This window comes from Emcibacter sp. SYSU 3D8 (assembly GCF_039655875.1).
GTDB lineage: Bacteria > Pseudomonadota > Alphaproteobacteria > SMXS01 > SMXS01 > RI-34.
In genome coordinates this window covers 839,967-895,641 of the sequence record NZ_JBBYXK010000002.1, presented here as the reverse complement: position 1 = coordinate 895,641, position 55,675 = coordinate 839,967, and the positions used below count along the sequence as shown (strand labels likewise).

58 protein-coding genes (2 of these 58 only partly in view) are annotated in these 55,675 nt (G+C 65.6%); 14 read left to right on the top strand and 44 right to left on the bottom strand.

Annotation, left to right across the window (positions count from 1 at the left end; all coding sequences use genetic code 11):
- From WJU21_RS10280 to mutM, 9 genes are all read right to left on the bottom strand, one after another.
- On the bottom strand, positions 1-1,492 hold the 5' portion of the coding sequence (locus WJU21_RS10280; RefSeq protein WP_346323317.1) for a PBP1A family penicillin-binding protein. The gene continues 347 nt to the left of window position 1, outside the view; only the first 1,492 of its 1,839 coding nucleotides appear in the window; the start codon lies at positions 1,490-1,492; the stop codon falls past the left edge of the window.
- A gap of 228 nt (positions 1,493-1,720) precedes the next feature.
- Positions 1,721-4,153: a DNA topoisomerase (ATP-hydrolyzing) subunit B gene (gene gyrB, locus WJU21_RS10275; protein WP_346323316.1), complete on the bottom strand. Its 2,433-nt coding sequence runs from the start codon at positions 4,151-4,153 to the stop codon at positions 1,721-1,723.
- A complete protein-coding gene (recF, locus tag WJU21_RS10270) occupies positions 4,146-5,354 on the bottom strand; it encodes a DNA replication/repair protein RecF (protein ID WP_346323315.1) in 1,209 nt (402 codons plus the stop codon). The genes gyrB and recF overlap by 8 nt, the downstream gene beginning before the upstream one ends.
- A gap of 22 nt (positions 5,355-5,376) precedes the next feature.
- Complete coding sequence (dnaN, locus tag WJU21_RS10265) at positions 5,377-6,492, bottom strand: DNA polymerase III subunit beta (RefSeq protein ID WP_346323314.1); 1,116 nt, start codon at positions 6,490-6,492, stop codon at positions 5,377-5,379.
- 218 nt (positions 6,493-6,710) lie between these two features.
- A complete protein-coding gene (dnaA, locus tag WJU21_RS10260; RefSeq protein WP_346323313.1) occupies positions 6,711-8,102 on the bottom strand; it encodes a chromosomal replication initiator protein DnaA in 1,392 nt (463 codons plus the stop codon).
- Between the two features lie 68 nt (positions 8,103-8,170).
- A complete protein-coding gene (locus WJU21_RS10255; RefSeq protein WP_346323312.1) occupies positions 8,171-8,590 on the bottom strand; it encodes a rhodanese-like domain-containing protein in 420 nt (139 codons plus the stop codon).
- Between the two features lie 372 nt (positions 8,591-8,962).
- Positions 8,963-9,229 carry a 30S ribosomal protein S20 gene (gene rpsT / locus WJU21_RS10250; RefSeq protein ID WP_346323311.1) on the bottom strand — a complete coding sequence of 89 codons (267 nt, stop codon included), beginning with the start codon at positions 9,227-9,229 and terminating at the stop codon, positions 8,963-8,965.
- Positions 9,230-9,343: 114 nt separating this feature from the next.
- Positions 9,344-10,120: an enoyl-CoA hydratase gene (locus WJU21_RS10245; protein WP_346323310.1), complete on the bottom strand. Its 777-nt coding sequence runs from the start codon at positions 10,118-10,120 to the stop codon at positions 9,344-9,346.
- An 85-nt stretch (positions 10,121-10,205) separates the two neighbouring features.
- Complete coding sequence (gene mutM, locus WJU21_RS10240) at positions 10,206-11,048, bottom strand: bifunctional DNA-formamidopyrimidine glycosylase/DNA-(apurinic or apyrimidinic site) lyase (protein ID WP_346323309.1); 843 nt, start codon at positions 11,046-11,048, stop codon at positions 10,206-10,208.
- 56 nt (positions 11,049-11,104) lie between these two features.
- Between mutM and ubiE the strand changes: the two genes are divergently transcribed.
- From ubiE to WJU21_RS10195, 9 genes are all read left to right on the top strand, one after another.
- On the top strand, positions 11,105-11,905 hold the full coding sequence (ubiE, locus tag WJU21_RS10235; RefSeq protein WP_346323308.1) for a bifunctional demethylmenaquinone methyltransferase/2-methoxy-6-polyprenyl-1,4-benzoquinol methylase UbiE: 801 nt from the start codon (positions 11,105-11,107) through the stop codon (positions 11,903-11,905).
- 10 nt (positions 11,906-11,915) lie between these two features.
- Positions 11,916-13,472: a 2-polyprenylphenol 6-hydroxylase gene (gene ubiB / locus WJU21_RS10230; RefSeq protein WP_346323307.1), complete on the top strand. Its 1,557-nt coding sequence runs from the start codon at positions 11,916-11,918 to the stop codon at positions 13,470-13,472.
- Positions 13,473-13,542: 70 nt separating this feature from the next.
- Positions 13,543-14,766 (top strand): bifunctional phosphopantothenoylcysteine decarboxylase/phosphopantothenate--cysteine ligase CoaBC, encoded by a 1,224-nt coding sequence (coaBC, locus tag WJU21_RS10225; RefSeq protein WP_346323306.1) that lies wholly within the window; start codon positions 13,543-13,545, stop codon positions 14,764-14,766.
- Positions 14,766-15,212 (top strand): dUTP diphosphatase, encoded by a 447-nt coding sequence (gene dut / locus WJU21_RS10220; protein WP_346323305.1) that lies wholly within the window; start codon positions 14,766-14,768, stop codon positions 15,210-15,212. The genes coaBC and dut overlap by 1 nt, the downstream gene beginning before the upstream one ends.
- A 3-nt stretch (positions 15,213-15,215) precedes the next feature.
- Entirely contained in the window at positions 15,216-15,668 is a 453-nt protein-coding gene (locus WJU21_RS10215; RefSeq protein WP_346323304.1) for an Rrf2 family transcriptional regulator, read from the top strand.
- Positions 15,669-15,729: 61 nt separating this feature from the next.
- Positions 15,730-16,695, top strand: coding sequence for a cysteine synthase A (gene cysK / locus WJU21_RS10210; RefSeq protein ID WP_346323303.1), 966 nt, complete (start codon positions 15,730-15,732; stop codon positions 16,693-16,695).
- Positions 16,695-17,486 carry a molybdopterin-synthase adenylyltransferase MoeB gene (moeB, locus tag WJU21_RS10205; RefSeq protein ID WP_346323302.1) on the top strand — a complete coding sequence of 264 codons (792 nt, stop codon included), beginning with the start codon at positions 16,695-16,697 and terminating at the stop codon, positions 17,484-17,486. Before cysK ends, moeB begins: the two co-directional genes overlap by 1 nt.
- Positions 17,483-17,866 carry a DsrE family protein gene (locus WJU21_RS10200; RefSeq protein WP_346323301.1) on the top strand — a complete coding sequence of 128 codons (384 nt, stop codon included), beginning with the start codon at positions 17,483-17,485 and terminating at the stop codon, positions 17,864-17,866. Before moeB ends, WJU21_RS10200 begins: the two co-directional genes overlap by 4 nt.
- A 50-nt stretch (positions 17,867-17,916) precedes the next feature.
- Positions 17,917-18,150 carry a hypothetical protein gene (locus WJU21_RS10195; protein WP_346323300.1) on the top strand — a complete coding sequence of 78 codons (234 nt, stop codon included), beginning with the start codon at positions 17,917-17,919 and terminating at the stop codon, positions 18,148-18,150.
- Between the two features lie 243 nt (positions 18,151-18,393).
- On the opposite strand, the gene WJU21_RS10190 is transcribed toward WJU21_RS10195, so the two are convergent.
- Positions 18,394-19,380 carry a D-glycerate dehydrogenase gene (locus tag WJU21_RS10190; RefSeq protein WP_346323299.1) on the bottom strand — a complete coding sequence of 329 codons (987 nt, stop codon included), beginning with the start codon at positions 19,378-19,380 and terminating at the stop codon, positions 18,394-18,396.
- 188 nt (positions 19,381-19,568) lie between these two features.
- Here WJU21_RS10190 and WJU21_RS10185 point away from each other — a divergent pair, with 188 nt between their 5' ends.
- The gene (locus tag WJU21_RS10185) at positions 19,569-20,093 is read left to right on the top strand and encodes an SH3 domain-containing protein (RefSeq protein WP_346323298.1); all 525 of its coding nucleotides are present in this window, start codon (positions 19,569-19,571) and stop codon (positions 20,091-20,093) included.
- On the opposite strand, the gene WJU21_RS10180 is transcribed toward WJU21_RS10185, so the two are convergent.
- Positions 20,083-20,676, bottom strand: coding sequence for a TetR/AcrR family transcriptional regulator (locus WJU21_RS10180; protein ID WP_346323297.1), 594 nt, complete (start codon positions 20,674-20,676; stop codon positions 20,083-20,085). The two genes, WJU21_RS10185 and WJU21_RS10180, sit on opposite strands and share 11 nt — an antisense overlap.
- Positions 20,677-20,911: 235 nt before the next feature.
- Here WJU21_RS10180 and WJU21_RS10175 point away from each other — a divergent pair, with 235 nt between their 5' ends.
- Positions 20,912-22,369 (top strand): FAD-binding protein, encoded by a 1,458-nt coding sequence (locus WJU21_RS10175; RefSeq protein WP_346323296.1) that lies wholly within the window; start codon positions 20,912-20,914, stop codon positions 22,367-22,369.
- Positions 22,370-22,407: 38 nt separating this feature from the next.
- Here the strand turns inward: WJU21_RS10175 and WJU21_RS10170 are convergent, their stop codons facing one another.
- The 4 genes from WJU21_RS10170 to irrA form a co-directional block, all read right to left on the bottom strand.
- On the bottom strand, positions 22,408-22,995 hold the full coding sequence (locus WJU21_RS10170) for a DUF3501 family protein (RefSeq protein ID WP_346323295.1): 588 nt from the start codon (positions 22,993-22,995) through the stop codon (positions 22,408-22,410).
- Between the two features lie 11 nt (positions 22,996-23,006).
- The gene (locus WJU21_RS10165; protein WP_346323294.1) at positions 23,007-24,347 is read right to left on the bottom strand and encodes a heterodisulfide reductase-related iron-sulfur binding cluster; all 1,341 of its coding nucleotides are present in this window, start codon (positions 24,345-24,347) and stop codon (positions 23,007-23,009) included.
- Positions 24,348-24,436: 89 nt separating this feature from the next.
- Positions 24,437-24,856 (bottom strand): rubrerythrin family protein, encoded by a 420-nt coding sequence (locus tag WJU21_RS10160; protein WP_346323293.1) that lies wholly within the window; start codon positions 24,854-24,856, stop codon positions 24,437-24,439.
- 149 nt (positions 24,857-25,005) lie between these two features.
- A complete protein-coding gene (irrA, locus tag WJU21_RS10155; RefSeq protein WP_346323292.1) occupies positions 25,006-25,422 on the bottom strand; it encodes an iron response transcriptional regulator IrrA in 417 nt (138 codons plus the stop codon).
- Between the two features lie 164 nt (positions 25,423-25,586).
- On the opposite strand from irrA, the gene WJU21_RS10150 reads away from it, so the two are divergent.
- A complete protein-coding gene (locus WJU21_RS10150; RefSeq protein WP_346323291.1) occupies positions 25,587-26,075 on the top strand; it encodes a hypothetical protein in 489 nt (162 codons plus the stop codon).
- Positions 26,076-26,171: 96 nt separating this feature from the next.
- Positions 26,172-26,810: a glutathione S-transferase gene (locus WJU21_RS10145; RefSeq protein ID WP_346323290.1), complete on the top strand. Its 639-nt coding sequence runs from the start codon at positions 26,172-26,174 to the stop codon at positions 26,808-26,810.
- A 114-nt stretch (positions 26,811-26,924) separates the two neighbouring features.
- Here WJU21_RS10145 and WJU21_RS10140 read toward each other — a convergent pair whose 3' ends face one another.
- The 21 genes from WJU21_RS10140 to WJU21_RS10040 all read right to left on the bottom strand — a co-directional run bounded on the left by WJU21_RS10140 (position 26,925) and on the right by WJU21_RS10040 (position 49,173).
- Positions 26,925-28,322: a nitronate monooxygenase gene (locus tag WJU21_RS10140; protein ID WP_346323289.1), complete on the bottom strand. Its 1,398-nt coding sequence runs from the start codon at positions 28,320-28,322 to the stop codon at positions 26,925-26,927.
- A 73-nt stretch (positions 28,323-28,395) separates the two neighbouring features.
- A complete protein-coding gene (gene pnp, locus WJU21_RS10135; RefSeq protein WP_346323288.1) occupies positions 28,396-30,540 on the bottom strand; it encodes a polyribonucleotide nucleotidyltransferase in 2,145 nt (714 codons plus the stop codon).
- A 135-nt stretch (positions 30,541-30,675) separates the two neighbouring features.
- Positions 30,676-30,945, bottom strand: a complete 270-nt coding sequence (gene rpsO, locus WJU21_RS10130) for a 30S ribosomal protein S15 (RefSeq protein ID WP_346323287.1) — start codon at positions 30,943-30,945, stop codon at positions 30,676-30,678.
- A gap of 11 nt (positions 30,946-30,956) precedes the next feature.
- On the bottom strand, positions 30,957-31,850 hold the full coding sequence (truB, locus tag WJU21_RS10125; protein WP_346323286.1) for a tRNA pseudouridine(55) synthase TruB: 894 nt from the start codon (positions 31,848-31,850) through the stop codon (positions 30,957-30,959).
- Between the two features lie 4 nt (positions 31,851-31,854).
- Entirely contained in the window at positions 31,855-32,256 is a 402-nt protein-coding gene (gene rbfA, locus WJU21_RS10120; RefSeq protein ID WP_346323285.1) for a 30S ribosome-binding factor RbfA, read from the bottom strand.
- A gap of 22 nt (positions 32,257-32,278) precedes the next feature.
- On the bottom strand, positions 32,279-34,903 hold the full coding sequence (gene infB, locus WJU21_RS10115; RefSeq protein ID WP_346323284.1) for a translation initiation factor IF-2: 2,625 nt from the start codon (positions 34,901-34,903) through the stop codon (positions 32,279-32,281).
- Positions 34,900-35,523, bottom strand: coding sequence for an RNA-binding protein (locus tag WJU21_RS10110; protein WP_346323283.1), 624 nt, complete (start codon positions 35,521-35,523; stop codon positions 34,900-34,902). The genes infB and WJU21_RS10110 overlap by 4 nt, the downstream gene beginning before the upstream one ends.
- A gap of 17 nt (positions 35,524-35,540) precedes the next feature.
- Positions 35,541-37,103, bottom strand: a complete 1,563-nt coding sequence (gene nusA / locus WJU21_RS10105) for a transcription termination factor NusA (RefSeq protein WP_346323282.1) — start codon at positions 37,101-37,103, stop codon at positions 35,541-35,543.
- Complete coding sequence (gene rimP / locus WJU21_RS10100; protein ID WP_346323281.1) at positions 37,103-37,639, bottom strand: ribosome maturation factor RimP; 537 nt, start codon at positions 37,637-37,639, stop codon at positions 37,103-37,105. The genes nusA and rimP overlap by 1 nt, the downstream gene beginning before the upstream one ends.
- A 218-nt stretch (positions 37,640-37,857) precedes the next feature.
- Entirely contained in the window at positions 37,858-39,114 is a 1,257-nt protein-coding gene (locus tag WJU21_RS10095; protein ID WP_346323280.1) for a cytochrome P450, read from the bottom strand.
- Positions 39,115-39,286: 172 nt separating this feature from the next.
- On the bottom strand, positions 39,287-39,988 hold the full coding sequence (locus WJU21_RS10090) for a tRNA (guanine(46)-N(7))-methyltransferase TrmB (RefSeq protein ID WP_346323279.1): 702 nt from the start codon (positions 39,986-39,988) through the stop codon (positions 39,287-39,289).
- 7 nt (positions 39,989-39,995) lie between these two features.
- Complete coding sequence (gene metK, locus WJU21_RS10085) at positions 39,996-41,165, bottom strand: methionine adenosyltransferase (RefSeq protein WP_346323278.1); 1,170 nt, start codon at positions 41,163-41,165, stop codon at positions 39,996-39,998.
- A gap of 231 nt (positions 41,166-41,396) precedes the next feature.
- On the bottom strand, positions 41,397-41,789 hold the full coding sequence (locus WJU21_RS10080; protein ID WP_346323277.1) for a helix-turn-helix transcriptional regulator: 393 nt from the start codon (positions 41,787-41,789) through the stop codon (positions 41,397-41,399).
- A 168-nt stretch (positions 41,790-41,957) separates the two neighbouring features.
- A complete protein-coding gene (gene lnt, locus WJU21_RS10075; RefSeq protein WP_346323276.1) occupies positions 41,958-43,532 on the bottom strand; it encodes an apolipoprotein N-acyltransferase in 1,575 nt (524 codons plus the stop codon).
- 13 nt (positions 43,533-43,545) lie between these two features.
- On the bottom strand, positions 43,546-44,385 hold the full coding sequence (locus WJU21_RS10070) for a hemolysin family protein (protein WP_346323275.1): 840 nt from the start codon (positions 44,383-44,385) through the stop codon (positions 43,546-43,548).
- 53 nt (positions 44,386-44,438) lie between these two features.
- Positions 44,439-44,900: an rRNA maturation RNase YbeY gene (gene ybeY / locus WJU21_RS10065; RefSeq protein ID WP_346323274.1), complete on the bottom strand. Its 462-nt coding sequence runs from the start codon at positions 44,898-44,900 to the stop codon at positions 44,439-44,441.
- 32 nt (positions 44,901-44,932) lie between these two features.
- Complete coding sequence (locus WJU21_RS10060) at positions 44,933-45,949, bottom strand: PhoH family protein (protein WP_346323492.1); 1,017 nt, start codon at positions 45,947-45,949, stop codon at positions 44,933-44,935.
- A gap of 33 nt (positions 45,950-45,982) precedes the next feature.
- Positions 45,983-47,368 carry a tRNA (N6-isopentenyl adenosine(37)-C2)-methylthiotransferase MiaB gene (gene miaB / locus WJU21_RS10055; protein ID WP_346323273.1) on the bottom strand — a complete coding sequence of 462 codons (1,386 nt, stop codon included), beginning with the start codon at positions 47,366-47,368 and terminating at the stop codon, positions 45,983-45,985.
- Positions 47,369-47,436: 68 nt separating this feature from the next.
- Entirely contained in the window at positions 47,437-48,273 is an 837-nt protein-coding gene (locus WJU21_RS10050; RefSeq protein ID WP_346323272.1) for a lysophospholipid acyltransferase family protein, read from the bottom strand.
- Positions 48,274-48,279: 6 nt separating this feature from the next.
- Positions 48,280-48,696 (bottom strand): Fur family transcriptional regulator, encoded by a 417-nt coding sequence (locus WJU21_RS10045; protein WP_346323271.1) that lies wholly within the window; start codon positions 48,694-48,696, stop codon positions 48,280-48,282.
- Positions 48,697-48,744: 48 nt separating this feature from the next.
- Entirely contained in the window at positions 48,745-49,173 is a 429-nt protein-coding gene (locus WJU21_RS10040; RefSeq protein ID WP_346323270.1) for a MucR family transcriptional regulator, read from the bottom strand.
- Between the two features lie 104 nt (positions 49,174-49,277).
- On the opposite strand from WJU21_RS10040, the gene WJU21_RS10035 reads away from it, so the two are divergent.
- Positions 49,278-49,526, top strand: coding sequence for a sulfurtransferase TusA family protein (locus WJU21_RS10035; RefSeq protein ID WP_346323269.1), 249 nt, complete (start codon positions 49,278-49,280; stop codon positions 49,524-49,526).
- Here WJU21_RS10035 and WJU21_RS10030 read toward each other — a convergent pair.
- The 8 genes from WJU21_RS10030 to murJ form a co-directional block, all read right to left on the bottom strand.
- On the bottom strand, positions 49,519-50,001 hold the full coding sequence (locus tag WJU21_RS10030) for an N-acetyltransferase (RefSeq protein WP_346323268.1): 483 nt from the start codon (positions 49,999-50,001) through the stop codon (positions 49,519-49,521). The genes WJU21_RS10035 and WJU21_RS10030 overlap by 8 nt on opposite strands.
- A complete protein-coding gene (gene tsaB / locus WJU21_RS10025; RefSeq protein WP_346323267.1) occupies positions 49,998-50,666 on the bottom strand; it encodes a tRNA (adenosine(37)-N6)-threonylcarbamoyltransferase complex dimerization subunit type 1 TsaB in 669 nt (222 codons plus the stop codon). Before tsaB ends, WJU21_RS10030 begins: the two co-directional genes overlap by 4 nt.
- A gap of 10 nt (positions 50,667-50,676) precedes the next feature.
- Positions 50,677-51,270, bottom strand: a complete 594-nt coding sequence (locus tag WJU21_RS10020) for a malonic semialdehyde reductase (protein WP_346323266.1) — start codon at positions 51,268-51,270, stop codon at positions 50,677-50,679.
- Between the two features lie 95 nt (positions 51,271-51,365).
- The gene (locus WJU21_RS10015) at positions 51,366-51,911 is read right to left on the bottom strand and encodes a NifU family protein (RefSeq protein WP_346323265.1); all 546 of its coding nucleotides are present in this window, start codon (positions 51,909-51,911) and stop codon (positions 51,366-51,368) included.
- A 72-nt stretch (positions 51,912-51,983) separates the two neighbouring features.
- Positions 51,984-52,481 carry a universal stress protein gene (locus tag WJU21_RS10010; protein WP_346323264.1) on the bottom strand — a complete coding sequence of 166 codons (498 nt, stop codon included), beginning with the start codon at positions 52,479-52,481 and terminating at the stop codon, positions 51,984-51,986.
- Between the two features lie 88 nt (positions 52,482-52,569).
- Positions 52,570-53,205 carry a DUF4136 domain-containing protein gene (locus WJU21_RS10005; RefSeq protein ID WP_346323263.1) on the bottom strand — a complete coding sequence of 212 codons (636 nt, stop codon included), beginning with the start codon at positions 53,203-53,205 and terminating at the stop codon, positions 52,570-52,572.
- 68 nt (positions 53,206-53,273) lie between these two features.
- Positions 53,274-54,275, bottom strand: coding sequence for a tryptophan--tRNA ligase (gene trpS / locus WJU21_RS10000; RefSeq protein WP_346323262.1), 1,002 nt, complete (start codon positions 54,273-54,275; stop codon positions 53,274-53,276).
- A 61-nt stretch (positions 54,276-54,336) separates the two neighbouring features.
- Positions 54,337-55,675, bottom strand: partial view of a murein biosynthesis integral membrane protein MurJ gene (murJ, locus tag WJU21_RS09995; RefSeq protein WP_346323261.1) — the 3' portion only. The gene runs 221 nt beyond the window's last position; 1,339 of the gene's 1,560 nt are visible here — the last part of the coding sequence; the start codon falls outside the window, past its right edge; its stop codon occupies positions 54,337-54,339.

Below are 55,675 nucleotides of genomic sequence, written 5' to 3'. Positions count from 1 at the left end.
GTACTTCGAGAATAGCGTAGGGCCGGGCTTCGTAGCCGCCGTTGGCGATGGTCGCATAGGCACCGGTCAGCTCGATCAGCCGCACTTCCGTGACGCCGAGCGAGACGCTGGGCAAGGTGCTGAGCGGCGTGGTGATGCCGAGGCGCCGCGCCGCCTCCACCACTGTCGACTGGTCGGCGGCGTTGGCAAGCTTGACCGCCACGGTGTTGATCGAATCGGCGAACGCCGTGCGCAGCGTGACCGGTCCGCGAAACTCCCCGTTGTAGTTCCCCGGCTGCCAGCCATCGAGGATCACCGGCGAATCGCGCATCACCGAATTGGGGTCGTAGCCCGCCTCGAATCCGGCCAGATAGACAAACAGCTTGAATGCCGACCCTGGCTGGCGAAGGGCGCGCACCGCCCGGTTGAACTCGCTCTGCTGGTAGTCGCGTCCGCCCACCATGGCGCGGACCTCGCCCGACGGCGTCATCACCACCACGGCGCCCTGGTTGACCTTGCCGTCGGCGCCGGCCTTTTCCAGCCCGCTGGTCAGGGCCTGCTGCGCCGAGAACTGCAGGCCCGGCTCGAATGTGGTCCGGACGGTCAGGTCGCTCGTGGGTTCGCCCACATATTGCGGCAATTCGGTCATCACCCAATCGGTGAAGTAGCGGGCGCTGTCGCCGGCGGCGCGCGAGGCGATCCTGGGCATGGCGATATCGCGGCGGCGGGTCTCGGTGAGGTAGCCGGCGGCGACCATGGCATCGAGCACCTGGCCGGTACGCGCGGCCGCCATACCGGTGTCGTTGAGCGGCGAGTACCGTGACGGCGCCTTCAGCAGGCCCGCCAGCATGGCCGCCTCGGACAGGCTGATATCCTGCACTTCCTTGGCGAAATAGCGGCGCGACGCGGCTTCGACGCCATAAGCGCCGGCACCGAAATACACCCGGTTGAGATATTGCTCGAGCAGCTCGTCCTTGGTGAGGCGGCGCTCCAGCGAATAGGCCAGCAAGGCCTCCTGGACCTTGCGCTTGATCGTCTTGTCCGGAGTCAGAAACAGGTTCTTGGCGAGCTGCTGGGTGAGCGTCGAGCCGCCCTGCCTGACATCGCCGGTGCGAATATTGACCACCACGGCCCGCACCACACCCCAGAAATCCACGCCTTCATGGCTGTAGAAGCGCCGGTCCTCGATCGCCAGTACTGCCTTGATCAGGTTTACCGGCATGCGCTTGCGCGGCACCCATTCACCGCCCACGCCGCCATAGGCGGTGATCTGGGCGCCATGGCGATCCAGGATGGTGACCGCGGGCGGGCGCTTCTGCGCCAGGGTCTTGTCGACATCGGGCAGGTCGACGACCCACCAGACAACGATCAGCAGCAGGATACCGGCGACACCGGCGCCCGCTGCCAGCAGCCAGGCCAGCAGGGTACGCTTCCAGCTACCGCCCTTGCGCGGCGGCGCCGGTTTCTTCGGTGGGGTCTTGCGCGGTGGATCGGGTTTTTTCGATTTTGCCATGGATCAGCGGACTGTCCGGCACGAATGCCGGGGCAGCTTATGCAAGGGAATGGTGACGGAAAGAGGGCGGCTGGGTGCCAAGCTGCATGTCGCCTGTCTCGGTATCCTTCGGGCGCGTTCCTGCGAAACTTTCAGTGAATATAGAATGCGGCTCACCCCTCGGAAGTGGCACATGGGGCCAGATACAAAATATTGTTGCCGGCGCGTAACAGGTTCCCGCAACCCCCGTCAGATATCCAGATTGGCGACCTGGAGCGCGTTGGCCTGGATGAATTCGCGGCGCGGCTCGACCACATCGCCCATCAGCTTCGAGAACATCTCATCGGCGGTGTCGCCATGGCTGACCTTGACCTGCATCAGGGTGCGGGCATCCGGGTCGAGCGTGGTCTCCCAGAGCTGGCTGGCGTTCATCTCGCCCAGTCCCTTGTAGCGCTGTACCGAAATCCCCTTGCGCCCCAGGACGATCACCGCGCGGAACAGCTCGAGCGGCGACGAAATCGTCACCACTTCCTCGCGGTAGCGCAGCGTGGCCGATTGCACGTAGGCCTGATGCAGCTCGTTCGCCATGGCATCGAGCGCCCGCGCCTCGGCGGAATCCATCAATGCGGCGTCGATCACATGTTCTTCCTTCACGCCGCGCAACTCGCGGGAGAACGACAGCCCGCCATGGTCCACCGTGCCGCCGATCCAGCCGCGTTCGGTTTCCGGCGACAGGGCGTTCATGCGCGCCGCCACCTGGTCGGCGAGCCGGACCGCCAGCGCGTCATCGGTCAACAGGTCGCGATTCAGCGCGCCGGCGATCGCCAGCTGCTCGAGCAATGGACGCGAATAGCGGCCGGGCAGGCTTTCCAGCAGCGACTGTACGCGCGAGGCGCGCAGCACCAGGGCCCGCAGATCCTCGCCCGCGCGCTGGGCGCCGTCATGCAGCGAAAGCACCATGTCGCGGATACCGGTCTCGATCAGATAGAGATCCAGCGCCGGCGTGTCCTTGAGATAGACCTCGGACTTGCCGCGACTCACCTTGTAGAGCGGCGGCTGAGCGATATAGAGATGCCCGCGGTCGATCAGCTGCGGCATCTGCCGGTAGAAGAAGGTCAACAGCAGGGTCCGGATATGGGCACCGTCCACGTCGGCATCGGTCATGATGATGACCTTGTGGTAGCGCAGCTTGTCCAGGTTGAAGTCGTCGCGGCCGATGCCCGTGCCGAGCGCCGTGATCAGCGTGCCGATTTCCTGCGAACCGAGCATGCGGTCGAACCGGGCCCGCTCCACATTGAGAATCTTGCCGCGCAGCGGCAGTACGGCCTGGCGGCCACGGTCGCGGCCCTGCTTGGCCGAGCCGCCGGCCGAATCGCCCTCGACGATGAAGAGTTCGGACAGCGCCGGATCACGTTCCTGGCAATCGGCCAGCTTGCCGGGCAGATTGGCCACGTCGAGCGCGCCCTTGCGGCGGGTCATCTCGCGGGCCTTGCGCGCCGCCTCGCGGGCAAGCGCGGCTTCCATCACCTTGCCGACGATGATCCTGGCGTCGGAGGGATGCTCCTCCAGCCACTGATTGAGCTTCTCGTTGATCAGGCTCTCGACCACGGGGCGCACCTCGGACGAGACAAGCTTGTCCTTGGTCTGGGACGAGAACTTGGGATCGGGCACCTTCACCGACAGCACGCAGGTGAGACCCTCGCGGGCGTCGTCGCCGGTCAGCGGCACCTTGTCCCGCTTGGCGCCCATCTGCTCGTTGGCATAGCCGTTGACGGTGCGCGTCAGCGCCGCGCGGAAACCGGCCAGATGGGTGCCGCCGTCACGCTGCGGAATGTTGTTGGTGAAGCACAGCACGTTCTCGTGATAGCTGTCGTTCCACTGCAGCGAGGCTTCCACGATGATGCCGTCGCGTTCACCGGTGACCACCACCGGCGGCGAGTGCAGCGCGGTCTTGTTACGGTCCAGATAGCTGACGAAGGCCGAGACGCCGCCTTCGTAGAACAGCTCCACATGCTTGTGTTCGGCGTGGCGCTGGTCGAACAGATTGATACGCACACCGGAGTTGAGGAACGCCAACTCGCGCAGCCGGTGCTCCAGTGTGTCGTAGTCGAACACGATCTGCGGGAAGGTCTCGCCCGACGGCAGGAAGCGCACCTGGGTTCCGGTCTTGCCATCCGATGGGCCGACCGGCGCCAGGTCTTCCTGCGGCTCGCCGTGGTGAAAGCGCATGTAGAATTCCTGGCCGTTCCGCCAGATCCGCAGCTCGAGCCATTCGGACAGGGCGTTCACCACCGATACGCCGACGCCGTGCAGGCCGCCCGACACCTTGTAGGAATTCTGGTCGAACTTACCGCCGGCATGGAGCTGGGTCATGATGACCTGGGCCGCGGAGACGCCTTCCTCGTGATGGATATCGGTCGGGATGCCGCGACCGTTGTCGGTCACCGAAAGGCTGCCATCCGGATGCAGCACCACGCGGATATCGTCGCAATAGCCGGCCAGCGATTCATCGATGGCGTTGTCCGTCACCTCGAACACCAGGTGGTGCAACCCCGATCCGTCTTCGGTATCGCCGATATACATGCCCGGGCGCTTGCGCACGGCATCGAGGCCGCGCAGCACCTTGATGGAATCCGCGCCGTAGTCGGAACCGTCGTTCGGCTGAATGTCATCGTTAGCCATTGTTCACCTTGCCTTGGGCGACGCCGAGGAACAGCGCCTTGCCCGTCAGTCTTTCGAACAGCGCCCGGTCCGTGCCTGTCATCCAGGCCTGGCAGCCGAGCGCCAGAATCTCGTCGAACAGCGCCTCCCGGCGCGCCTCGTCCAGATGCGCCGCCACCTCGTCGAGCAGCAGCAATGGCGGCGCGCCGCGATGCACCGCCTGAAGCCGCGCGTCGGCCAGCACTACGGCCACCAACAGCGCCTTTTGCTCACCGGTGGAGCACAGCCCCGCCGGCAAACCCTTTGCCAGATGCGTCACTTCCAGGTCGGCGCGGTGAGCGCCTTCCTGGGTCCGGTTCGCATCCCGATCAGCGTGCCGGTTCCGGCGCAGCAGCGCCTGGAGCCGCCCTTCGACGTCAACGGCCGCAAACTCGCCCAGCAGATCCTCGGCCAGACCGCGTACGGTCAACTCGGCGCGGGGGAACGGGCCGATGCCGGCGGCAAGCGCGCCGCGCAGTCGCATCACCGCCTCGCGCCGGGCCGCCGCGATGGCGACGGTAGCCTCGGCCATGCGGCCCTCCAGCGCGCTCAACCAGACGTCGTCGCCGCCGCCGTCGCGCAGCAATTTCAGCCGCTCGCGCATCACCCGCTCATAGGCGCCAACCCGCCTGCCGTGCTCCGGGTCGTAGCCCAGCACCAGCCGGTCGAGGAAGCGGCGCCGATCGGAGCGGCCTTCGATGAACAACCGGTCCATCTGCGGCGTCAACCACACCACCCGGATCAGGTCGGCAAGGGCCGCCGGCCCGCGGGCCGGCGCACCATCGATCCGCACCACGCGGCGCTCGACGCTCCCATCGTCGGCGGCGCCGTCATCGTCGCCGTCGGCGGTCCTGCCCTCGATGCCGGTACCCACGGCAGCCACGCCTGTCGGCGTTTCGATCCGGGCCGCGACCGACCAGCCGCCCGCGCCGCCGATCCTTGCCAGCTCGGGCAGCCGCACGCCGCGCAGCCCGCGTCCCGGCGTGAGATAGGACAGCGCCTCGAGCACATTGGTCTTGCCCGCCCCATTGGGGCCGGTCAGCACCACCGGGCGGGGCGCTGCCTCGATCCGTTCCGCGGCATAGTTGCGGAAGTCGGTCAGGGTCAGCCGGGTAACGGCCAGCGGCAACGCCGCCGCTTCGGGAGCGTTCTCCCGCCCGGCATGTTGTTCGGCCTGCAGCATTCTTTTCCCGGATGCGACCGCGTCAGACGCGCATCGGCATCAGCACGTAGAGGGCAGTGTCGTCGCCGCCGTCCTGAACCAGGGTCGGCGCGGCTGCGTCGGCGAATGACACATGCACCGTGTCGCCTTCGACCTGCCCCATGATGTCTAGCACGTAGCGCGCGTTGAAGCCGATCTCCATGGCCTCGGACGAATATCCGGCGGCCAGCTCTTCCGTGGCCGAACCGCTGTCCGGACTGTTGACGGCAAGCGTTACCTTGTCGGTATCGATGATCAGCTTCACCGCCCGCGATTTCTCGCTGGAGATGGTCGACACGCGGTCGATGGCTTCGGCGAACAGCTTGGCGTCCACCTCGAGCAGCCGGTCGTTGTTGGTCGGGATCACGCGGACATAGTCGGGAAACGTGCCGTCGATCAGCTTCGAGGTCAGCACCGCGTCGGCGAATTCGAAGCGGATCTTGCTGTCGGACAGGCCGACCTGCACCGTTCCGTCGGCTTCGTCGAGCAGCTTGCGGACTTCCTGAATGGTCTTGCGCGGCACGATGACACCCGGCATGCCGGCGGCCCCCATCGGCATGGGCAGGCGAACGCGCGCAAGGCGGTGGCCGTCGGTGGCTACGCCCACCAGCAGGGGTTCCGCGCCATCGGCCACATGCAGGTAGATGCCGTTCAGGTAGAACCGCGTTTCCTCGGTGCTGATGGCGAAGCGGGTCTTGTCGATCAGCTTCTTCAGATCGCCCACCGGCAGGCTGAACCGGTGCGGCAGCGCATCCTCGGCCATCACCGGGAAATCCTCGCGCGGCAGGCAGGCCAGCACGAAGCGCGAGCGGCCGGCGCTGAGCGTCAGGCGCTGTTCGCCGCCGCGATATTCCAGCTCCACCTGGGAGCCGTCGGGCAGCTTGCGGACGATGTCGTAAAGGGTGTGCGCGGGCGTGGTGATCGCACCGGGCGCACTGACGTCGGCCACGACGGATTCCACCACGGCGAGGTCCAGGTCGGTCGCCGTCAGGTTCAGGCGCCCGTCGGCCGCCTCAAGCAGCATGTTGGACAGGATCGGGATGGTCGTGCGCCGTTCGACGACGCTTTGCACGTGGCCCAGCGACCGCAGAAGCGCCGCGCGTTCAATGGTGAGTTTCATGGGCTCTTAGCTATGGTTGAACCTGTAGTGCGGGCCGACAAGCCCCTGATCTTCTTATGTTTTTCGGCACGGCCCAAAAGCCGCCGCCCGGTCCCGGAAACCGCCCCCCGAAGACAGCGCTCAACCGGACCGAGACTTTAACAGAGGAAGGGCGGAAAGACACGAAAAATGGGGCGCTTGGCCCCATGGAACGCCTGGCTGGAGACGGGCCGGAAGGGTCAGGTTTCCAGCGTCCGGCGCAGGTTCTCGATGTCCTGATCGAGGCTGCTGTCGGTCTCGCGCAGTTCCTCGATCCGGCGCACGGCATGCATCACCGTGGTGTGGTCGCGGCCCCCGAACTTGCGGCCGATTTCCGGCAGGCTGCGCGAGGTCAGCTGCTTGGCCAGATACATCGCCACCTGGCGCGGCCGCGCGACGGCACGGGCCCGGCGCGCCGACAGCAGGTCGGACAGCCGCACATTGAAATATTCGGCCACGTGGCGCTGGATTTCGGCGATGGATACCCGCCGGTCGTTGGAGCGGATCAGGTCCTGCAGCACTTCCTGGGTCATCTCCAGCGAGACGGGACGCCCGACAAGCTCTGCATAGGCAGTGACCCGGTTAAGGGCGCCTTCCAGTTCGCGCACATTCGAGATGATCTTGCGCGCAAGGAATTCGGTCACTTCGTTCGGCATGTCCGGCCGGCCCATGGCCTCCAGCTTCGACTGCAGGATACCGACGCGCAGCTCGTAATCGGTCGGATGCACGTCGGCGACGAGGCCCCAACCGAGCCGCGACTTGATGCGGTCCTCGATGCCCTCCAGGTCCGATGGCGACCGGTCGCCCGAGATCACCACCTGGCGGTGCTGGTCGATCACGGCGTTGAAGGTGTGAAAGAACTCTTCCTGGGTGCTGTCCTTGTTGGCGATGAACTGGACGTCGTCGATCATCAGCACGTCGACGGACCGGAACTGTTCCTTGAACGCCATGGTGTCCTTGTAGCGGAGCGCCCGGATGAACTGGTACATGAACTTTTCCGCCGACATGTAGAGCACCTTGCGCTCCGGGTTCCGGGCGCGAATCTCGGCGGCGATGGCGTGCATCAGATGGGTCTTGCCCAGGCCGACACCGCCGTAGAGAAACAGCGGATTGAACTGGACCTTGCTGTTGTTCGAGACCCGGCGGGCGGCCGCATGGGCAAGTTCATTGGACTTGCCCACGACGAAACTGTCGAAGGTGAAGCGCGAATCGAGCGGCGCGCCGTAGGAATCCTCGTTGCCGCCGTCCGGTTCCTCGCCATGGCCGTTGGACCGGACCGGCGAAGCGGCCGGCCTCGTGGCGGGCTGCGCCGCCACGGCGATGGCGATGGGCGGCGGCGACTGGACGCTGACCACCAGTTCCACGTCGATGACCGCCCCGGTTTCCTGGCGCCAATGATCGGTGATGCGGCCAAGATAATGGGTCTTGACCCAATCGCACATGAAGCGTGTCGGGACGGTGATCAGGACCTTCGATCCCTCGGCCCGCAGCACGCCAAGCGGCTTCAGCCAGCTGTCGAAGGTCGCGTCGCCGAATTCGGCGCGCAGCTTGGCACGAATTCCCTGCCACGCGTCCTGCCATGGAGTCATCATTGTCGGGTTGGCCGCATCGTTATCAATCCCCCCGAGTCGGTGGGTTCCCCTGGTCACGGTCGAACGCCTCAATTCTGGGTCCATGGAAGACCACGCGCTTTCCAGCCGTTGACCCGGCCTCGGTGCCGGGCGTCGTCGGGATCCCCCTCGAACCCCTCGGAAACGTTATAGCACCGCGCATAACCCTTCTGGGTCATCAGCCGCGCCGCGGCGGCCGAGCGTGCGCCGGACCGGCACAGGAACAGGATAGGCGCGGTGCGGTCGATGCCGAGGCCGTCGACCTCATCGGCGAATCGCTCGTTGCGCTGGCCCTGCGGAAAGGTCTGCCATTCGATGAAAGCGGGCTTTTTACTGAGCGGCGACAGATCGGCCACGCCCACATAGTTCCATTCTGCCCGCGTACGCACATCGACCAGAATTGCGGAAGGCTCGGATTCCAGCAGTTTCCACGCGTCCTGAGGAGACAAATCGTCCGCGTATTCAGACATTCCCGACCAATCCTCCCAATCCACATTCTGGAAACATGACAATTCCCCAAAGAAGCCTCAGGTCACCACCTTGTACACGAAAGAAGAAACAAACAAAATCCCTGCAGCGGCTACAAGAATAGCCTCTTTATTACACATTTGTTGCTTGCAGAGATCCGCCCGTCTTCGAATCTGGAGGAGAGAGTAGCAAATTACACGGCGTTGGCAACAGCCCCCGTGGACCCCTCGCCGATTTGTGACGGCTCTATGTACATTGCATGAAGCCGCCTACCAGATATGGTTCTGGCGGGTGGCGGCCGATCGGCATGGGTAGAGGGATAGTTGGAGAACCGTTGCCGGCCGGACGCAGTCCGGGCCGGCGCCGAGTCGGGATCAGGCCTTCAGCGAGCGGACGCGCGCGCTGAGGCGAGAGATCTTCCGGGAGGCGGTGTTCTTGGCGAGCACGCCCTTTGAAACGCCGCGCATGATCTCGGGCTCGGCGGCCTTGAGCGCCGCGGAGGCGGCAGCGGCATCGCCCGACGCCAAGGCCAGCTCGACGCCCTTGATGTACGTGCGGATACGACCACGGCGGGCGCGGTTGACGTCAGTGCGACGCTCGGTCTGGCGGATGCGCTTGCGCGCCTGGGGCGAATTGGCCATCTGAATTCCGTCTCAACGCTAAATCACGAACAGGGCGCGGCTTATACGGCCTGTACTTGTACCCGTCAACCATTGGATCGCGCCGGGAGGGCAAGCCATCCCGGCGCGCCGGTTTCAGCGGTTCTTGAACTGGGCCGGACGCTTTTCGACAAACGCGCTCATGCCTTCCTTCTGGTCGTCGAAGGCAAACAGGGCGTGGAAGGTGCGCCGTTCGAATCGGACGCCTTCCGACAATGTGGTCTCGTAGGCCCGGTTGATCGCCTCCTTGGCGACGATCACCGAGGGACGCGACATGTCGGCGATCACCGCCGCCGTCTTCAATGCCTCGTCGATGAGCTGGTCGTTCGGCACGATGCGGCTGACCAGGCCCGAACGCTCGGCCTCCTGGGCATCCATCATGCGGCCGGTCAGGCACATGTCCATGGCCTTCGACTTGCCGACGAATCGGGTCAGCCGCTGGGTGCCGCCCGAGCCAGGGATGACGCCGAGCTTGATTTCGGGCTGGCCGAACTTGGCGCTCTCGGCGGCAATGATGAAGTCGCACATCATCGCCAGTTCGCAGCCGCCGCCCAGCGCGAAGCCGGCCACCGCGGCGATCACCGGCTTGCGGGTACGGGTGACCGTTTCCCAGTTGCTGGTGATGAAGTCCTCGGTGAACACGTCGATGTAGTTCTTGTCCTTCATCTCGGTGATGTCGGCGCCCGCGGCGAAGGCACGCTCGCTGCCGGTGATGACGGTGCAGCCGATGTCCGGATTCTTCTCGATGCCGCCCAGCGCGTCGGTCAGTTCGTCCATGAGCTGGCCGCAGAGCGCATTCAGCGCCTTGGGCCGGTTCAGGGTGATCAGCGCAACCTTGCCGCGCACTTCGAAAATGATGGTTTCGTAAGCCATGGATATCCTCCGGAATGGTTTGCCGTCACAGGGGCTGGCGAGGGTTTTGGCAGAGCTTTGGGCCCCGCGCAAGAATCTGCGGCGCCTATCGCTGGTGCGCGCCGCAGAAGAACGTCGAGCGGCCGCTCTGGACGATTCGCGAGATGGTCCCGGCGCAGCCCGGTTGTCCGCACGCCTCGCCCTCTCGTCCATAGGCCTTCCACGAATGCTGGAAATAGCCCAGTTCCCCGTCCACCTGGGCGTAGTCGCGCAGACTCGAGCCGCCGGCCTCGATGGCCCGCTCGAGCACATCCCGGATGGCGGGCACCAGCCTTTCCGCGCGCTGGCCGGACACGGAACAGGCAAGGCGGCGCGGCGAAATGCCGGACATGTGCAGTGCCTCGCAGACATAGATATTGCCCAGGCCCGCGACCACCCGCTGATCGAGCAGCGCGGCCTTGATCGGCGTGCGCTTGCCGCCCAGCACGCCGGACAGATAGTCCGCACTGAAGCCGTCACCCAGGGGCTCGGGCCCCAGATGGGCGAAATAGGGATGAGCCGCCAACGCCTCTTCCCGCGTCAGCGCCATGAAGCCGAAACGGCGCGGATCGTGGAACACCACGCGGCTGCCGTTGCCCACCTCGAAGATCACGTGGTCGTGGGCCGCGACGGGCGGCGGCTCGCTGCTGCCCTGCGGCGCCCACACATTCATGCGGCCCGACATGCCCAGATGCATGATCAGCACCTGGCCGTCGTCGAGGTGAACCACAATATATTTGGCACGGCGGTCGATTCGTTCGATTCGCCGGCCCTGCAGCCGCTCGCTGAAATCGGGCGGCAGCGGAAACCGCAGATCGGGCCGGCGGGCGGTCACGCCGGTCAGGACCCGGCCTACCATGGCGCCGCGCAGACCGCGGCAAACCGTTTCAACCTCGGGCAGTTCGGGCATGGCGTTTGCTGCAACGTTTCTGGTAGCCGTCAGGCGGGTGGGGTAAGGTGCGCCGCATGATAGAGGATCACGGCGAAAACACAGCCCTTTCCGGGGAAGGCGGCGCAAGCTTCGGCTTCCGCGAGGTCAGCCCCAAGGAGAAAACCGCGCTGGTGCGCGGCGTGTTCGATTCCGTGGCGAGCCGCTACGACGTCATGAACGACGCCATGAGCGGCGGCGTCCACCGGCTGTGGAAGTCGGCCATGATCGACTGGCTGCACCCGCGCCCCGGCATGCGCCTGCTCGACGTGGCGGGCGGCACCGGCGACATCGCCTTCCGCATCCTCGATTCGGCGAACCGCGACGTGCCCGGGGGACGGACACCAGCCGCCGTCACCGTCTGCGACATCAACGAGGCCATGCTGAATGTGGGCCGGGACCGGGCGGTGAACGCCGGACGGCTGGACAATCTGGACTGGATGGCCGGCAACGCCGAGGCGCTGCCTTTCGCCGACGCCTCCTACGACGCCTATACCATCGCCTTCGGCATCCGCAACGTCACCGATATCCCGGCCGCGCTGCGCGAGGCCCGGCGGGTGCTGAAGCCCGGCGGACGGTTCCTGTGTCTCGAATTCTCGAATGTCGAGGTCCCGCTGCTCAAGCAGGGCTATGACTTCTATTCCCTCAATGTCGTGCCGCATATGGGCCGGCTGATCGCGGGCGACGCCGAATCCTACCGCTACCTTGTCGAGAGCATCAGGCGCTTCCCGGACCGGGAGACCTTTGCCGCCATGATCGACGAGGCGGGTCTTTCCCGTGTCTCGGCACGCGCCATGTCGGGCGGCATCGTCGCCCTTCATTCGGCCTGGCGCGTCTGACGCGGCGCCCATGTTCGCCGCCGCCGGCCACTTCCTGAGACTTTTCAAGATTGCCCGCACGCTGGCGCGCCACGATGCCATGTTCCCGCTGGAACTGCTGGCCGTGCCGCCCGCCATGCGCGCCGCGCTGAACCTGCTGACCGTGTTCAACCGGCGCCGCGTGAATGCGGCGATCCCGCCGGGCGAACGGCTGGCGCATGCGCTGGAGGCGCTGGGCCCCACCTTCATCAAGCTGGGCCAGGCGCTGGCGACCCGGCCCGACATTGCCGGTGGCGACGTGGCCGAGGCGCTGACCCGGCTGCAGGACCGGCTGCCGCCTTTCCCCGGCGCGCAAGCCCGGGCGATCATCGCGGCCGAACTGGGCCAACCGGTGGCGGTGCTGTTTTCCGAGTTCGACGACAACGCCGTCGCCGCCGCCAGCATCGCGCAGGTTCACAAGGCGGTGACCGCCGACGGGGTGACCGTCGCCGTCAAGGTGTTGCGTCCCGGCGTGCGCGAGGCGTTCCGTCGCGACCTGGCGACGCTGTACTGGCTTGCCCGGCTGATGGAACGGCGCGTGCCGGACTCCCGCCGGTTGCGGCCGGTGGAAGTGGCCGAGACCTTCGCCGAGACCGTCGCGATCGAGATGGACCTGCGCTACGAAGCGGCGGCCGGCAGCGAATTGCGCGAGAACATGGCGGGAGAACCCGGATTCCGGGTGCCGCGCGTGATCTGGCCCGCCACGTCCGGCCAGGTGCTGACGACCGAATGGATCGACGGCACGCCGCTGGGCGACCGCGCGGCGCTGGTCGCCGCCGGCATGGACCTGAGCGCGCTGGCCGCCGTCCTGGTGCGCGTCTTCCTGCTGCAGGTGATGCGCGACGGCTTCTTCCATGCCGACCTGCATCAGGGTAACCTGTTCGTCGACACCGAAGGCAATCTGGTTGCCGTCGACTTCGGCATCATGGGCCGGCTGGACCGCAAGTCGCGCCGCTACCTTGCCGAAATCCTGCGCGGCTTCCACACCGGCAACTACCGCCGCATCGCCGAGGTGCATTTCGAGGCAGGCTATGTGCCGCGCACCAAGAACATCAACAGTTTCGCCCAGGCGCTGCGCGCGATCGGCGAGCCCATCGCCGGCCGCCGGGTGCGTGACATCTCGTTCGGCAAGCTGCTGGCCCAGCTTTTCCAGATCACCGCCACGTTCGAGATGCGCACCCAGCCGCAACTCCTCCTGCTCCAGAAGACCATGGTGATGGCCGAGGGACTGGCCATGTACATGGACCCGGAAATCAACATGTGGGAGGTGTCGCCGCCGGTGGTGCAGGGCTGGCTGACCGACAATATGGGGCCCGACGCCTATATCCGCGAAGGTGCCGAGGCCGCCCTGTCGGTGCTGCGCTATCTGCCGCTGCTCGCCGACGAACTGGAAAAGCGCGCCGCCGTGCTGACCGCCGAAGGCCTGGTGCTGCACCCCGAAACCGCGCGGCTGATCGGCGATGCACAGAGCCGCCACCTGCGCAATCAGGGCGCGGCGCTGTGGGTGATCGCGGCGCTGCTGGCTCTATTGATAGTAATTCTCAACTAAACTGCTTGTTGTCACGCCGGAATGTGGTACCTACCATAACTACACTTCCGGACCGTGAATTGGCGCCAGGATGCTGCAAGACAAACGGATTCTGCTGATCATCGGCGGCGGCATCGCCGCCTACAAGTCGCTCGACCTGATCCGCCGCCTGCGCGAGCGGGGCGTGCGCGTCCGGGCTGTCATGACCAGGGCGGCCGCCGAGTTCATCACACCGCTGTCCGTCGCCAGCCTGACGGGCGAGAAAACCTACACGGAACTGTTCTCGCTGACCGACGAGGCCGAGATGGGCCACATCCGCCTGTCGCGCGAGGCGGACCTTGTGCTGGTCGTGCCGGCAACTGCGGACCTGATGGCGAGCATGGCGAACGGCAACGCGCGCGACCTTGCCACCACGGCGCTGCTCGCCACCGACAAGCCGGTGATGATTGCCCCCTCCATGAACGTCCAGATGTGGCTGCATCCGGCGACCCAGCGCAACCTGCGCACCCTCGAGGGCGACGGCGTCGTGCGCGTCGGCCCGGGCAGCGGCGACCTGGCATGCGGCGAGGTCGGCGACGGACGCCTTGCCGACGTGATGGATATCGTCGGCGCCGTCGAGACGTTCTTTTCCGCCACGGCCCGTGCCACCGACCGGCCGCTGACCGGACGCCGCGCGCTGGTGACCGCGGGGCCAACCCACGAGGCGATCGACCCGGTGCGCTATATCGCCAACCGCAGCTCGGGCAAGCAGGGCTACGCCATCGCCCAGGCGCTGGCGGCGCTGGGCGCCGAAACGACGCTGATATCGGGCCCGACGACCCTGCCGGATCCGGCCAACGTGTTCACGGTACGCGTCGAATCGGCCCGCGAGATGCTGGCCGCCTGCCAGGCCGCGCTCCCCGCCGACGTGGCGGTCTGCGTCGCCGCTGTCGCCGACTGGCGCATGGCCGACGGCAGCCCGCAGAAAATCAAGAAGAACGGCGGGGGACCGCCCAGCCTGAAACTGGTCGAGAACCCGGACATCCTGGCCACCCTGTCGGCCCGGTCCAACGACCGGCCTGGCCTCGTTATCGGCTTTGCCGCCGAAACCCAGAACGTGGTCGCCTACGCGCAGGCGAAGCGGGACAAGAAGAAGTGCGACTGGATCGTCGCCAACGACGTATCCCCGGGCACCGGCATCATGGGCGGCGACGACAATACGGTGCACCTGGTCACCGCCGATGCCGTCGAGGACTGGCCGCCCGCGAGCAAGTCTGCGGTGGCCGAGCGACTCGCCCGCCGCATCGCCGATTATCTGAAGGAGCCTGCCGCCTGATGCGCGTTTCCGTCTCGATCCGCCGCCTGCCCCACGCGGAAGGGCTGGCCCTGCCCGCCTATCAGACCAGCCAGGCAGCGGGCGCCGACCTGACCGCTGCCATCGGCGAGGACGTGACCATCGCGCCGGGCGAGCGCAGGCTGATTCCTGCCGGCATCGCCATCGGCCTGCCGGAAGGCTACGAGGCGCAGGTCCGGCCGCGTTCGGGCCTGGCGCTCAAGCAGGGCGTCACCGTGCTCAACACGCCGGGAACCATCGACGCGGACTATCGCGGCGAGGTCGGCGTGATCCTGATCAATCTGGGCCACGAGCCGTTCCTGATCCGCCGCGGCGACCGCATCGCGCAGATGATCGTGGCGCCGGTGGTGCAGGCCGAGTTCCACGAGGCCGAACTGAGCGAGACGGCGCGCGGCGCCGGCGGCTTCGGATCGACCGGCAAGGGCTGAGACGTGCTGAAGCTGTCGCGAAAAACCCTTTATGCGCTTGAGGCGGTGGCGGACATCGCCTACAACGCCCGCGCCGAGCCGGTGCAATCCAAGGAAATCACCGCCCGCCAGGGAATCCCGCAGCGTTATCTCGAGCAGGTCATGCAGCAGCTGGTGCGGGCGGGCATTCTGAAGGGCGTGCGCGGCCCGCGCGGCGGCTATCTGCTTGCCCGCGAACGCCGACGCGTCTCCGTGGGCGAGATCGTCCGGGTCATCGCCGCCATGGAGGATGAAGCCGGCGGCGGCTACGAATCCGAATCGGCCATGGGCAAGCGGATCATCGCCCCGTTGCTCGACTCCATCCAGCAGGACATGATGGAACGGCTCGATTCGGTGACCGTCGAGGATTTGTGCAGCGAAGCCGCTGGGACCGGCGTGCCGCGCGAATCCAAAGACCGCCTCGACTTCACCATCTAGAGCGCTTTCGTCACCCGGAAGCCGAACCGAACCTGAATTCCGGATTTTAAAGGAGCGCCACATGCCGATCAGCAAGACGGGGACCAAGGGCCGCGGCAAGGTCTACGATTCCATCATCGATACCATTGGAGATACGCCGCTGGTGCGCATCGACCGGCTGGCCAAGGCCCACAACGTCAAGGCCAACCTGCTGTGCAAGCTGGAGTTCTTCAATCCCATCTCGTCGGTGAAGGACCGTATCGGCGTCGCCATGATCGAAGCCATGGAAGAGGCGGGCGTGCTCAATCCGGACACGGTCATCGTCGAACCCACATCGGGCAACACGGGCATCGCACTCGCCTTCGTCTGCGCAGCCAAAGGTTACAGGCTGATCCTGGTGATGCCCGAGAGCATGTCGACCGAGCGGCGCAAGATGCTGCTGCTGCTGGGCGCCGAACTCGAGCTGACGCCGGCCGCCAAGGGCATGCGCGGCGCCATCCAGCGCGCCGAGGAACTGAAGGAAACCTTCGAGCACGCCGTGATACCGCAGCAGTTCGACAACCCGGCCAATCCGTCGATCCACCGCATCACCACCGCCGAGGAAATCTGGAACGACACCGACGGCGGCGTCGACGCGGTCATCTCGGGCGTCGGCACCGGCGGCACGATCACCGGTGTGGGCGAAGTGCTGAAGGCCCGTAAACCCGGCGTTCTGATCGTCGCGGTCGAGCCCGAGGACAGTCCGGTCCTGTCCGGCGGCCAGCCCGGCCCGCACAAGATCCAGGGCATCGGCGCCGGCTTTATCCCGTCGATCCTCAATACCGAGGTGATCGACGAAGTGCTGACCATCGGCAACGAAACCTCGTTCGCCTATGCCCGGGAACTCGCGAGGACCGAAGGCATTCCCGTGGGCATCTCGTCGGGCGCGGCAATCGCCGCCGCCGTCGAACTCGGCACGCGCCCGGAGATGGCCGGGAAGACCATCGTCATCATCATCCCGTCCTTCGCCGAGCGCTACCTGTCGACCCAGCTGTTCGAAGGGCTTTGATGGACTTCAGCGACGACCAGATCGAGCGCTATGCCCGCCACATCATCCTGAAGGAGATTGGCGGCGCCGGTCAGCAGAAGCTGCTGGCCGCGAAGGTGATGGTGGTCGGCGCTGGCGGCCTGGGCTCGCCGCTGCTGATGTATCTGGCCGCCGCAGGTGTGGGCACGCTGGGGATCGTCGACGACGATACCGTGTCGCTGTCCAACCTGCAGCGGCAGATCCTGCATCAGACCGCCGATATCGGCCGGCCCAAGACCGAAAGCGCCGCCGAGACGCTGGCCGCGCTCAACCCGGACGTGACGGTGATCCTGCATGAGGAGCGGCTGAACGCGGCCAATGCCCTGACGCTCGTGGCCGGCTATGACCTCGTGGCCGATGGAAGCGACAATTTCGAGACCCGGTTCCTGGTCAACGACGCCTGCTATCTTGCCCGGGTGCCGCTGGTCTCGGCGGCCATCGGGCAGTTCGAGGGCCAGCTTTCGACCTACCGCGCATTCGAAGGCGAGAACCCCTGCTACCGCTGCGTCTTTCCGGAGCGACCGCCGCCGGGCACCGTGCCGAGTTGCGCCGAGGCCGGCGTGATCGGTGCGCTGGCGGGCGTCATGGGCTCGTTGCAGGCCGTCGAGGCGATCAAGGAGATCACCGGCATCGGCCAGTCCATGGCCGGGCGCCTGACCATCTACGACGCCCTCGATGCACGCTTTCGCACCCTCAAGCTGCGCCGCGATCCCGGCTGCGCCCTGTGCGGCGAACACGCCACGATCCATGACCTGACGGCGCATGCGGCATGAGTGGCATCGACAAGCTGTCGCTGGTCATCCACTCGGGCGATTATTCCCGCATGCATTATGCGCTGGTGATGGCGAGCGCCGCGGCGGCCATCGGCAAGCCGGTCACCATCCTGTTCGCGGGCAACGCCGTCCAGGCGCTGGCAACGCACTGGCGCATGCCCGACGACGACCACAGGGCGAAGGCCCTGCGGGTCGCCGGACTGGAGGAATTGTTGACCGCCTGCCGCGACCTGGGCGCCCGCCTGCTGGTTTGCGAGACGGCCCTCGCTTTGTGCGAGCTGAAGCCGGCGCAGCTGCGGACCGACCTGAACCTGGAGGTGGCGGGCGCGGTCAGCTTCCTCAACGACGGGTCAGCAAGCGGCGATATGGTTTTCGTGTAAAGCGCCTTATGTTTTGCCATCATTGCCATCAATGATGGCGGAGCGAACCGATGGCCGACATAACCATCCGAAAGCTGGACGACGACGTGATCCGCGGTCTGGCGGTAAGGGCCGCGAAGCGTGGCGTATCGCGTCAAGATGAATCGCGGCGGATTCTCACGGAAGCTGTACGTCGGTCTGCCGACGACATCTGGGAGCGTCTGGCCAGACACCACGAAGAAACACGTGGCACCCAACAGACCGACAGCGCCGAATTGTTGCGCGAAATGCGGGATTCGCGCTAGTGGAGCGTGCGGTCGTTGACGCCAGCGTCGCGATCAGATGGACAGTCGAGGAAAACAATAGAGCGCCGAGGCGTTGCGTCTTGCCTCTACCAGCCTGTTGATCGCACCACAGTTGATGCTCACCGAATGCGCAAACATTCTCTGGCGTAAGGTTCGGCTGGGCCAGGTCGCCGCAGGTATGCAATTGAATGGCATGCAGACCTTGCCTTGGTGCCCGTGGAGTACGTGCAGCGACCTCAGAGCCTAAAGCAGCCCTTCCAGCACCCGGTCCGGCGGGGCGTGGCCGTCGACGAAGGTCTTGATGTTGATGATGACCTTCTCGCCCATGTCGATGCGGCCCTCGATGGTGGCCGAACCCATGTGCGGCAGCAGCACCACATTGTCCATGGCCAGCAGCTTGGGATTCACCGCCGGCTCGTGCTCGAACACGTCGAGCCCGGCCCCGGCCAGCTCCTTGTTGCGCAGCATGCGGATCAGCGCGTTCTCGTCGATCACCTCGCCGCGCGCGGTGTTGACGATGTAGCAATGCGAGCGCAGCAGCGCGAGCCGCCGTGCCGACAGCAGGTGGAAGGTGGCGGGCGTATGCGGGCAGTTCACCGACACGATGTCCATGCGGGCCAGCATCTGGTCGAGGCTTTCCCAGTAGGTGGCCTCCAGCTCGCGCTCGGTGTCCTCGCGCACCCGGTTGCGGTTGTGATAGTGGATCTGCATGCCGAACGCCTTGGCGCGCCGGGCCACGGCCGAGCCGATGCGCCCCATGCCGATGATACCGAGCCGCTTGCCCCAGATGCGGTGGCCCAGCATGCCGGTGGGCGACCAGCCTTGCCAGTCGCCGTCTCGCAGAAGCCGCTCGCCCTCCGACAGGCGGCGCGGTACGGCGAGCATCAGCGCCAGGGTCATGTCGGCGGTGTCCTCGGTCAGCACGCCCGGCGTGTTGGTGACGGTGATGCCGCGCTGGCGCGCGGTGGCCAGATCGATGTGGTCGACGCCGGTGCCGAAATTGGCGATCAGCCGCAGGTCCGGATTGGCATGCACCAGCACCCCGGCATCGATCCGGTCGGTCACGGTCGGGACCAGGACATCCGCTTCCTTGACGGCGGCGATCAGCTCGGCCTGGTTGAACGGCTTGTCCTCCAGGTTGAGGCGGACGTCGAACAGTTCCATCAGCCGCGTCTCGATGGGATCGGGCAGCTTGCGGGTGACGATGACCTTGGTCTTCCTGTACGTCATCGAGGCGCCCTCCACGGCGAAATATCAGTCGGATAACGAGGGATTCTGGCCCGTTCCCTCGAACTGTGTCTAGCAGATGTACCCCTTGGTTTCAAACCTGCAAGGGCCGCATTCGGCGTGGCCGCTTGACCGATTCCCATGGTCGGCATAAACCTTTGGTGGTGCATGGGGATAGGCAGGTCATCCGCTTGAAGATCGTCGCGAGATTCCTGGTCGCGCTGTGCCTTCTGGCCGCGCTGCCGGCGGCGCCCGCAAGGGCGCAGGCCGAAGACGAAGAGACCGGTGCCGGCGGCGTCACCGGCCTGCCGCTGCCCCGCTTCGTCACCCTGTCGTCCGGCAAGATCAACATGCGCGTCGGCCCGGGCAGCCGCTATCCGATCGACTGGGTCTATACCCGCCGCGGCATGCCGGTCGAGATCATCGCCGAATACGAGCTGTGGCGCAAAGTGCGCGATGTGGACGGCGCCGAAGGCTGGATGCTCAAGCACATGGTGTCGTCGAAACGGGGCGCGATCGTCACCGTGGCCGTCGCCACCCTGCGCCGCGATCCCGAAGACACGGCTTCGCCCGTGCTCTATGCCAAGAAGGGCGTGCAGGGCGAGCTCGACGAATGCCGCAAGGAATGGTGCAAGCTGGAAGTTGACGGCGCCACCGGCTGGCTGCGCAAGTCGAGTCTCTGGGGCGCCTATTCCTACGAGGTCTTCAAGGAGTAGCGGCTTCCGGTATCAGGTCGAATACCGGCTGCAACACATCGTGCAGCGCCGCACGCTGCGCCGCCGGCGTCCAGGATTCCCGGTCAAACGCGGCCTGCACGGCAATGCCGTAGAGCGTGGTCATCACCTTCTGCGACAGGCTGGCGGCGAGCGGCTCCGGGCAGCCCACGGATTCAAGCAGGTCCTCGATCATCCGGCGGCTGCCGCGGGAATATTCCTTCTGTTGGCGCGCCAGGGCCGGATTGAACAGCGCCTCGGTCCAGAAACACAGCCAGATCACCCAATTATCCCATGTCCCCGCATCAAGCGGCAGAATCCGCTCGATTGACTGCAAGCGGGCGCGCGCATCGGCGCCGGGCGGCGGCTTGCGTCCCTGCCCCGCCCGGGCGGCGACGTATCGGTAGGTCTCGGCGAGAATCTCGTCGCGGTTGGTGAAATAGTGGCTGATCGCGGTGGTGCTGCATCCCATTTCCGCGGCCAGGTTGCGGAACGTGATGGCGCCCATGCCGCGTTCAGCGACCAGCTTGGCCGCAGTCCTGGCGACGTCCTCGCGGCGCTGATCCTGGTCGATGTCGGGCGGCACGCTTCCCTCCGGAAAAGGAAATAAGATAGATGTTGTACAACAGACGTCTTATGTTATCGTCGGTCAAGCCATTTAGCACGGCGCGCCAACAGGAAACACGATGAATCCGGACCAGTCGCGAGCAACGGTGACCTGCGCGCCATCGCGCGCCGACAGGAATGGACGGGGAGCTCCTCGTCCGGGCCCGGGCCGTGCGGCGTAATTTCCACCCCGGCGATCGAACAGCGAGGACTGCATGACCACCACACCCGAATTGCTGCGCGCCGACCAGGTCAGCGCCTGGAACGACACCGCTGACGTTATCGTCATCGGCTATGGCATCGCCGGCGCCTGTGCCGCGCTGGAAGCCCGCCGGGCGGGCGCCGATGTGCTGGTGATCGAGCGGGCCAGCGGCGGCGGCGGCGCCAGCGCCCTGTCGGCGGGCATCTTTTACCTGGGCGGCGGCACTGCCGTGCAGAAGGCCGTTGGCTACGACGACAGCGCCGAGGAGATGTTCAGGTTCCTGATGGCCAGCACCAGCGCGCCCGACGCGCGCATCGTGCGGCGCTTCTGCGACGACGCGGCCGACCATTTCGACTGGCTGGAGACCCAGGGCGTGCCCTTCGAGCGCACCTACTACAAGGACAAGGCGGTGATCGCGCCGACCAGCGAGTGCCTCGCCTCGACCGGCAACGAAAAGGTCTGGCCCTATTACCAGATCGCCACGCCGGTGCCGCGCGGCCACAAGGTGGCCAAGGTGGGCGATGGCGGCGGCGCGCTGGCCATGAACGCACTGATTGCCCGCTGCGCCGAGGAAGGCGTGCGGGTCCAGACCGACAGCGAGGTAAAGGCGCTGGTGCGCGACGACGCCGGCCGCATCATGGGCGTAAAGGTCCGCCAGACATCCGGCCCCGTCCATCTGCGCGCCCGCCGCGCGGTGATCCTGGCGGCGGGCGGCTTCGGCATGAACAAGGAACTGATGCGGCGCTACGCGCCGCAGCTTCCCGAGGCGGCGGAAGCGCTGGGGATTCCCCACAATGACGGCGCCGCGTTGATGCTGGGCCTGTCGGCCGGCGCGGCGACCCAGGCAATGAGCGGCACGATCGCGACCTCGTCGTTCTATCCGCCGGGCCAGTTGATCAAGGGCATCGTGGTCAACACCCGCGGCGAGCGTTTCGTGGCCGAGGACAGCTATCACGGCCGCACCGCCGAGCACATCGCCGAGCAGCCCGGCGCGGCGGCCTATCTGATCGTCGATTCGGAGATATTCGCCTATCCGGAAATCCAGAAGCGGCTGATCGACGGCTGGGACAGCATTGCCGAAATGGAAACCGGGCTGCGGCTTCCGCAGGGCGCGCTGCAAAGGACCATGGCCGATTACAACAAGGCCGCCGCGCAGGGATCCGACCCGTTGTGGAACAAGCATCCCGACTGGGTGAAGCCGCTCGACAAGCCGCCTTTCGCGGCCTTCGACCTGTCCTACACCAGTTCGGATTATCGTTATCTCACCCTGGGCGGCCTGCGCACCACGGCCGATAGCGAGGTGCTGGACGGGACGGGACGGGTCATTCCGGGTTTCTACGCGGCCGGCGCCTGCGTCTCCAGCATTCCCCAGGACGGCAAGGGCTATGCCAGCGGCCTGAGTCTTGGCCCGGGCTCGTATTACGGCCGGGTCGCCGGGCGGAACGCCGCGCGGGCGACGCTCAACAACTGAGGGCGTGTGCTCCCGCGCCATGCGGGAGCGATGCCAGCCTAGACGTCGAAGTCGCTGGCCAGCGCGTTGCGCGTGTCCGCCGACAGCATGGCCATGTGCTGGTAACCCTCGTGGCCGATGCCGAGAATGGCGGGCTGCGAGAGGTCGCGGAAGGCGGCGATCTGCTCGGGCGTGAACGGGAAACGCAGGAAATGGACCGAGGACGTTTTGCCTTCCGCGGTTGTCCGGTCGACGTCCTCTTCAGCGGTGGCGCGGACCACGTGGCTGCCGATGGTGATCGTCACCGTCTGCTCGACGCCGCCCAGCCGGCCCAGCACACGCTTGCGGCGATTCTCGTCGTCGATCTCGAACATCATGGTGGCGATCAGCTCGGAACCCTGCGGAATCAGCGGGTTGTAGGCAGCCAGCTCGTCATCGACCTGCGCCTCGCCGCCCTTCTCGATGAAGAGCATCTCGTGAATCTGAAGCCACATGGTCTCGTAGCTCTCGAAATAGAAGGTCACGTGGGGGCCGACTTCAACCCGGCGATGCCGCTTCTTCGCCACCAGTTCCGAGCGCTTCTGCTTGCGGATCGCGCCATATTCCGCGGTCGGCAGGATGTCGGCACGCGTGATTTGCTTGGTCATCGGGAAACTCCTTACGGCCGGATGCCGTAGGCCAGCGCCATCAGCTCCATGGGGTGCCATGAACGCGCCGGCGTCTTGTCCTTGTCGAGACGTTCCATGCCCTGGACGATATGATCGGCGGCCAGCGGGCACTCGCTGGACACATAGGCCTTGGCCTGTTTGACGGCATTCTGGGCGACGGGCTTGCCGACCTTCATCGCCACCTCGAAATTGTCTTTCATCATGCCCCACGAGCCGCCATGGCCCGAGCAACGCTCGATTACCGCCACGTCGGGCTCGGGGATCAGCCGCAGCATCTCGGCCGCTTTCGGACCCATGTTCTGGGCGCGGGCGTGGCAGGCGAGATGGACGGTGACGCCGCCTTCGAGCGGCTGAAGGCCGTCGGCCAAACCCTGCTTGCGGGCGATGTCGACGACATATTCGGCGGAATCGAACGTGGCCTCGGAGATCTTCTTCACGGTTTCATCGCCGGGCAGGATCAGCGGCCATTCGAATTTCAGCATCAGTGCGCAGGACGGCACCAGCGCGACAATGTCATAGCCCTTCTCGACCCAGGGCAACAGCTCGGCGGTCACCTTGCGGGCGTTCGCGGCGACGCCCTCGATGTCGCCCTGCTCGAGCAGCGGCATGCCGCAGCACTTGGGATAGACCACCTCGGTCTCGACACCGTTCCGCGCCAGCACCGCCTGGGTGGCGACGCCGATATCCGGATTGTTGTAATTGGCGAAGCAGGTTGCATAGATCACCGCCTTGCGGCCATGTCCCGGCGCCGCGGCGTTGACCGCCGGCGGATGCTTCTTCGCGCGGCGCACGAAGGTGTCGCCCTGGAACTTGGGCACATAGGCGTTGCGGTCCACGTCGGCGACCGCTTCCATGATGGGCCGGGTCAGCTTGTTGTCCAGGTCGGTGGCCCAGTTGACGACGGGCGCGACGGGACCGAACAGCTTGCCGTTGCGGTCGGTCTGGACCAGCTGTTCGTGGGTGAACTTGGTGTGCCCTGCTTTGCGCTCGGCCGCGCGGTAGCGCAGCATAAGATGCGGGAAGTCCAGGTTGAACTCGTGCGGCGGCACGTAGGGGCACTTGGTCATGAAGCACAGATCGCAGAGCGTGCAGGCGTCGACGACCGGCTTGAAGTCCTCGCTCTTGACCCCATCCAGTTCCATGGTCGGGGATTCATCGACCAGGTCGAACAGGCGCGGGAACGAATCGCACAGATTGAAGCAGCGGCGGCAGCCATGGCAGATGTCGAAAACCCGGCGGACTTCCTCGTCGAGCTTTTCGGCGTCGTAAAAGTCCGGATTGTTCCAATCCAGTGGATGGCGGATCGGCGCGTCGAGACTGCCTTCAGCCATGGCGCTTCCTCTTTCAATGGGGTGTGGGCGGCGGAATGGCCGGAGTCAGCGAAGACTCCGGCCCCATCCCGTCAGGACGGTGGGCTTGATCAGGCGCCCAGGGTGTCCAGGGCCTTCTGGAAACGGCCGGCATGCGAACGTTCGGCCTTCGCCAGCGTCTCGAACCAGTCGGCGATTTCGTCGAAGCCTTCCTCGCGGGCCGTGCGGGCCATGCCAGGATACATGTCGGTGTATTCGTGGGTCTCGCCGGCGATGGCGGCCTTGAGGTTCAGCGAGGTTTCGCCGATCGGCTCGCCGGTCGCGGGATCGCCGACCGCCTCGAGGAATTCCAGGTGGCCGTGAGCATGGCCGGTCTCGCCTTCGGCGGTCGAGCGGAACACCGCGGCCACATCGTTGTAGCCTTCCACATCGGCCTTCTGCGCGAAATAGAGGTAGCGGCGGTTGGCCTGGCTTTCGCCGGCAAAGGCGGCTTTCAGATTGTCTACGGTCTTGGAACCGGCGAGCGACATGATGTTCTCCTGAGCTAGTGTTATCTGTTCCCCAGCCTCGTCAAAGGCTCTCGGCCAGCGCGTCGAGCGCTGGCGTGACGCTACTACACACCGTCACGTTCCCGGGGTCAAGCCTTATTTAGAATGATTCTAAATAAGGCGGCGGCGGGTCACTCGTCGCAGATGCGGATGACGATGTCGACGCGACTGATCTTGCGGCCGTCGGGCGCCTGCGGCAGCCCGGCCACGGTCACCATATGCGCCGGTATGTCGGTAAGATTCCCCGACGTCTCGCACAGGAAATGGTGGTGGTCGGAAATATTGGTGTCGAAATAGGTCTTGCCCGAATCCACCATGATCTCGCGCAACAGGCCCACATCGGTGAACTGGTGCAGCGTATTGTAGACCGTGGCGAGCGACACGCGGGCGCCGGATTTCTGCGCCTCTTCGTGCAGCGTCTCCGCCGTGACATGGCGATCGCAGCCCTGCTCGAACAATAATTTGGCCAGGGCCAGCCGTTGCCGCGTCGGACGCAGGTCCGCATCACGGAGACGGTTGATCGCTTGGGCGTAAGGTCGTTCGGTCATGTTTTTGTCCATCGAAAGATGCACGGTGGGCGCGGTTGCGCATCACCGTCATTAGATTGACTCCAGACTGCAAAAGTCAAGCAATGGGCCGATCGCGGCGGCACATTGCTGCAGTTTCATCGTTTGTCCCCGGATCCCCGCCTCCAACACCCGAGGAGCATCCGATGACACGCCGTCTGATTGCCGCCAATCCACGCCGGTCCGCGCGCGCCGCCGCCGCAGCCGCCAGCCTGGTGCTGGGCCTGTCGTGCACCGCTGCGCTCGCCGAACCGGCCTGCCTGACATATGGACCCGCGCCGGTGGCGCTGACCGGCATGGTGAACTCGCTGCAGGTGTCCGGCCCGCCCGGTTACGGCGCCACGCCCAAAACCGATGCGATCGTCCAGGTGCCGATCCTGCAACTGAGCCCGGCGATCTGCGTCGACGGCGACCCCGCCAATCCGGCCAACACGCCCGAGCAGAACCTGAACAGCGTGCAGCTGGTGTTTCAGCCTGGCGGGCCGCAGTTCCGCGCCGAACTCGCGGGCACCAGCTTCGTGGTCTCGGGCACGCTGGCCCATGCCTCGGGCCCCGAGCACATCACGCCCGTGGTGCTGATGGTCGGCGACATCAAGCAGGTGCTGGCCCCTGTCGAGCAGACGCCGGCACCCTAGTCCAGCAGGCTCCGACGCCGGCGCCGCACGATATCCATGGCGGTCGGGCGCATGTCGGGTTAGGACTCTGCCCAGACATTTCCGGGAAGGAAGACCATGCTGACCGTGCATCATCTGGGCATCTCGCAATCGGACCGAATCGTCTGGCTGTGCGAGGAGCTGAACATTCCATACGAAATGAAAAAATATGACCGGGATCCCGTCACCCGGCTCGCGCCTCCCGAGTACAAGGCGATTCATCCGTTCGGCACCGCGCCGGTGATCACCGACGGCGACCTGGTGTTGGGCGAGTCCGGCGCGATCATCGAATACATCAACGCCAAATACGGCAATGGCCGGCTGGCGCTGAAGCCCGACCACCCGAATTTCGCCGACTACCTGTTCTGGTTCAACTTCGCCAACGGCTCCATGATGCCCAGCGCCATGGTGGGCATCATCCTGCAGATGATGGACGTGCCCGAAACCGATGTGACCCGGGCGCTGCGGTCACGCGGCGACAAGGCGTTCGCCATGGTAGAGGATCGGCTGGGCAAGGCGCGCTATTTCGCCGGCAGCGAGTTCACCGCCGCCGACATCATCATGCTGTTCCCGCTGACGACCATGCGCCTGTTCGTGCCGCGGGACATTTCGCACATGCCGAACCTGCTGGCCTATCTGAAACGCATCGGCGAGCGCCCTGCCTTCCAGCGGGCGGCAAAGAAAGCCGACCCGGACCTGCCGCCCAAGCTGGACTGAACCAAAGCGCGCCGTGCGCCCCTGCGCCTGTCCGGGCTGGTGATGTCCCAGCCCGCGACCGGCCCCGGAAGCAGTCCGGGGCGCGGCAAGACAGCGACAGCAATGGAAAAGTAGTCAGTCGCCCGTGGCGATGCGGTCGACAAGCTGCTTCACCGTGGGGACGAAGCCGTTCGAGTAGAACGGGTCCTGGGCGAAGCGGTAGGCGCTGTGACCGGCGAACATCAGATTGTTGTCCACATCGCCGCCATGGGCGATATCCATCAGCGTCTTCTGGATGCAGAAGCTACGCGGATCGGCCTTCTTGCCGTTGGAAAAGTCACCGTGATCGGCCCAGTTGGAGAACCGGCACGAGCTGAGACAGCCCATGCAGTCGGCCTGGTCCTTCTGGATCTCGCGCTGCTTCTCGGCGGCGACGAAGATCAGCGTCTGGTCGGGGGTGCGCATGGGGCGATCGTAGCCCTGGGCTTCCCAGTCCGCCACGTGCTGGGCATCGCCCGGCGTCAGGAAGACCGTGTTCTTGCGGGCGCCGAGCGAAAACGGCACCTGGTGCTCGCCGACCGGCTCGGCCGTGAAGGCGATCTGGCGCTCGCTGCGCCCGTCGAGCTCGGCAAGGAAATCGTTGCGCACCGCCGAGGCATAGAAGCCGGTGGGTGAGTGGCGGTGGAGCTGCACGTCGCCCTCGTCCAGGGTCATCAGCCGCTGCTTCCACAGCTCGGGGATCGGGCTTTCCCGGGTGAGCAGCGGGCGGGTACCGAACTGGAAGCAGATCGGGCCCACTTCCGGGTTGTCGATCCAGTCCTCGAAGTCGCGCAGATACCACACGCCGCCCGCCATGATGATGGGCGTGTCGTGCAGGCCGAACTCGTTCATGGTCTTGCGCAGTTCGACGATTCGCGGATAGGGCGCCTCGGGACGCAGCGGATCTTCCGAATTGGACAGGCCGTTATGGCCGCCGGCCAGCCACGGATCTTCGTAGACCACACCACCCAGCATCTCGGCGAACTTGAAATAAGCGCGCTTCCACAGGGCGCGGAAGGCGCGGCCGGAAGAGATGATCGGGTAATAGCGCACCCCGTAGCGGGCGGCAATCTCGCCCAGCTTGTAGGGCATGCCGGCGCCGCAGGTGACGCCGTGGACCAGGTCCTTCGCCCGCTCGAGCACGCCGTGCAGCACCCGCTGGGCGCCGCCCATTTCCCACAACACATTGATATTGATGAAGCCGTTGCCGGAGGCGCGCTCGTACGCTTCACGAATCTGGGCAAGACCGCCCTTGATACCGAATTCGATCAGCTCTTCGTGCCGGTCGACACGGGTCCGGCCCTTGTAGACCTGCGGTAACAGAATGCCGCTTGAATCGTAGCTGTCGGCATTGACGCACGAGACCGTGCCGATTCCGCCGGCACCGGCCCACGCGCCCGCGCTGGCTCCATTGGAAATGGAGATGCCCTTGCCGCCCTCGATGAGCGGCAGGACTTCCTTGCCAGCGATACGGATCGCGTTAAGCGCCTTCATGCAGCGTGGACCTGCGGTTTTGACCTGGTGTCTATAGCAGGCACATAGGCCAAAACCGCACGAAATCCAAGCATCATGGTTCGCGGCGCTGCTTCTTGGGCTCGCGGTTGTCCGGCAGCTCCTCGCCCGTCTCCTGGTTGACGAGCCGCATGGACAGACGCACCTTGCCGCGGTCATCGACGCCGAGGACCTTGACCTTGACGGGCTGGCCTTCCTTGACCACGTCACCGACCTGGGCAACGCGATCCTCGCGCAGTTCGGAAATGTGGACGAGACCGTCCTTGTTGCCGATGAAGTTCACGAAAGCGCCGAAGTCGACGACCTTCACGACCTTGCCATCATAAACCATGCCGATCTCCGGCTCGGCGACGATGCCGGTGATCCAGGCGCGGGCCTTCTTGATGGATTCCGGATCGCTGGAGGCGATCTTGATGGTGCCGTCGTCCTCGATGTCGATCTTGGCGCCGGTCTGCTCGACGATCTCGCGGATCACCTTGCCGCCGGTCCCGATGACTTCGCGGATCTTGTCCTTCGGCACGCTCATGGTCTCGATGCGCGGCGCGTTGGAGTTCAGCTCGTCGCGCGAATGGTCGAGGGACTTGGCCATCTCGTCCAGGATATGCATCCGGCCGCCCTGCGCCTGCGCGAGGGCGGTCTGCATGATATCCTTGGTAATGCCGGTGACCTTGATGTCCATCTGCAGCGAGGTGATGCCTTCGGTCGTGCCGGCCACCTTGAAGTCCATGTCGCCGAGGTGATCTTCGTCACCCAGGATGTCGGACAACACGGCGTAGCTGCCGTCCTTCTCGAGGATCAGGCCCATGGCAATGCCCGAAACCGGCCGCTTGATCGGCACACCGGCGTCCATCATGGCGAGGGACGAGGAGCAGACGGTGGCCATGGAGCTCGAGCCGTTCGATTCGGTGATCTCCGACACGATGCGAATGGTGTAGGGGAATTCTTCCGGGCTCGGCAGGACGGCCTGGAGGGCGCGCCATGCCAGCTTGCCATGACCCACTTCGCGGCGGCCGGTAAAGCCGCTGCGGCCCACTTCGCCCACCGAGAAGGGCGGGAAGTTGTAGTGCAGCATGAAGCGCGAGCGCCAGTTGCCTTCGAGCGAGTCGATGATCTGCTCGTCATCGCCGGTGCCCAGGGTCACGACGCCCAGCGACTGGGTTTCACCGCGGGTGAACAGGCACGAGCCGTGGGTGCGCGGCAGAACCGTCACCTCGGCCAGGATCTGGCGCACGGTGGTCAGGTCACGGCCATCGATGCGCTGGCCGGTCTTGATGATGTTGCCGCGAACGATGGTCTTTTCCAGGTTCTTCAGCAGGGTCTTGACCACCGACGGATCGGCCGGCGGGTCCATGTCGGTCAGCGCCGTGACCACCTGGTTCTTGGCCTCGCTGATCGCCTTGGTGCGGACCTGCTTTTCGGTATTGGCATAGGCGGCCCGCAGGCTGGCTTCGCCGAGTTCGGCGATACGGGTCTCGAGCAGGCTGTGGTCCGGGCCTTCCGGCAGGTTCCACGGCTCCTTGGCGCAATCCTCGGCCAGGTCGATGATCAGGTCGATCACCGGCTGCATCTGGTCATGGCCGAACACCACGGCGCCCAGCATGACTTCCTCGCTGAGTTCGGCGGCCTGCGATTCCACCATCAGCACGGCTGAGCTGGTGCCGGCGACGGCCAGGTCGAGCTGCGAGTTGGGCAGGTCGTCGATGGACGGGTTCAGCACATACTGGCCATCGATGTAGCCGACGCGGGCGCCGCCGATGGGGCCCAGGAACGGGATGCCGGAAATGGTCAGCGCCGCCGAGGCGCCGATCATGGCGACGATATCGGGATCGTTCTCCATGTCGTGGCTCAGCACGGTGCACAGCACCTGGGTCTCGTTGCGGAACGCCGACGGGAACAGCGGCCGGATCGGCCGGTCGATGAGGCGCGAGGTCAGCGTCTCCTTCTCGGTCGGACGCCCTTCACGCTTGAAGAAGCCGCCCGGGATCTTGCCGGCGGCGTAGTATTTCTCGGTGTAATTGACGGTCAGCGGGAAGAAGTCGAGTCCGAGCTTGGGCGACTTTTCCGCGACGACGGTGCACAGCACCACGGTATCGCCATAGGTGGCGAGAACGGCGCCGTCCGCCTGGCGGGCGACACGGCCGGTTTCCAGGACCAGCTTGCGGCCGCCCCAGTTGAGTTCCTTACGGGTGATATTGAACATGTTGAATTCCTTCTTGCGCAGCGGGCCCCATTGCCTGCCGCCCCTTCCTCGACTCTTTCAATTCGAAGGCCGTCTGCCGCCCCGATGAGGCGGCCCTTGTAGCAGAAGCGCCGGACAATGCCGGCGCTTCCCCCATTACTTGCGCAGTCCGAGACGCTGGATCAGCGAGGTGTACCGCGATTCGTCCACCTTCTTGACATAGGCCAGCAGGCTGCGGCGCTGGTTCACCATCTTGATGAGGCCGCGACGCGAGTGGTTGTCTTTCTTGTGGGTCTTGAAATGCTCGGTCAGGTTGACGATCCGTTCGGTCAGGATCGCGACCTGGACTTCCGGAGAACCGGTATCGCCCTTGGCAACGCCGAATTCACCAATCAGTTCTTCCTTGCGGGAAGCAGTAATCGACATCGGTTTCTCCTCTAGAGGTTGAAAAGCCGCTTGGGCTTCAGGTTTCCGTCCGTGAGCACGCCGATACCGACGGCTTTTCCGGACACCTTGATCACCACCTCGCCATCAAGCTGGCGCGGCACGAATACCGGCTGGCCATGACGAAGGCGGTCGGCCTCGCTTTCCATTACGGCGACCGCCGGGATGTCGTCCAGCGGTGTCTCAATGGGCAGCACAAGGCCATAAGGCGGCGCACTATGGTCCAAATCCCCAAGCTTATCCAGTGAAAAGGCGTCGGCCTCGGTGAAGGGGCCGACCCGGGTCCGGCGCAGCGCCGTGACATGGCCGAACGTGCCCAGCGCCTTGGCCAGATCGCGTGCGATAGAGCGCACATAGGTGCCCTTGCCGCAGTCGAGTTCGAAGAGTGCGCTGTCGTCCAGCGCCTCGACCAGCACGAAGCGCCGCACCTCGACCTCGCGCGGCGGCAGGTCGGGCGGCGCGCCCTCGCGGGCAAGGTCGTAGGCGCGTTCGCCGTTTACCTTGATGGCGGAAAATGACGGCGGCTTCTGCTGGATCATGCCGGTAAAGGCCGGCAATGCCGCCTCGATCGCCGCCGCACCGGGACGCACGTCGCTGAGGCCGGTCACCGCGCCCTCGCTGTCGTCGGTATCGCGGCCTTCGCCCCACTGGATCGTGAAACGGTAGGATTTCGAGCCGTCCATGGCGTAGGAGACCAGCTTGGTCGCCTCGCCCAGCGCCAGCGGCAACACCCCTGTCGCCAGCGGATCGAGGGTGCCGGCATGGCCGACCTTGGCGGCGTCGAGCGCGCGCTTCACCCTGGATACTGCATTTGCAGACGTAATACCCGACGGCTTGTCGAGCACGACCCAGCCGTTGATCGGCCGGCCCTTCCTTTTGCGCGCCATGGCCCTATTCGTCGTCGGAGGAGTGTCCAAGATCGCGGGCGACCTTGGGCTGACGCAGCAATTCATCGATCTTGGCAGCCTGCTCGAACGTGTGGTCGACGGCAAAGCGGAGCTGCGGTACGTAGCGCATCTCCACGATGTGACCGATCTGTCCGCGCAGATAGCGTGCACAGCGGTTGAGCCCCTCCGCCACCTTCTCCACGTCCCGGCCGCCGAGCGGCATGACATAGGCGGTGGCGTTCTTCAGGTCGGGGCCGACATCGACCTCGGTGATGGTGATCGACACGCCGTCGACCGCCGGGTCGCGGATCTCGCCGCGCATCAGCACCTCGGCCAATGCGTGGCGAAGCACCTCGCCCACGCGGGATTGACGCTGGGTCCGCGGACCTCCACGGGATTTGCTCATGATCTGCCTGCCTTCGCCCGCGTTACAGGGTACGGGCGCGTTCCTCGACCGAGAACATCTCGATCCGGTCGCCGGCTTTCACATCGTTGAAATTCTCGATGGTGATGCCGCACTCGGTGCCGGCAGCCACATCCTTGACCTCGTCGCGGAAGCGGCGAAGCGAGCTGACCTTGCCATCGTGCACCACCACATCGTCGCGCAGCACGCGCGCCCGGACACCCGAGCGGGCAGAACCTTCGACAACGATACAGCCCGCGGCCTTGCCCTTGCCGGCGTTGAACACTTCCTTGACCTCGGCGAGACCGATGATGGTTTCCCTGATCTCGGGCGACAGCATGCCCGACAGGGCCGACTTGATGTCATCCACCAGATCGTAGATCACCGAATAATAGCGGATCTCGACGCCGGTCTGCTCGGCCATGGTCCGGGCCTTGCCCGCGGCGCGGACATTGAACGCCAGGATCGGGGCCTTCGAGGCCTCGGCCAGCGCCACATCGGATTCGGACACGCCGCCGACGCCGCTGAGCAGGATCTTGACCGCGACCTCGTCGGTGTTCATGGCCGTCAGCGAATTCGACACGGCTTCCGCCGAACCATGCACATCGGCCTTGATGACCACGGGCAGTTCCTGGACTTCCTTGGTCTTCAGCTTGTCCAGCATGGCCTCGAGCGAAATACGCTCGGACGGACCGGCAAGCCTTTCCTTCAACTGGCGTTGGCGGTAGACCGAAATCTCGCGGGCGCGAGCCTCGCTCTCGACCACCAGGAAGTCGTCACCCGACATGGGTCCGCCGGAGGCGCCGAGGACGGCGACCGGCAGCGACGGGCCGGCCTCCTTGAGGTTGTTGCCCTTATCGTCGATCAGCGCACGGACACGTCCCGATTCGGCGCCCATCACGAAGATGTCGCCGATTCGCAGGGTGCCGCGTGTTACCAGCACCGTGGCGACGGCGCCGCGGCCCTTGTCGAGCGTGGCCTCGATGACCGCGCCTTCCGCCGGACGCGACGGATTGGCGGCGAGTTCCAGCACTTCGGCCTGGAGGATGATGGCTTCCTCGAGCTTGTCCAGGTTGGTGCGTTCCTTGGCCGACACCTCGATATCGAGGGTGTCGCCGCCCAGGCTTTCAACGACGATCTCGTATTGCAGCAGCGCCTGGCGGATCTTGTCCGGGTTGGCGTCGTACTTGTCGATCTTGTTGATCGCCACGATGATCGGCACGCCTGCCGCGCGGGCATGCTGAATCGCCTCGACGGTCTGCGGCATGATGCCGTCGTCGGCGGCCACCACCAGCACCACGATATCCGTCACCTGCGCGCCGCGGGCGCGCATGGCGGTGAACGCCGAGTGACCGGGCGTGTCGAGGAACGTGATCTTCTCGCCACCGGGCATGGTGACCTGATAGGCGCCAATATGCTGGGTGATGCCGCCCGACTCGCCGGACACCACATCGGTGGCGCGCAGCGCATCAAGCAGGGAGGTCTTGCCGTGATCGACGTGACCCATGATGGTCACGACCGGCGGACGAGGACGCAGATCCTCGGGATTGTCGGCCGCGCCGACCAGGCCCGCCTCGACGTCGGCTTCCGCCACGCGCTTCATCTTGTGTCCCATCTCGGCGACGATGATCTCGGCGGTATCCGCGTCGATGGTGTCATTGGCGCTGACCAGGACGCCGATCTTCATCAGCTCCCGCACCACGTCGTTGGCGCGCTCGGTCATACGGTTGGCCAGCTCGGCCACGGTGATGTTCTCGGGAACGATGACCTCGCGGAACAGCTTCTGCGGCGCATCGGGACTCCGGCGCATTGCCTTCTGCTTCTCGCGGGCCCGGCGCATGGCGGCCATCGAGCGCTGCCGTTCCTCGACGCCGTCATCCAGCGCGCGCTGAACCGTCAGCTTGGAATTGGCGCGGCGCGAATCGACCTTCGGCGTCGGCTTGGCGTGCTGGACCTTGGCGGCTCCAGCACCGGCGCGAGCCCGCTTCTTGCGCTCGTCTTCTTCTTCCTCGTCGATCAGTGTCGCGGTCTTGACACGGTCCTCGGGCTTGGGGCGGCGCGCTTCCTCGGGCGGCGGCGGTGCAGCCACCTCGGGCGCACGGGCCTTGGCGGCCGGCGGCGGCGCGGCGGCAGGCTCGACGCGCGGCTTCGGCTTGGCGACCGTAACCGCAGGCGCGGCCATCAGGCCGGACGGATCGGGCTGCTCGCCGGAAGCCGATTCGTCCTGCAGCTTGAGCGCATCTTCCTTGGCCTGGCGAACGGCCTCTTCGGCGGCCAGGCGGCGGCGTGTTTCTTCCTCGGCCTTGAGGCGTGCTTCCTCTTCCGCGCGGCGCTTGGCTTCCTCTTCCTGGCGCTGCTTCTCCAGCGCCTCCTGCTTGCGCGCTTCCTCGAGCGCGCGCAGACGGACCGCCTTCTCGCCCTGGCTCAGATGACCGTCGCCGCTGTCGCCGCCCAGGTCGTCATGGCCATGCTCGCCGTCGCGGGTGATCACCCGGCGGCGCTTGCGCTCGACGACAACGGCCTTGCCGCGCCCCTGTGTCACGCTCTGCCGCATCTGGCCGCTGCCCGCGTCGACACTCTTCTTCAGCTGCAGCGTCTTGCCGGACGACAGCGTGAGCTTGGTGTCGCCGCTTTCCTTGGTTTCACTCATTCAACTTCCTCATTCGCGCTCGGTCGGCCCACCGGGCCTTCGCCGTGCCGGTATACGGCAAGCAGATTTACTTCGGCCACAAACCGCCGGGCCAGGCCGCCGTCGCGCAGGGCAGCATGTATCACATTCCCGCGCCCCAACGCCAAACTCAATTGATCGGACGTGAACAGGTCCACATCCGGCAGTCCCACGGTCAGGCCGCGCAGCTTGCGGCGACCGTCCTCGGCCGCATCGGCGGCAGTGACCACCACTGTCGCGGTGCCGTTCTGCAGCCAGCCCTTCACCTTCTCGAAACCGGCCACAATATCGCCCGCCTTGCGGGCCAAGCCCAGCAGGTTCAGGCATCCATTGACAAGCTGGGCTTCGATCAACGCCGGCAATCCCTCAGGCACGCTGACTTTCTGGCGCGCGGCGCGTGAGAAGGTGTTCTTCGCGCACGCGGTTTCAACCACGTCGCGGCGCGCCTCGACCCACATGCCGCGGCCGGGAAGCTTACCCTTGAGATCGGGAACGATGACGTCGCCGGGCCCGACGACAAAACGCACGAGGCCCGCCTGCGGCGCAGTCTCGCCGCTTACGATGCATCGTCGTTCAGCCACATGCCCTTTGCTTTCCGTCATCCGGTCTCCGTTACGTCCTACTCAGTCGCCGAATCGCCTTCAGCGGCGGCGGCGGGCTCCTCGTCCTCGTACCAGTGGGCGCGGGCAGCCATGATAATCGCGTTGGCGTCGTCCTCGGTGAAATCGAAGCCCTGCAGCGGCCCGCCCGATTCGATCAGCTCGAAACCGGCGAATTCGCCCAGGTCGTCCAGCGTCTTGATGCCCTTTTCGCCGAGAACCACCAGCATCTGGGGCGTGAGCCCTTCGATGGCGGCCACATCGTCCGTCACGCCAAGCTGCTTGCGCAGGGCGTCAGCTTCCTCGTCGCGGCGCTGCAGCGCGGCACGGGCGCGATTCTGCAGCTCCTGACCGATGTCCTCGTCGAAGCCCTCGATCGAGGCAAGCTCGTCGATCTCCACATAGGCCACTTCCTCGAGATCGGCGAATCCTTCTGCGACCAGCAGCTGGGCGATTGTCTCTTCCACGTCCAGCGATTCCATGAACAGCGCCGAACGGGACTGGAATTCCTGCTGCCGGCGCTCGGATTCCTCGGCCTCGGTCAGGATGTCGATGGTCCAGCCGCTGAGCTGGGACGCGAGTCGCACATTCTGGCCGCGGCGGCCGATGGCCAGGCTGAGCTGGTCGTCCGGCACCACGACCTCGATGCGCTCGTTGTCGTCGTCGAGCACGACCTTCTGCACCTCGGCGGGCGCCAGCGCGTTGACCACGAAGGTGGCCACGTCGGGCGACCACTGGATGATGTCGATCTTCTCGCCCTGCAGCTCGTTGACCACCGCCTGGACGCGGCTGCCGCGCATGCCGACGCAGGCGCCGACCGGGTCGATGCCGGGATCGTTCGACATGACGGCGATCTTGGCGCGGCTGCCCGGGTCACGGGCGACCGACTTGACCTCGATGATGCCGTCGTAGATTTCCGGCACTTCCTGGGCGAACAGCTCGCGCATGAATTCGGGACGGGCGCGCGACAGGAATATCTGCGGGCCCCGCAGTTCCTGGCGGACGTCGTAGATGTAGGCGCGCACACGGTCGCCGTTTCGCAGATTCTCGCGCGGCAGCGCTTCGTCGCGGCGAATCACCGCCTCGGCGCGGCCCAGGTCGACAACCACGTTGCCATATTCGACGCGCTTGACGATGCCGTTGATGATGTCGCCCTGACGGTCCTTGTATTCGGTGTACTGGCGGGCGCGCTCGGCCTCGCGGACCTTCTGGGTGATGACCTGCTTGGCGGTCTGGGCGGCGATTCGGCCGAAGTCCATGGGCGGCAGTTCTTCGGAGATTTCCGAGCCGATTTCCAGTTCGTGGCCCGGATAGCGGCGGATGGCCTCGGGCAAGGTCAACTGCGCGGCCTCGTTCTCCACTTCCTCGACCACCGTGATCACCCGGTGCAGCTTGATCTCGCCGGTATTGCGGTCGATGTGGGCGCGCAGGTCGTGCTCGGCGCCATAACGCGAGCGGGCCGCCTTCTGGAAAGCCTCTTCCATGGCCTCGAGCACCAGGTCGCGCTCGATGACCTTGTCGCGTGCGACGGCGTCGGCGACCTGCAGCAGTTCCAGGCGGTTGGCGCTAATGGCGGTGGACATCAGTCAGCTCCCTGTTGATCAACCGGTTCGATGCCGGCGGCCTCGCGCGCATTCTGATGCGCGTCGATCAGCGCATTCGTCAGCACAAGCTTGGCCTGCTCGATATTGTCGAACGGCAAATGTACGCGGCCCTGGGGCGCATCCAGCACCACATGACCGTCGTCGAAACCCGCCACGACGCCGCGGAACCGGCGCTGGCCCGAGACCGGCGTCGCCGTCTCGATCTTCGCCTCGAACCCGGCGTATTTGAGGTAGTCCTGCTCGCGCACCAGCGGCCTGTCGATGCCGGGCGAGCTGACTTCCAGATTGTATTCGCTCTTGATCGGATCCTCGACGTCGAGAATCGCCGACGCGGCACGGCTGAGTTCGGCGCAATCCTCGACGGTCATGGTCCCGTCGGTGCGCTCGGCCATGATCTGCAGGGTGCGGCGGCTGGTGGTGATGAAGCGCACGCGCACCAGATCGAAGCCCATGGCCTCGATCGAAGGCTCGATCAACTCCCGCACCTTGGCGGCTATACCGGTTTCCGTGGCCAACCCAATTCCCAAAAACAAAAAAAGTGGGCTCTCGCCCACTCCTTCGAACTTCCCGGCCGCCCGCGAGCAACCAGTCTATGTCAAGAGCAGGCGATATTTAGTCCAACCCGGGGCATTTTTCAAGATCGATGTCCGCCATCGCAATACGGGACGGCACCGCGCCGCGCATTGCGCCCGGTGATCAGCGGGACCCGGGCCGCAGCCTGCTGCCGTTGCGCTCAGGCCGCGTCGAATTCCAGAGGCAAGTGCCAGGGCTCGACACGGATGGCGATGGGCATCGGATTGGAGCCGGGCTTGAATCGCGGGTTCCTGATCACCTCCATCAGCATTTTCGTGCCGATCACCGATTCGGCCCGTGCAAGCTGGTAACCGACGCAGAAATGGGCGCCAAGACCGAAGCCCAGATGACCGGCCACGCCGGACTGATGGTAGCCCGAGCGCAACTCCTTCCCGAAATAGAAGTCCTCGCGGAAGATGTCGAACTTGTCCGGATTGGAAAACACCCGGTCGTCCCGGTTCGCGCCGTAGAGCGACACGTGCACATAATCACCGGCCTTGATGGTCTCGCCATGAAGCGCCACGTCGTGAATGGCGCGGCGGGTCTGGGCGCCCGCCGGACCGTGGACCCGCATCATTTCGGCGAAGGCGCGGTCCAGCAGCTCCGGCTCGCGCTGCACGGCGGCCCATTGTTCCGGATTGGCGAGCAGTTGGTACCAGAGATTGGCGATGGCCTTGTCGGTGGTTTCCGCTCCTGCCACCAGGATCAGGCTGGCGAAGGACTTGATTTCCTGCTTGGTCATCCGCGCGCCGTCGACCTCGGCATTGGCCAGGCGCGACAGCAGGTCGTCGCCGGGATTCGCGGTGCGCTCGTCGATCAGCGGGTCCAGATAGGCATGGTATTCGGCGTTGGCCTTCTGACCCTCGATCCGCAGGGCCGGGCCGCCATTGATGCCGTTCATCATGGCCGGGTACCAGGTATGGAACATCTCGTGCGCTTCCTGCGGCAGGTCGAGCACATCGAGGATGACATTGAGCGGCAGCCGTGTGGCGAAATCGTCGACAATGTCGATCTCGCCGCGCACCGCCGCCTCGCCGGCGATGCGCCGGGCCTGCTTCTCGGTGAACTTCTTGATCAGCGCCATGGCATTGCGCTGGATGGTGGGCAGCAGGGCCGTCAGCCGCATGCCGACGAACTGGGGCGCGACGATATTGCGCAGCTTGATATGGTCCTGGCCGTCATATTCCATCAGGGTCGGGCCGAACACCGCGCCGATATGCTCGCCGTTCGGCGAGGCCGAGAAGTTTGCCGTGTCGCGGAAGATGTTCACCACGTCCTCGTAGCGGGTCACCATCCATGCACCGTTCGGCAGCCTGTAGGCCGGATAGTGGTCGCGCAGGATCTTCAGCGTCGGATAGGGATCGGCCGCATAGTCGGCACTGCCGAAAATGGCCGGATCGATGATGGGCTTGCTCATGCTTTTGTCCTCCCCAGGCATAGCGGCAGCCTCCCACACCGACCGTCCGCTAGGCAACCGCGATCGGCGGAGCGGAAGCGTGACGGGGAGGATCGGACAGGATTGTGCGCTCACGACGGCGCAAGACAGGTTGATCCGCAAACTGCCGCCGGCCCGAGCCTTGGGGACCTTGCTACCGGGTCATCCGTCGATAGCGCAGATAAAGCGGCTTGTCGCCCTTCTCCAGCGCCTTGGCTTCGTAACGGGTCTGCGGCCAGTCTTCGGTCCGGCCCTGCCAGTCGGCGGCGCGTTCGGCGGTCCACTCGAAATCCTCGCGGGCGCTCATGTGCCGCACGATCCAGTCGCCGTAATCGGCGTGGTCGGTGGCCGCGCGGAACTCGGCGCCGTCTGCCAGCGCCCTTGCCAGGATGTCGAGCCGGTCGTGGCTGACGAACCGGCGGCGATGATGGCGCGCCTTGGGCCAGGGATCGGGGAACAACAGGAAGGCCCGGCCGATGCTGGCCGGGCGCAACGCCGCCAGCAGCACCGCCGCGTCGTCCATCCAAATCCGGACATTGTCCAGCTTGTGCTCGGCGATCTCGGCAAGCAGGCCGGCAACGCCGTTCTCGTACGGCTCGCAGCCGATGAAGCCGATCTCGGGATTGTTGCGCGCCTGCCAGGCCAGGTGCTCGCCCTTGCCGAAGCCCACCTCGAACCAGACCTCGCACACCGACGGCCCGAACCAGATACGAGGGTCCAGGTTGGCGTCGCCTTCCTCGAGCGGCACCGAGACAGCCGGCAGCAGCCGGTCCATCAGGTCCAGCCGTGTCTGGTTGAGCGCCTTGCCCCGCCGCCGGCCATAGAGGCGGCGGACGACAGGTGTGTCGGATGTCATGCCAGAATCAGGCGAGGGCAGAGCGCAGCGCGTCGGCCAGATCGGTGCGTTCCCAGCTGAAGCCGCCGTCGGCTTCGGGTTCGCGGCCGAAATGGCCATAGGCTGCGGTGCGCGCATAGATCGGCTTGTTGAGGCCCAGATGGGTGCGGATGCCGCGCGGGCTGAGGTCCATCACCTCGGCAAGCACCTCGGACAGCCGGTTTTCATCGACGTTGCCGGTGCCATGCAGGTCCACATAGATCGACAGCGGCCTCGACACGCCGATGGCATAGGAAAGCTGGATCGTGCAGCGATCGCCCAGGCCGGCGGCCACGACGTTCTTCGCCAGATAGCGCGCCGCATAGGCAGCCGAGCGGTCGACCTTGGTCGGATCCTTGCCGGAGAACGCGCCGCCGCCATGGGGCGCGGCGCCGCCATAGGTGTCGACGATGATCTTGCGGCCGGTAAGGCCGGCATCGCCGTCCGGTCCGCCAATGACGAAGCGTCCGGTGGGATTGATGTAGAAGTCGGTTTCGCTGGTCAGCCAGCCCGACGGCAGTGCATTGGAGATGAAGGGATGGACGATGCCTTCCACGTCGGCGGATGACAAATCCCCGTCATGCTGGGTCGAGACGACGATCGAGGTGGCGCGCACCGGCTGGCCATTCTCGTAGAGCAGGCTGATCTGGCTCTTGGCGTCTGGACCGAGGCCCTTCACGGTGCCCGAATGGCGGGCCTGCGCCATGTCGCGCAGGATCTTGTGGGCATAGTAGATCGGCGCCGGCATCAGCGCGTCGGTCTCGCGGCAGGCATAGCCGAACATGATGCCCTGGTCGCCCGCGCCCTCGTCCTTGTTGCCGGCGGAATCGACGCCGATGGCGATGTCGGCCGACTGGCTATGCAGGAGCACCTTGACGTCGCAGGTCTTCCAGTGAAAACCGTCCTGCTCGTAGCCGATCTGGCGCACCGTATTGCGGGCCACCTGTTCCAGCACGTCCGGGGTGATCGATGCGGGACCGCGCACCTCGCCGGCCAGAATGATCTGCTGGGTGGTGACCAGGGTCTCGCACGCGACGCGCGCATACGGGTCGGCCGCCAGGAACGTGTCCAGGACGGCGTCGGATATCATGTCGCAGACTTTGTCGGGATGGCCTTCGGAAACGGATTCGCTGGCGAAAAGGTACGAGTTTCTGGCCACGTGACCCCTCGAAAATGGAGTTCGGAAAAGGCGCGTGGAGACACTGCCCCGCCATCGCCGGCACGTTCGCTGTATAGCAGCGGCCGCAAGCGGCGAACAAGCATAAAGATGTCTTTATATCCTTATATTCGGTCCCCGGCCGGGCGTGGAAACGGCCGGGCGCATGCCGAAGGCCCCTTCCGGCTGCGGCGGAAGGTTCGGCACACTGCAAGTATTGTCATGGGATGTTGCTCAACCGCCCTTGGCGAGGGCCCGGGCCAGTTCGAGCAAACGATGGCGGACCGGCGCGCTGTCGATCTGCCGGTAGGCCCGGACAAGGTCCATGGTTTCGCGGTCGATGGGATCGTCGCCGCGCGTCGGCTGCGGCGCGGCGCCGAGTGGGGCGCCCTCGCCCTGCTCGGGCATTTCCTCGAAAAAGAACTGCGGCGTAACGTCCAGAATGCGGCAGATATCGAACAGCCGGCTGGCGCCTATCCGGTTAGCGCCGCGTTCGTATTTCTGGATTTGCTGGAACGTGATGCCGAGCGCGACACCCAGTTGTTCCTGTGTCATGCCGATGAAGGTGCGGCGCTGCCGCAAGCGTTTGCCGACATGGATATCGACAGGATTCGAGTCAGATAGCACGCGCTGGTCTCCTCAAGTTCCCCAGTCCGGGAACGCGCGTGAACCGGACTGAAGGATCAGCTTCCATAGCCCCAATGACGCCAATGCGCCAAACCCAACAGATATCGCCGACCCTCGAACCTGTTAAAACTAGCAATATTGAGGGATGTATGGCGGGTCAAGCGCCATCTACTGGCGGTTGCGCAGGCGCATGCCCAAAACGAGTAGCGCCAGGCCGGCCATGAGAACCCAGAACACGCTGTCACCGAAGCGGGCGTACAGCGTGGGCGCCAGGGGCGCGGGCAGACGGCCGTCGACGATGCCGCGCTCGCCGATGCCCAGATCGGCGATCACCCGTCCGTGAGCATCGATGATGGCCGAGATGCCGGTGCCCGCGGCGCGCAGCATGGGCAAGCCTTCCTCGATGCTGCGATAGCGGGCGATGGCGAGGTGCTGCCGCGGGCCGGCCCATTCGCCATACCAGGCGTCGTTGGTGATGTTGAGCAGCCAGTCGGGCCGCTCGGCCCGGGGCGTGACCGCGCCGGGAAAGATCACCTCGTAGCAGATCAGCGGGCTGACCGGCGGCAGGCCGGGCAGATGAATCACTCTGGCGCCGGGACCGGGCGCGAAGTCGCCGCCGCCCTCGACCACCTTATCGAACCGGATTTCGAGGCCCAGTACTTCAAACAGGGAATCGAGCGCCCTGAACAGGCCCTTGAGCGGCACATATTCGCCGAACGGCACCAGATGGGCCTTGTCGAAGGTGGCCAGCGTCTTCCCGCCCTCGCCGACAAAGATCATGCTGTTGAAATACCGCATCCGGCCGTCCGGCAAGACCTCGACCCGGGGAAAGCCGGTGACCACGACCGCGCCGGGCCGCCCGACCCGGGCGATCCGGTCGCGGCCCGGCATATCCACATCGAGTTGGTAGGGCACGGCCGCCTCAGACCAGGCGAACAGGTCGATGGCCTCGTTGCCGGGGCCCTCGGAAAGGGCGAGGTGGTCGGTGAAGTTGCGGTGAAAATTCTGCGGCAGCCACTTCTCATCCTGGGCGATATCCGGCTGGACGGCGCGCACCATGGGCCGGTCCGCCGGCTCCGGGTCGGCAGCGGCCAGACGGACGGCGCCGAAGACGAACAGCGCAAGCACGCAAAAGGCGGCGCCGATGGGCCCGCGGAAATCACTGCTGCCTGCCGGTTTGCGTCCGACCAGAACAACCGGCGAGGCGGCGATCGCGGCGGTGATCAGCGTCATGCCATAGGCGCCCGCCAGCGACGCGAACTGGCTCATGGCATCGGAGAATGCCCATGCATAGGCGGCCAGGTTCCACGGGAAACCGGTAATGACATGGCCGCGCAGCCATTCGGCCAGCGCCCAGCACAGCGCGAACAGCAGCACCCGGGACGGCACAAGGCGGCCTATGACGCGAAACAGCAGGCCGGCAAAGCCGGTGTAGAGCGCCATGCCCAGCGGCAGGGCGATGGCGGCAGCCGGCGGCGCGCCAGCGATGGCGAGGGCATTGGCCACCCAGTAGAAGCCGGTGAGGAAGTGGCCGAAACCGAAGAACCAGCCGATCCCGAATGCGCCCTTCTTCATGGGCGCGGCCTCGAGCAGCAGAATCAGGCCCGGAAACGAGACCAGCAGAACGGGTACGGCATAAAGCGGCGCGAAGGCCGCGGTCGCGAGCGCGCCGAGCACGAATGCGAGGCCGAAGCGCTGCCAGGGACGGCGCGCGGCCAGCCAGCCGGGCAAACCGGCCATCATGTGCGGGATCGCATCACGGCAGCATGTCGCCCAGATCGGACCTTGGCTTGCGAACCCGGACCCGCCGGAGCTGGCGGGCATCGGCCTCGGTGACCTCGAACTCGACGCCGGAAGGATGCTCGATCACCTCGCCGCGCTCGGGTACGCGGCCGGTCAGCGAGAACAACAATCCGCCGACGGTGTCGATATAATCTTCCTGCTCCTCGGGCAGCAGATCGATGCCGAGCTGTGTCTCGAGTTCCTCGACGGGACAGCGGGCGTCCACGTCGAAACTGCCGGACGGCCTGGGCATGATCAGCGGCGTCAGCTGCTCGTCGTGCTCGTCGTCGATGTCGCCGACGATGGTCTCGATCAGGTCTTCGATGGTCACGAGGCCGTCGGTGCCGCCATATTCGTCGATCACCAGCGCCATGTGATTGCGGCTGAGCCGCATCTTCAGCAACAGGTCGATCACCGGCATGGAGGGCGGCACGAACAGCACGCGGCGCTTGATGTCGCTGATCGTGACCGCGCGGCCATTCGACTGACCCTCGGTGACGGCGATCAGCACGTCCTTCACATGGACCATGCCGGCCACGTCGTCGAGGGTGTCGCGATAGACCGGCAGGCGGGAATGCGCCGCTTCCTTGAACGCCTTGACCAGCTCTTCGATGGGCATGGTCATCTCGACGGCGACAATGTCGGCGCGGGGGACCATCACATCGGATATCTCGAGCTCGCGCAGCGAGACGATGTTCATCAGCATGATCCGCTCTTCGGCGGTCAGGTCCGACGGATCGTCGCGGTGTTCCTCGATGACGTCCTCGAGGCTTTCGCGCAGGGAGGGCTCGCGACCGCGCAGCCTGGTGAGCATGCCGCTCACCCAGCCTTTCAAGTTCGTACTGTCAGCCTCTGAGGAAGAGTCGCTCATGCTCGGTTCTGTTTGATGGCGGTATTTTCCGCATAGGGATCGGGAATGTCGAGGGTTTCGAGTATGCGGACCTCGCGGGCCTCCATGTCGTCGGCCTCGGCTTCGGTTTCATGGTCGTATCCCAGCAGGTGCAGGAAGCCATGCACCAGCAGATGGGCAGCGTGATGGGTGAACGGTTTGCCGGCCTCCTGCGCCTCGCGCGCCACGGTCTCATAGGCGAGGACGATATCGCCCAGCGCACGCGGTTGCTGCGCCGGTGCGGCGGCCGCCGGAAACGACAGCACGTTGGTGGGCTTGTCCTGGCCGCGCCAGCGGGCGTTCAGGTCGCGGACGAAGGCGTCGTCGGCAAACAGCACGCTGACCTCGGCGTCATCCGCCCCGGTGCCGGCGCGGGACAGGGTCTCGCGGGCGAATGCTTCGGCATCGGGTAGCGGCCCGAGCCAACTGTCGCACTCCATGGATATCTCTACAGACAGCATGGGCCGGCGGCTTAGCCGCCATCATCTCCATTCTGGGCGGTTCTGCGCGCCATCTGCGCCACCTGCCGCTGCCGGTCGTTCTCGTTGTAGGCTTGCACGATACGTGTGACGAGATGATGACGCACCACGTCCGCCTCGCCGAAGTGGACGACGCCGACCTCGGGCACGCCGGACAGGATGTCGAGGGCGTCGCGCAGACCCGATTTGCTGCCGAGCGGCAAGTCGATCTGGCTGGGGTCGCCGGCGATCACCATCCGCGAATTCTCGCCGATGCGGGTCAGGAACATCTTCATCTGCATGGGCGTGGTGTTCTGCGCCTCATCCAGGATGATGAACGAGTTGGCCAGCGTCCGGCCGCGCATGAAGGCGAGTGGCGCCACCTCGATGTCGCCGCTTTCCAGCGCCTTGGCGACCTGGTCGCCGGGCAGCATGTCGTGCAGCGCGTCGTAGAGCGGACGCAGATAGGGATCGACCTTGTCGCGCAGGTCGCCGGGCAGGAAGCCGATACGCTCGCCCGCCTCGACCGCGGGACGCGACAGGATGAGCCGGTCCACGCGGCCCTGGAGCAGCATCTCGACAGCGACGGCAACCGACAAATAGGTCTTGCCCGTGCCCGCGGGACCGACGCCGAAGACGATCTCGGATTCGCGGATGCGCTCGACATATTCGGTCTGGCGCGCCGAACGGGGCGTGATCAGCCGCTTGCGGGTGCGGATCACGGTCTGCTGGGCATCGCCGGGCTGGGCCGATTCGGCCAGCCGGATCGCGCCCTCGACATCACCGGATTCGACAGTCTGGCCGCGCTCCAGCCGGCTATAGAGCGAGTGCAGCACGGAACGGGCGGCACCCGCCGATACCGATGGACCGGCGATCGACACCTTGTTGCCGCGCGACGACACCGTCACGCCCAGGCGTTTCTCGATAAGTGCGAGGTTGCTGTCATGCTTGCCGAACAGTTCCGGCAATAAGGAATTATCACTGAAATCGGTGACGACCTTGTCGGCCGTGGGCGCGGCGCCCCCGGGCATTCCCGTCGGTTTATCTGCCACTTTCCCTCGCTGTCACTGCGCCGCCACCAGGTTTACGGGCTCCACCAACCGCCCGCGCAGGCTGTTCGACAGCACGGCTGCGATTTCCACGTTCCGGATGGTACCCTTTAAATGACCCGCGGCGGAACCCGCATCGACACTGACCGCCTGCATGAAGGGGCTGCGTCCGACGAGCTGACCGGGATGTCGGCCGTCGCGCTCGAGCAGCACCGGCAGGATCTGGCCGACGGTGGCGGTGTTGAACGCCTCCTGCTGGCGCAGCAGTTCCTCTTGCAGCGCTGCGAGCCGCAAGGACTTCACGTCCTCGGGCACCTGCTCGTCCAGGTCGGCGGCCGGCGTGCCCGGGCGGGGGCTGTACTTGAACGAATAGGCCGAGGCGAAGCCGACCTGGCGCACCAGGTCCATGGTCGCCTCGAAATCGGCGTCGGTTTCGCCCGGATAGCCGACGATGAAGTCGCTCGACAGCGCAAGGTCGGGCCGGGCGTCGCGCAGGCTGGCGATGATCTCGTGATAGCGCGCCGCATTGTGCCGCCGGTTCATGGCCTTCAGGATGCGGTCGGAGCCGCTCTGCACCGGCAGGTGAAGGAAGGGCATGATCTTCGGCACATCGCGGTGGGCGGCGATCAGGTCGGCGTCCACGTCGCGCGGATGGGACGTGGTGTAGCGGATGCGCTCCAGCCCGTCGATTTCGGCCAGCCGCCGCATCAACTCGCCCAGGCCGGCGGCGGCGCCCGTGCCGTCATCACCGTGCCAGGCATTGACGTTCTGGCCCAGCAGGGTGATCTCGACCGTGCCCTGGTCCACCATGCGGCGGGCCTCTGCGATGATGTCGGGCACGGGCCGCGAATATTCCGCGCCGCGCGTATAGGGCACCACGCAGAACGAGCAGAACTTGTCGCAGCCTTCCTGGATGGTCAGGAACGCGCTGTAACCCTGCGCCGCGGCCATTTCCGGCAGGCGATCGAACTTTTCGTCGACCGCGAGATCGACGGCGACCACGTGCGAGCGGCCGGTTTCCATCAGCTCGCGGGTGGCGCGGCCCAGCAGATCGGGCAGGTCCTGATAGGCCTGCGGCCCGAACACCAGATCGATGGTGGGCGCGCGGCGCATCATTTCCTCGCCCTGGGCCTGGGCGACGCAGCCGCCGACGGCGACCAGCATGCGGCCGCCGGTGCGGGCCTTCTCCTCCTTGAGCAGGCGCAGGCGGCCGACTTCGGAATAGACCTTCTCGGCCGCCTTCTCGCGGATATGGCAGGTATTGAGGATGACCAGGTCGGCGTCGTCCGGCACATCGGTCGCCTCATAGCCCAGCGGCGCAAGGACATCGGCCATGCGCGCCGAGTCGTAGACGTTCATCTGGCAGCCATAGGTCTTGATGTGCAGCCGTTTCTTCGCCACGGGTCTATCCTAAAGTATTGCGGGCGCGGAACCTAGCAGCGGTCGTCCCGGAGTCAAGAAAAGCCGGATCAGGCCGCGTGTTCCACCGGATCATACCCGCTGTTGAGATATTCGAGGCGCCGCGAGATTTCGGCGTGACAATGGGCCGACATGGCCTTGCGCCCGCCGACGGCGTCCAGCGTGATTGCGTCATGGAAGGTGATCACCGCGCTGACCCGGCCGATGGTCAGCAGCTCCCAGACATGAGGGCCCAGCACCATGTCGCCGTACCAGCCCACGAACGGGCGGAAATGGCGGCCGAGTGGCATGGAATTGATCTGCGTATAGGCGACGGTGACCGGCTGCACGGTCAGCGGCTTCGCGCCCTGCCAGCGCTCGGCCACGGCAAACAGGCTGCTCTTGAAGGGCAGCACCCGGCTGCCGTCCGAACTGGTGCCTTCGGGAAACAGAATCAGGCTGTCGCCGGCCCGGAGCCGGTCGATCATCATCTCAAGATGTGCGCTGGAGCGGGTGCGATTCTCCCGGTCGATGAAGATGGTCCGCCGCAGGGTGGAAAGCCAGCCGAACAGGGCCCACCCTTCCAGGTCGCCGCGGGCGACGAATGACGGCGTCATCAGGCCGCCCAGGGTGAAGATGTCGAGCCAGGAGACGTGGTTGGCGACATACAGCACGGGTTCCTCGCGGGACCGCTCGCCGTGTACTTCGACGCTGATGCCCAGGATCCAGCAGGCAACCTTGAAATACCAGTAGGGAAGCTTTTCCTTGGCCCGGCCCGGCAGCCGCAACAGGATCGGCTGGATCAGGATGACCGGCACCAGGCACAGCGCCACACCCAGCAGGCACAACAGCGCCCGCGGATGGCTGAGCGGCAGGGACCGGGCGCGCGTCGGCGAACCATCAGCCATAGGGCGTCAGGAATCCTTTTTCAGCGGCACGCCGTACAGTTCCAGCCGGTGGTCGACGAGCTTGTAGCCGAGCTCCCTGGCGATGAACTCCTGCAGCTTCTCGATTTCCTCATTGCGGAACTCGACCACATTGCCGGTCTGGACGTCGATCAGGTGATCGTGGTGCCGTTCGGGCACCTCTTCATACCGGGAACGGCCATCCCTGAAGTCGTGACGCTCCAAGATCCCCGCCTCCTCGAAGAGGCGCACGGTCCGGTAGACCGTGGCGATACTGATGTGACTGTCGATCTTGGCGGCGCGGGCGTAAAGCTCTTCGACATCGGGATGGTCATGGGCCTCCGACAGCACGCGGGCAATCACCCGCCGCTGATCGGTCATTCTCATCCCCTTGGAAACACATAGCTTTTCGAGTCGATCCGGCATACCTCACCTTGCGTCGAGGGTCCCGGACGCGCCCGCGCCGGAGACCCGTTACTTCCGGCGGCCGCGCTTGGTGCCCAGGCCGATCTTTTTGGCGAGGACCCGGCGCTGCGCCGCGTAATTCGGAGCCACCATCGGATAATCGGCCGGCAGACCCCACTTCTCACGGTATTCCTCGGGCGACATATTGTAGGCCGTCCGCAGATGCCGCTTGAGCATTTTCAACTTCTTACCATCTTCCAGGCAAATGATGTAGTCCGGCATTACCGAGCGACGAACGGGAACGGCGGGCTTGGCCTTCTCGACAGGCTCTTCGGGCGCGTCGGCGCCGAGCTTGGTCAAGGTATAATATACCTGCTCGATCAGGTGCGGTACGTCGGCCATAGCGACGCTATTATTGGCGAGATGCGCCGAAACGATATCGGAGGTCAGCGCCAGCAGGTCGCCACGTTCGACGTTTTCCTTGGTTTCATTTACCATGAGGGAACCTTGTTTCTGTTTGACTAGGAGAAATCTTCCGTCTTATAGGCCGACCAGAATGCCGAGGCAAGTTGGATAGTCATTCGAAGATGCAGGAAAAGAAGATGACAGAACAGGTCAGCCAGCGACTCGACATTACCGCGCTATTGTGTCCCATGACTTTCGTCAGAACTCGCCTGCTACTCGACAGAATGCAGCCGGGAGAGGTCGCCGAGATCATTCTCCGGGGTGGGGAGCCCTTGAAGAACGTGCCCGAGGCGGTGCGAAACCTGGGCCACGCGATTCTGGATGTTGCGGAAACGGAACGAAAAGGGACTTTCCGCATGCTGGTGCGGTCCGCCGGACCTATCTGAGGTCGCGCCGCATGGTCAGCGCATCGACCTTGAGGTTGTCCAGCCGCAGATAATAGCCCTTGCGCCGGCCCACCTGGAAGAATCCGAGCGAGCGGTAGAGCAGCTGGGCGCTGGGATTGTCCTCCGCCACCTCCAGATACATCTCGCGCGCGCCGCCCTCGACGCAGCGGCCCATGCACCGCAGGATCAACTGGCGGGCGGTGCCCGCGCGGCGATGCGTCGGCAACACACCCAGCGACAGCAGCTCGCTTTCCGGGCCGGCGACGCGGCAGGCACAGAAGCCGACCGGCTCGGGCCTGATGCGGCCCGCCACGCTGGCTAGCAGGCAGAACGAGCCGGGCATGCCCAGGACATCGGCGAAAGCCTGCGCCGACCAGCGTTCGTCGCCTGGCCTGCAGAAGCTGGCGGCATGGAGCGACGCCAGCAGATCGGCGGCAACGGCGCCCACCGGGGCAATATCGACCAGCGTGCTCACACGAGCACCCGCCCGCCGGGAAGCTTGGCGTCCGGCGGCCTGAGATAGAGCGGGCGAGGCGGCGCCGAAGGCAGCGGCCGCGCGGCGGCCAGGGCGGCCACATCGACCGCGTCGATGATCTCGTGTCCCGCCAGCACCTCGAGGCCGGATAGCGCCGCTGCCGCCACCGCCGCGCCGGACCCGACGACATAGCCCGGCCCCGGCGGCAGATGATCGGCCAGACGCTCGAGGTCGACCGCCGCCGGCTCGGACAATGCCGCGACCACCGGACCCAGGCGGAAGGATTGAAGGTAAAGCTGGCCGCGCCTGCCATCGATGGCTGCCACCACCGTGCCGCCATCCGGGACTTTGCCCGCCGCGCCCTGGGCCAGCGCCTCCAGGCTGGTGATCCCGGCGACCTTGACGCCGGTCGCCACACCCAGGCCGCGGGCGGCGGCGACGCCGATCCGCAGGCCGGCGAATGTGCCGGGGCCGATCGTCGTTGCGATCAGGTCCAGATCGGCATAGCGGATGCCCGCCTCGGCCAGCACCTGCTCGATCATCGGCAACAGCCGCTCCACCAGCGCGCGGGGCCGGTCCTCGTCGGCGCGGGCCAGGCAGACATTGCCGTCCACCAGCGCCACGGATCCGCCTCCCAGCGACGTATCGAATGCCAGCACGCGCATGATCTGGGGACTACCTGATGGTACACATCTCGTCGAAGTCCGGACGCGGGCTGCGCGGGAACAGGCCGGCGCTATCGCCGTAGCCCAGCGCGCACAGGAAATTCGACTTGATGGAGGTGTCGGCAAAATAGGCCGCGTCGACGGCGGGCTGGTCGAACCCCGACATGGGCCCGCAATCGAGCCCCACCGCGCGCGCCGCCAGCATCAGATACGCCCCCTGTAGGGTGCCATTGCGGAACGCGGTCGTGAACGCCAGCTGCTCGTCGTGGGCGAACCATTCGCGGGCCTCGGGCGCATGGGGAAACAGCCGGGGGATCTGGTCATAGAATTTCAGGTCGAAGCCGATGATCGCAACCGCGCCGGCGGTCGCCACCTTTTCCACGTTGCCCGGCATCACCATGGTGGCGAGCCGGTCCTTTTCGGCCTGGGAATGGACGAATACGATCCGCGCCGGAAAGCAGTTGGCGCTGGTCGCGCCCCACTTGGCCAGGTCGTACACCCGCCGGAGCTGGTCGACGGTGACCGGCTTCGGCAGCCATTTGTTCTGGGTGCGGGCCGTGCGGAACAGCACGTCGAACGCGGCGTTGTCGAGTCCCTTGCTCATGCGGCGGAATCCCCTCTGCTGGTGGTGTCGGCCTCAATCTACGGCGGAATCCGCCGAAATTCAGCGGGGAAGTGGCCGGTCGGCGGGAAGCGCGCTCAGACCTGACGGACCTCGGACACTTCGGGAACGAAGTGGCGCAGCAGATTTTCAATGCCGTGCTTCAGCGTGGCGGTCGAACTGGGGCAGCCGGCGCACGAGCCCTGCATGTGCAGGTAGACGATGCCCTCCTCGAAACCCTGGTAGACGATATCGCCGCCGTCCTGGGCAACGGCCGGACGCACGCGGGTGTCGAGCAGATCCTTGATCTGCCGGACCACGTCGTCGTCGTCCTCGTCGGAAACCTCGGCGGGCGCCGAATCGGCTTCGACCACCGGCAAGCCGGCCGTCAGGTGCTCCATGATGGCGCCGAGAACTGCCGGCTTCAGGTCCTGCCAGTCGGTGCCGTCCGTGGTGATGGTGATGAAGTCGCTGCCGAGGAACACGGCGGCCACGCCGTCGATCCCGAACAGCCGCTGGGCGAGCGGAGACTTGGCGGCGGCTTCCAGATTGGGGAAATGCGCCGTGGATTCGCCCATGATCTCCCGGCCCGGCAGAAATTTCAGGGTCGCCGGATTGGGGGTGCGCTCGGTTTCGATGAACATTTGTTCCGCTCCTCGTGGGATGGATTTGTCCGTCATATGCGCCACATGGACCGGCTTTTCAAGCGAGCCGTGTCACGCGATGCGGTCGACCTGGCCCAGGTCCAGGTGGCCGGGCACGATGGTGACGGGGATCGGCGTGGTGCCCGCGAGCTGGCCGGAGAACGACGATACCAGCGGACCCGGCCCATCCTTGCCGCTGCCGGCGGCGAGCACCAGAACATGGATCGCTGCGTCCTCGGACACCAGCTTGAGGATTTCCTGGGCGGGCGTGCCTTCGCGCACCACGAGCTCGGCCTCGATGCCCGTATCGGATTTCAGCCGCGTCGCCAGCTCGCGCAGCACCTGCTGCGCCTCGGCGTGGGCCTCCTCGCGCATGCGCTGCTCGATACCGGCGAATTGCTGGAACTCGGGCCGGGCGACCACGAACAGCAGGATCACGCCGCTGGCCGTCTTGGCCGCGCGCCGTGCCGCGTAGCGCATGGCGTTATCGCATTCGGGCGTCTGGTCGACGACCACCAGGAACTTGCGGCTCTCGGTGACGGCCTCGGCTGCGGGTTGCGCGGCGTGCATGACGGTCGACCTCCTGTCGCTGACCGGGTCGCAGACTCTAGCAGAACCCGCCCGGGTGGCGAATCGAGATTCGCGGTCGCCGTTTACGCTAGTAGCCGCTGGCCGCCGGAGACTTGTCCATGTCGATGCTGATCTGGCGGGTGACGCCGCTGGGACCTGGGAAGTCGGTGAACAGGGCGCGGACCATCAGGGGCATGACCTCCTCGAGACGATTCGAGCGGCCATCGCTGATCACCCGCGTTTCGTAGAGGTTCTGGCCGGGATTGCCCGCCTCGGCGATCTCGAGCTCCAGCCGGCGCTGATAGACGGTGAAGGAGCGCACATCCGAATGATCGTCGAATCCATAGCCATAGCCGCCCCACGGACCCCAATAGGGCCGGTGATAGCCGTAATAGCCACCGCCATAGAATCCGCTGTTGTAGGAGCGCACCTTCTCGCGGGCGCCGTCCAGGCCGTAATCGAACCGAACGACCAGGGTCGGCTGGGCGCCGCGCGCCGCCGGCCGGTAGCCGACCCGCTGCAACTCGGCCGCAACCAGCCCGGCATATTGCTGGAACTCCAGGCTGCCCTGCTTGCGCGGGTCCTTGGCGTCGATGACGAAGGTTTCGCCCGAGGGCTGCGGCAGGCGGTGCCAGCTCGACACATCGCTGCGGAACTTGCTGGCGCACCCCGCGAGAGCGAGGGCTGCAACGAGCACGATGAGAAGTCTGGATGATGTGGCCATTGGTGTTTCCGTGCCCCCCAAGGCAGCTTGCTGTGGATTGCTCCACGACAATAGATAGGCCTCCGGGATCAGGCCTGCAAGAAGCCGACGATGTCCTTGATCTGGCGCAGGATCGGGGCCGACCGCTCGCGCGCCTTCTCGGCGCCGGCATTGAGGATGCCGGTCACGTAGGCCGGGTCGTCGCGCAACCGGCCGAATTCGGCCGAGATGGGTCCCAGCTTGGCCACGGCCAGGTCGGTCAGGTCCTGCTTGAACGCCGAGAACTGGGCGCCGTCGTACTGGGCGCAGACCTGGTCGGCGGTCATGTCGGCAAGCGCGGCATAGATGCCCACCAGATTGCGCGCCTCGGGCCGATCCTTCAGATCCTTGGAGGTGCCCGGCAACGGCTCGGCGTCGGTGCGCGCCTTGCGAATCTTGCGGGCGATCTCGTCCGGGCCGTCGGCAAGGTTGATGCGCGAGACCTCGGCCGGGTCCGACTTGGACATCTTCTTGGTGCCGTCCTTCAGCGACATTACGCGGGTCGCCTCGCCGAAGATCAGCGGCTCGGGCAGCGGGAAGAACTCGGTTTCGTAGTCCACGTTGAACTTCTGGGCGATGTCGCGGGCCAGTTCCAGGTGCTGCTTCTGGTCTTCGCCCACCGGCACATGGGTGGCCTTGTAGGCCAGGATATCGGCGGCCATCAGGTTCGGGTAGACGAACAGGCCGACGCTGGCACGCTCGCGGTGCTTGCCGGCCTTGTCCTTGAACTGGGTCATGCGCGACAGCCAGCCCATGCGGGCGACGCAATTGAGAATCCAGGCCAGTTCTGCGTGGGCCGGCACCTGGCTCTGGTTGAACAGCACGGTGCGCTGCGGATCGACACCGCAGGCAATCACCGCCGCCGCGACCTCGAGCGTATTGCGGCGCAGTTCGTCGGGCGCCTGGAACAGGGTGATCGCATGCAGGTCGACGATGGCATAGACGCAGTCGTACTCGCCCTGCATCTTCACCCAGTTACGGATGGCGCCGAGGTAGTTGCCCAGATGCAGGTTACCCGTGGGCTGCACGCCCGAAAATACCGTCGCCGTCACGTCGCTGATCCCGTTGAGTGATCGAATGGCCGCAGGGTTATGGGCCTTTCGCGGGTGATTTTCAACTATCGGTCTTGCCGCGCATGAGCCCGCGCAACTCGCGCAGGCGGAGTGCGCCGACCAGCTGGGAAACGATGCCATAGACGGCGATGCCGCCAACCACGATCGCCGCCAGTTTCAATATCCGCGGCAATTCCTTCACCTCGGCGCCCGACCAGGAACCGGAAACCATGCTCGCGCCCCACAGCGCCAGTCCCATGGCCGCGGCGGCGAGCAGCATGCGGGGAAACCGCTGGCGCAGGCGGGCATCGATGGTGAAGTGGCCGCGCTTGTGCAGCCCCCAGGCCAGCAGGCCGACATTGATCCACGAGGCGATAGCCGTCGCAGCCGCCAGGCCGAGCTGAGCAAAGGGCTTCATCAACGCCAGGCTGATCACGGTGTTGAGCACCAGGCTGATGATCGAATAGCGCACCGGCGTGGCCGTGTCGTGCCGGGCGAAAAACCCCGGCGTCAGGATCTTGACCAGGATGTAGGCGGGCAGGCCGGCCGCGAACACGGCGAGCGTCATCGCGGTGTTCCAGGTGTCCTCGGCGGTGAAGGCGCCGCGCTCGAACATGGTGGCGATCAGCGGCTCGGCCACGATCATCGAGGCGACGGCGCAGGGGATGGTGAAGAACAGGCACATCTCCATGGCCCGGTTCATGGTCGACGCGGCATCCTGCTCGTGTCCCGACGCCACCTGCCGCGACAGCATGGGCAGGAGCGCGGTGCCAACCGCGACGCCGATCACGCCGATGGGCAGCTGGTTCACGCGGTCGGCATAGAACAGATAGGAGATGGATCCGGCCGGCAGGAACGAGGCGATGATCAGGTCGACCATCAGATTGACCTGCATGGCCCCGGCGCCGATGGCGGCCGGCGCCATGACCTTCAGCAACTGCCTGACGTCGGCGGTCAACCGTGGCAGCCTGAGCCTGAGCCCCATGCCCGCCTGGCGCAGCGCACCGAACAGCCACAGAAACTGCAGCACGCCGCCAGCGGTCACCGCGAAGGCCAGCACGTGCCCAGGCGGATAGGCCGGCACCAGCCACAGCATGGCCGAAATCATGGTCAGGTTGAGGATGATCGGCGTGCCGGCAACGGCGGCGAACTTGCCGCAGGCGTTGAGGATGCCGCCCTGCAGCGAGACCAGGCTGATAAACAGCAGATAGGGAAAGGTGATGCGGGTCAGCTCGACCGCCAGCTCGAACTTGGCGGAATCGTCGCTGAAACCGGGCGCGAGCACATACATCACCCAGGGCATGCAGATCTGGACGATGGCGGTAAAGGCCAGCAAGGCGGTAAGCAGCACCGCCTGGGTTTCCTCGGCGAAGTGCCGGGCGGTCGCGCCGCTGGGATCT

What these genes read in the sequence shown, in the direction of transcription:
- gyrB (WP_346323316.1), bottom strand. Translation starts at nt 4,153, where the DNA reads ATGGCTAACGATGACATTCAGCCGAACGACGGTTCCGACTACGGCGCG.
- recF (WP_346323315.1), bottom strand. Translation starts at nt 5,354, where the DNA reads ATGCTGCAGGCCGAACAACATGCCGGGCGGGAGAACGCTCCCGAAGCG.
- dnaN (WP_346323314.1), bottom strand. Translation starts at nt 6,492, where the DNA reads ATGAAACTCACCATTGAACGCGCGGCGCTTCTGCGGTCGCTGGGCCAC.
- dnaA (WP_346323313.1), bottom strand. Translation starts at nt 8,102, where the DNA reads ATGATGACTCCATGGCAGGACGCGTGGCAGGGAATTCGTGCCAAGCTG.
- WJU21_RS10255 (WP_346323312.1), bottom strand. Translation starts at nt 8,590, where the DNA reads ATGTCTGAATACGCGGACGATTTGTCTCCTCAGGACGCGTGGAAACTG.
- rpsT (WP_346323311.1), bottom strand. Translation starts at nt 9,229, where the DNA reads ATGGCCAATTCGCCCCAGGCGCGCAAGCGCATCCGCCAGACCGAGCGT.
- WJU21_RS10245 (WP_346323310.1), bottom strand. Translation starts at nt 10,120, where the DNA reads ATGGCTTACGAAACCATCATTTTCGAAGTGCGCGGCAAGGTTGCGCTG.
- mutM (WP_346323309.1), bottom strand. Translation starts at nt 11,048, where the DNA reads ATGCCCGAACTGCCCGAGGTTGAAACGGTTTGCCGCGGTCTGCGCGGC.
- ubiE (WP_346323308.1), top strand. Translation starts at nt 11,105, where the DNA reads ATGATAGAGGATCACGGCGAAAACACAGCCCTTTCCGGGGAAGGCGGC.
- ubiB (WP_346323307.1), top strand. Translation starts at nt 11,916, where the DNA reads ATGTTCGCCGCCGCCGGCCACTTCCTGAGACTTTTCAAGATTGCCCGC.
- coaBC (WP_346323306.1), top strand. Translation starts at nt 13,543, where the DNA reads ATGCTGCAAGACAAACGGATTCTGCTGATCATCGGCGGCGGCATCGCC.
- dut (WP_346323305.1), top strand. Translation starts at nt 14,766, where the DNA reads ATGCGCGTTTCCGTCTCGATCCGCCGCCTGCCCCACGCGGAAGGGCTG.
- cysK (WP_346323303.1), top strand. Translation starts at nt 15,730, where the DNA reads ATGCCGATCAGCAAGACGGGGACCAAGGGCCGCGGCAAGGTCTACGAT.
- moeB (WP_346323302.1), top strand. Translation starts at nt 16,695, where the DNA reads ATGGACTTCAGCGACGACCAGATCGAGCGCTATGCCCGCCACATCATC.
- WJU21_RS10200 (WP_346323301.1), top strand. Translation starts at nt 17,483, where the DNA reads ATGAGTGGCATCGACAAGCTGTCGCTGGTCATCCACTCGGGCGATTAT.
- WJU21_RS10195 (WP_346323300.1), top strand. Translation starts at nt 17,917, where the DNA reads ATGGCCGACATAACCATCCGAAAGCTGGACGACGACGTGATCCGCGGT.
- WJU21_RS10190 (WP_346323299.1), bottom strand. Translation starts at nt 19,380, where the DNA reads ATGACGTACAGGAAGACCAAGGTCATCGTCACCCGCAAGCTGCCCGAT.
- WJU21_RS10175 (WP_346323296.1), top strand. Translation starts at nt 20,912, where the DNA reads ATGACCACCACACCCGAATTGCTGCGCGCCGACCAGGTCAGCGCCTGG.
- WJU21_RS10170 (WP_346323295.1), bottom strand. Translation starts at nt 22,995, where the DNA reads ATGACCAAGCAAATCACGCGTGCCGACATCCTGCCGACCGCGGAATAT.
- WJU21_RS10165 (WP_346323294.1), bottom strand. Translation starts at nt 24,347, where the DNA reads ATGGCTGAAGGCAGTCTCGACGCGCCGATCCGCCATCCACTGGATTGG.
- WJU21_RS10160 (WP_346323293.1), bottom strand. Translation starts at nt 24,856, where the DNA reads ATGTCGCTCGCCGGTTCCAAGACCGTAGACAATCTGAAAGCCGCCTTT.
- irrA (WP_346323292.1), bottom strand. Translation starts at nt 25,422, where the DNA reads ATGACCGAACGACCTTACGCCCAAGCGATCAACCGTCTCCGTGATGCG.
- WJU21_RS10150 (WP_346323291.1), top strand. Translation starts at nt 25,587, where the DNA reads ATGACACGCCGTCTGATTGCCGCCAATCCACGCCGGTCCGCGCGCGCC.
- WJU21_RS10145 (WP_346323290.1), top strand. Translation starts at nt 26,172, where the DNA reads ATGCTGACCGTGCATCATCTGGGCATCTCGCAATCGGACCGAATCGTC.
- WJU21_RS10140 (WP_346323289.1), bottom strand. Translation starts at nt 28,322, where the DNA reads ATGAAGGCGCTTAACGCGATCCGTATCGCTGGCAAGGAAGTCCTGCCG.
- pnp (WP_346323288.1), bottom strand. Translation starts at nt 30,540, where the DNA reads ATGTTCAATATCACCCGTAAGGAACTCAACTGGGGCGGCCGCAAGCTG.
- rpsO (WP_346323287.1), bottom strand. Translation starts at nt 30,945, where the DNA reads ATGTCGATTACTGCTTCCCGCAAGGAAGAACTGATTGGTGAATTCGGC.
- truB (WP_346323286.1), bottom strand. Translation starts at nt 31,850, where the DNA reads ATGGCGCGCAAAAGGAAGGGCCGGCCGATCAACGGCTGGGTCGTGCTC.
- rbfA (WP_346323285.1), bottom strand. Translation starts at nt 32,256, where the DNA reads ATGAGCAAATCCCGTGGAGGTCCGCGGACCCAGCGTCAATCCCGCGTG.
- infB (WP_346323284.1), bottom strand. Translation starts at nt 34,903, where the DNA reads ATGAGTGAAACCAAGGAAAGCGGCGACACCAAGCTCACGCTGTCGTCC.
- WJU21_RS10110 (WP_346323283.1), bottom strand. Translation starts at nt 35,523, where the DNA reads ATGACGGAAAGCAAAGGGCATGTGGCTGAACGACGATGCATCGTAAGC.
- nusA (WP_346323282.1), bottom strand. Translation starts at nt 37,103, where the DNA reads ATGTCCACCGCCATTAGCGCCAACCGCCTGGAACTGCTGCAGGTCGCC.
- WJU21_RS10095 (WP_346323280.1), bottom strand. Translation starts at nt 39,114, where the DNA reads ATGAGCAAGCCCATCATCGATCCGGCCATTTTCGGCAGTGCCGACTAT.
- WJU21_RS10090 (WP_346323279.1), bottom strand. Translation starts at nt 39,988, where the DNA reads ATGACATCCGACACACCTGTCGTCCGCCGCCTCTATGGCCGGCGGCGG.
- lnt (WP_346323276.1), bottom strand. Translation starts at nt 43,532, where the DNA reads ATGATGGCCGGTTTGCCCGGCTGGCTGGCCGCGCGCCGTCCCTGGCAG.
- WJU21_RS10070 (WP_346323275.1), bottom strand. Translation starts at nt 44,385, where the DNA reads ATGCTCACCAGGCTGCGCGGTCGCGAGCCCTCCCTGCGCGAAAGCCTC.
- ybeY (WP_346323274.1), bottom strand. Translation starts at nt 44,900, where the DNA reads ATGGAGTGCGACAGTTGGCTCGGGCCGCTACCCGATGCCGAAGCATTC.
- WJU21_RS10060 (WP_346323492.1), bottom strand. Translation starts at nt 45,949, where the DNA reads ATGCCCGGGGGCGCCGCGCCCACGGCCGACAAGGTCGTCACCGATTTC.
- WJU21_RS10050 (WP_346323272.1), bottom strand. Translation starts at nt 48,273, where the DNA reads ATGGCTGATGGTTCGCCGACGCGCGCCCGGTCCCTGCCGCTCAGCCAT.
- WJU21_RS10045 (WP_346323271.1), bottom strand. Translation starts at nt 48,696, where the DNA reads ATGCCGGATCGACTCGAAAAGCTATGTGTTTCCAAGGGGATGAGAATG.
- WJU21_RS10040 (WP_346323270.1), bottom strand. Translation starts at nt 49,173, where the DNA reads ATGGTAAATGAAACCAAGGAAAACGTCGAACGTGGCGACCTGCTGGCG.
- WJU21_RS10035 (WP_346323269.1), top strand. Translation starts at nt 49,278, where the DNA reads ATGACAGAACAGGTCAGCCAGCGACTCGACATTACCGCGCTATTGTGT.
- tsaB (WP_346323267.1), bottom strand. Translation starts at nt 50,666, where the DNA reads ATGCGCGTGCTGGCATTCGATACGTCGCTGGGAGGCGGATCCGTGGCG.
- WJU21_RS10020 (WP_346323266.1), bottom strand. Translation starts at nt 51,270, where the DNA reads ATGAGCAAGGGACTCGACAACGCCGCGTTCGACGTGCTGTTCCGCACG.
- WJU21_RS10015 (WP_346323265.1), bottom strand. Translation starts at nt 51,911, where the DNA reads ATGTTCATCGAAACCGAGCGCACCCCCAATCCGGCGACCCTGAAATTT.
- WJU21_RS10010 (WP_346323264.1), bottom strand. Translation starts at nt 52,481, where the DNA reads ATGCACGCCGCGCAACCCGCAGCCGAGGCCGTCACCGAGAGCCGCAAG.
- WJU21_RS10005 (WP_346323263.1), bottom strand. Translation starts at nt 53,205, where the DNA reads ATGGCCACATCATCCAGACTTCTCATCGTGCTCGTTGCAGCCCTCGCT.